The sequence below is a fragment of the uncultured Roseovarius sp. genome (assembly GCF_947489715.1).
In the GTDB taxonomy this organism is placed as follows: Bacteria; Pseudomonadota; Alphaproteobacteria; order Rhodobacterales; family Rhodobacteraceae; genus Roseovarius.
Window position 1 is genome coordinate 168,836 of sequence record NZ_CANLER010000005.1, and the last position, 56,712, is coordinate 225,547.

General features: G+C 59.8%; 55 protein-coding genes and 1 tRNA gene (2 of these 56 only partly in view). 15 read left to right on the plus strand and 41 right to left on the minus strand.

From position 1 onward, the window contains the following. The 7 genes from Q1B27_RS14380 to Q1B27_RS14410 form a co-directional block, all read right to left on the minus strand. Positions 1-114: the start of a TIM barrel protein gene (locus tag Q1B27_RS14380; RefSeq protein WP_299848484.1), read on the minus strand. 636 nt of this gene lie to the left of the window's left edge; 114 of the gene's 750 nt are visible here — the first part of the coding sequence; its start codon is at positions 112-114; the stop codon falls past the left edge of the window. 24 nt (positions 115-138) lie between these two features. Continuing rightward, complete coding sequence (locus Q1B27_RS14385; protein WP_299848485.1) at positions 139-1,263, minus strand: zinc-binding dehydrogenase; 1,125 nt, start codon at positions 1,261-1,263, stop codon at positions 139-141. 25 nt (positions 1,264-1,288) lie between these two features. Further along, entirely contained in the window at positions 1,289-2,575 is a 1,287-nt protein-coding gene (gene gabT, locus Q1B27_RS14390; protein WP_299848486.1) for a 4-aminobutyrate--2-oxoglutarate transaminase, read from the minus strand. A gap of 91 nt (positions 2,576-2,666) precedes the next feature. Beyond that, positions 2,667-3,914, minus strand: coding sequence for an ABC transporter substrate-binding protein (locus Q1B27_RS14395; protein WP_299848487.1), 1,248 nt, complete (start codon positions 3,912-3,914; stop codon positions 2,667-2,669). Between the two features lie 109 nt (positions 3,915-4,023). Continuing rightward, positions 4,024-4,920 (minus strand): carbohydrate ABC transporter permease, encoded by an 897-nt coding sequence (locus Q1B27_RS14400; protein WP_299848488.1) that lies wholly within the window; start codon positions 4,918-4,920, stop codon positions 4,024-4,026. Next, positions 4,917-5,870: a carbohydrate ABC transporter permease gene (locus Q1B27_RS14405; protein ID WP_299848489.1), complete on the minus strand. Its 954-nt coding sequence runs from the start codon at positions 5,868-5,870 to the stop codon at positions 4,917-4,919. Before Q1B27_RS14405 ends, Q1B27_RS14400 begins: the two co-directional genes overlap by 4 nt. After that, positions 5,870-7,027 (minus strand): ABC transporter ATP-binding protein, encoded by a 1,158-nt coding sequence (locus tag Q1B27_RS14410; RefSeq protein WP_299848490.1) that lies wholly within the window; start codon positions 7,025-7,027, stop codon positions 5,870-5,872. The genes Q1B27_RS14405 and Q1B27_RS14410 overlap by 1 nt, the downstream gene beginning before the upstream one ends. Positions 7,028-7,183: 156 nt before the next feature. Between Q1B27_RS14410 and Q1B27_RS14415 the strand changes: the two genes are divergently transcribed. Further along, positions 7,184-8,128 (plus strand): LysR family transcriptional regulator, encoded by a 945-nt coding sequence (locus Q1B27_RS14415; RefSeq protein WP_299848491.1) that lies wholly within the window; start codon positions 7,184-7,186, stop codon positions 8,126-8,128. Here Q1B27_RS14415 and Q1B27_RS14420 read toward each other — a convergent pair. Continuing rightward, the gene (locus Q1B27_RS14420; protein ID WP_299848492.1) at positions 8,101-9,432 is read right to left on the minus strand and encodes a uroporphyrinogen decarboxylase family protein; all 1,332 of its coding nucleotides are present in this window, start codon (positions 9,430-9,432) and stop codon (positions 8,101-8,103) included. The two genes, Q1B27_RS14415 and Q1B27_RS14420, sit on opposite strands and share 28 nt — an antisense overlap. A gap of 133 nt (positions 9,433-9,565) precedes the next feature. On the opposite strand from Q1B27_RS14420, the gene Q1B27_RS14425 reads away from it, so the two are divergent. Further along, the gene (locus Q1B27_RS14425; protein WP_299848494.1) at positions 9,566-11,047 is read left to right on the plus strand and encodes a PLP-dependent aminotransferase family protein; all 1,482 of its coding nucleotides are present in this window, start codon (positions 9,566-9,568) and stop codon (positions 11,045-11,047) included. A gap of 13 nt (positions 11,048-11,060) precedes the next feature. On the opposite strand, the gene Q1B27_RS14430 is transcribed toward Q1B27_RS14425, so the two are convergent. Beyond that, positions 11,061-11,936, minus strand: a complete 876-nt coding sequence (locus Q1B27_RS14430; protein WP_299848495.1) for a LysR family transcriptional regulator — start codon at positions 11,934-11,936, stop codon at positions 11,061-11,063. A 134-nt stretch (positions 11,937-12,070) separates the two neighbouring features. Between Q1B27_RS14430 and Q1B27_RS14435 the strand changes: the two genes are divergently transcribed. The 3 genes from Q1B27_RS14435 (at position 12,071) to Q1B27_RS14445 (ending at position 15,316) form a co-directional block, all read left to right on the plus strand. After that, complete coding sequence (locus Q1B27_RS14435) at positions 12,071-13,213, plus strand: Xaa-Pro peptidase family protein (protein WP_299848496.1); 1,143 nt, start codon at positions 12,071-12,073, stop codon at positions 13,211-13,213. After that, a complete protein-coding gene (locus Q1B27_RS14440; RefSeq protein WP_299848498.1) occupies positions 13,213-14,007 on the plus strand; it encodes an arylmalonate decarboxylase in 795 nt (264 codons plus the stop codon). Before Q1B27_RS14435 ends, Q1B27_RS14440 begins: the two co-directional genes overlap by 1 nt. Positions 14,008-14,143: 136 nt before the next feature. Then, positions 14,144-15,316, plus strand: coding sequence for an SRPBCC family protein (locus tag Q1B27_RS14445; RefSeq protein WP_299848499.1), 1,173 nt, complete (start codon positions 14,144-14,146; stop codon positions 15,314-15,316). Between the two features lie 89 nt (positions 15,317-15,405). On the opposite strand, the gene Q1B27_RS14450 is transcribed toward Q1B27_RS14445, so the two are convergent. Then, positions 15,406-15,807 carry a cytochrome c gene (locus Q1B27_RS14450; RefSeq protein WP_299848500.1) on the minus strand — a complete coding sequence of 134 codons (402 nt, stop codon included), beginning with the start codon at positions 15,805-15,807 and terminating at the stop codon, positions 15,406-15,408. Positions 15,808-15,938: 131 nt separating this feature from the next. Between Q1B27_RS14450 and Q1B27_RS14455 the strand changes: the two genes are divergently transcribed. Further along, positions 15,939-16,382: a DMT family transporter gene (locus Q1B27_RS14455; RefSeq protein WP_299848501.1), complete on the plus strand. Its 444-nt coding sequence runs from the start codon at positions 15,939-15,941 to the stop codon at positions 16,380-16,382. Here Q1B27_RS14455 and Q1B27_RS14460 read toward each other — a convergent pair. The 5 genes from Q1B27_RS14460 to proS form a co-directional block, all read right to left on the minus strand. Continuing rightward, positions 16,379-17,362, minus strand: a complete 984-nt coding sequence (locus Q1B27_RS14460; protein ID WP_299848503.1) for an Ldh family oxidoreductase — start codon at positions 17,360-17,362, stop codon at positions 16,379-16,381. The genes Q1B27_RS14455 and Q1B27_RS14460 overlap by 4 nt on opposite strands. 186 nt (positions 17,363-17,548) lie before the next feature. Further along, the gene (locus tag Q1B27_RS14465; protein ID WP_299848504.1) at positions 17,549-18,235 is read right to left on the minus strand and encodes an ABC transporter ATP-binding protein; all 687 of its coding nucleotides are present in this window, start codon (positions 18,233-18,235) and stop codon (positions 17,549-17,551) included. Then, positions 18,228-19,538 carry a lipoprotein-releasing ABC transporter permease subunit gene (locus Q1B27_RS14470; protein ID WP_299848505.1) on the minus strand — a complete coding sequence of 437 codons (1,311 nt, stop codon included), beginning with the start codon at positions 19,536-19,538 and terminating at the stop codon, positions 18,228-18,230. The genes Q1B27_RS14465 and Q1B27_RS14470 overlap by 8 nt, the downstream gene beginning before the upstream one ends. A gap of 246 nt (positions 19,539-19,784) precedes the next feature. Next, positions 19,785-20,039 (minus strand): DUF2937 family protein, encoded by a 255-nt coding sequence (locus tag Q1B27_RS14475; RefSeq protein ID WP_299848506.1) that lies wholly within the window; start codon positions 20,037-20,039, stop codon positions 19,785-19,787. Positions 20,040-20,115: 76 nt separating this feature from the next. Next, complete coding sequence (gene proS / locus Q1B27_RS14480; protein ID WP_299848507.1) at positions 20,116-21,468, minus strand: proline--tRNA ligase; 1,353 nt, start codon at positions 21,466-21,468, stop codon at positions 20,116-20,118. A 147-nt stretch (positions 21,469-21,615) separates the two neighbouring features. Here proS and Q1B27_RS14485 point away from each other — a divergent pair, with 147 nt between their 5' ends. From Q1B27_RS14485 to Q1B27_RS14500, 4 genes are read left to right on the plus strand one after another with little or no spacing between them, the layout of a single operon-like run. Next, positions 21,616-22,683, plus strand: coding sequence for an AI-2E family transporter (locus Q1B27_RS14485; RefSeq protein ID WP_299848509.1), 1,068 nt, complete (start codon positions 21,616-21,618; stop codon positions 22,681-22,683). Further along, the gene (locus Q1B27_RS14490) at positions 22,683-23,357 is read left to right on the plus strand and encodes a DnaA/Hda family protein (protein ID WP_299848510.1); all 675 of its coding nucleotides are present in this window, start codon (positions 22,683-22,685) and stop codon (positions 23,355-23,357) included. Before Q1B27_RS14485 ends, Q1B27_RS14490 begins: the two co-directional genes overlap by 1 nt. 48 nt (positions 23,358-23,405) lie before the next feature. Next, a complete protein-coding gene (locus Q1B27_RS14495; protein WP_299848511.1) occupies positions 23,406-25,580 on the plus strand; it encodes an RNA degradosome polyphosphate kinase in 2,175 nt (724 codons plus the stop codon). 51 nt (positions 25,581-25,631) lie between these two features. After that, positions 25,632-27,188 (plus strand): Ppx/GppA family phosphatase, encoded by a 1,557-nt coding sequence (locus Q1B27_RS14500; protein WP_299848512.1) that lies wholly within the window; start codon positions 25,632-25,634, stop codon positions 27,186-27,188. A 6-nt stretch (positions 27,189-27,194) separates the two neighbouring features. Here Q1B27_RS14500 and Q1B27_RS14505 read toward each other — a convergent pair whose 3' ends face one another. The 9 genes from Q1B27_RS14505 to Q1B27_RS14545 are packed head-to-tail and all read right to left on the minus strand — an operon-like array spanning position 27,195 to position 34,385. Beyond that, on the minus strand, positions 27,195-27,557 hold the full coding sequence (locus Q1B27_RS14505; RefSeq protein WP_299848513.1) for a hypothetical protein: 363 nt from the start codon (positions 27,555-27,557) through the stop codon (positions 27,195-27,197). Positions 27,558-27,593: 36 nt separating this feature from the next. Further along, complete coding sequence (locus tag Q1B27_RS14510) at positions 27,594-28,625, minus strand: endonuclease/exonuclease/phosphatase family protein (RefSeq protein WP_299848514.1); 1,032 nt, start codon at positions 28,623-28,625, stop codon at positions 27,594-27,596. A gap of 1 nt (position 28,626) precedes the next feature. Continuing rightward, positions 28,627-29,304 carry a molecular chaperone DjiA gene (locus tag Q1B27_RS14515; protein ID WP_299848515.1) on the minus strand — a complete coding sequence of 226 codons (678 nt, stop codon included), beginning with the start codon at positions 29,302-29,304 and terminating at the stop codon, positions 28,627-28,629. Between the two features lie 43 nt (positions 29,305-29,347). Next, the gene (locus Q1B27_RS14520) at positions 29,348-29,836 is read right to left on the minus strand and encodes a GNAT family N-acetyltransferase (protein WP_299848516.1); all 489 of its coding nucleotides are present in this window, start codon (positions 29,834-29,836) and stop codon (positions 29,348-29,350) included. Further along, a complete protein-coding gene (locus tag Q1B27_RS14525; RefSeq protein WP_299848517.1) occupies positions 29,833-30,444 on the minus strand; it encodes a VOC family protein in 612 nt (203 codons plus the stop codon). The genes Q1B27_RS14520 and Q1B27_RS14525 overlap by 4 nt, the downstream gene beginning before the upstream one ends. Before the next feature lie 40 nt (positions 30,445-30,484). Beyond that, positions 30,485-30,991, minus strand: coding sequence for an MAPEG family protein (locus tag Q1B27_RS14530; RefSeq protein WP_299848519.1), 507 nt, complete (start codon positions 30,989-30,991; stop codon positions 30,485-30,487). Further along, complete coding sequence (locus Q1B27_RS14535; protein WP_299848520.1) at positions 30,988-31,347, minus strand: VOC family protein; 360 nt, start codon at positions 31,345-31,347, stop codon at positions 30,988-30,990. The genes Q1B27_RS14530 and Q1B27_RS14535 overlap by 4 nt, the downstream gene beginning before the upstream one ends. A 1-nt stretch (position 31,348) precedes the next feature. Further along, positions 31,349-33,478 carry a methylmalonyl-CoA mutase gene (gene scpA, locus Q1B27_RS14540; protein WP_299848521.1) on the minus strand — a complete coding sequence of 710 codons (2,130 nt, stop codon included), beginning with the start codon at positions 33,476-33,478 and terminating at the stop codon, positions 31,349-31,351. Further along, a complete protein-coding gene (locus Q1B27_RS14545; protein ID WP_299848522.1) occupies positions 33,450-34,385 on the minus strand; it encodes a hypothetical protein in 936 nt (311 codons plus the stop codon). The genes scpA and Q1B27_RS14545 overlap by 29 nt, the downstream gene beginning before the upstream one ends. A gap of 176 nt (positions 34,386-34,561) precedes the next feature. Here Q1B27_RS14545 and Q1B27_RS14550 point away from each other — a divergent pair, with 176 nt between their 5' ends. Beyond that, positions 34,562-35,017: a DUF4174 domain-containing protein gene (locus tag Q1B27_RS14550; protein WP_299848523.1), complete on the plus strand. Its 456-nt coding sequence runs from the start codon at positions 34,562-34,564 to the stop codon at positions 35,015-35,017. Positions 35,018-35,027: 10 nt separating this feature from the next. On the opposite strand, the gene Q1B27_RS14555 is transcribed toward Q1B27_RS14550, so the two are convergent. The 8 genes from Q1B27_RS14555 to Q1B27_RS14590 all read right to left on the minus strand — a co-directional run bounded on the left by Q1B27_RS14555 (position 35,028) and on the right by Q1B27_RS14590 (position 41,442). Beyond that, the gene (locus Q1B27_RS14555) at positions 35,028-35,570 is read right to left on the minus strand and encodes a hypothetical protein (RefSeq protein WP_299848524.1); all 543 of its coding nucleotides are present in this window, start codon (positions 35,568-35,570) and stop codon (positions 35,028-35,030) included. Positions 35,571-35,574: 4 nt separating this feature from the next. Further along, positions 35,575-37,620 (minus strand): acetyl/propionyl/methylcrotonyl-CoA carboxylase subunit alpha, encoded by a 2,046-nt coding sequence (locus Q1B27_RS14560; protein ID WP_299848525.1) that lies wholly within the window; start codon positions 37,618-37,620, stop codon positions 35,575-35,577. A gap of 134 nt (positions 37,621-37,754) precedes the next feature. Continuing rightward, on the minus strand, positions 37,755-37,961 hold the full coding sequence (locus Q1B27_RS14565) for a hypothetical protein (RefSeq protein ID WP_299848526.1): 207 nt from the start codon (positions 37,959-37,961) through the stop codon (positions 37,755-37,757). Between the two features lie 400 nt (positions 37,962-38,361). Continuing rightward, positions 38,362-38,727: a hypothetical protein gene (locus Q1B27_RS14570; RefSeq protein WP_299848527.1), complete on the minus strand. Its 366-nt coding sequence runs from the start codon at positions 38,725-38,727 to the stop codon at positions 38,362-38,364. A gap of 72 nt (positions 38,728-38,799) precedes the next feature. Beyond that, complete coding sequence (locus Q1B27_RS14575) at positions 38,800-38,940, minus strand: hypothetical protein (protein ID WP_299848528.1); 141 nt, start codon at positions 38,938-38,940, stop codon at positions 38,800-38,802. A gap of 214 nt (positions 38,941-39,154) precedes the next feature. Then, positions 39,155-39,541 (minus strand): DUF6497 family protein, encoded by a 387-nt coding sequence (locus Q1B27_RS14580; RefSeq protein WP_299848529.1) that lies wholly within the window; start codon positions 39,539-39,541, stop codon positions 39,155-39,157. A gap of 8 nt (positions 39,542-39,549) precedes the next feature. After that, positions 39,550-39,885 (minus strand): hypothetical protein, encoded by a 336-nt coding sequence (locus Q1B27_RS14585; RefSeq protein ID WP_299848530.1) that lies wholly within the window; start codon positions 39,883-39,885, stop codon positions 39,550-39,552. A gap of 24 nt (positions 39,886-39,909) precedes the next feature. Beyond that, a complete protein-coding gene (locus tag Q1B27_RS14590) occupies positions 39,910-41,442 on the minus strand; it encodes an acyl-CoA carboxylase subunit beta (protein ID WP_299848531.1) in 1,533 nt (510 codons plus the stop codon). A gap of 171 nt (positions 41,443-41,613) precedes the next feature. Between Q1B27_RS14590 and Q1B27_RS14595 the strand changes: the two genes are divergently transcribed. Beyond that, on the plus strand, positions 41,614-42,840 hold the full coding sequence (locus Q1B27_RS14595) for a multidrug effflux MFS transporter (protein ID WP_299848533.1): 1,227 nt from the start codon (positions 41,614-41,616) through the stop codon (positions 42,838-42,840). A 198-nt stretch (positions 42,841-43,038) separates the two neighbouring features. Further along, positions 43,039-44,439: a short-chain fatty acyl-CoA regulator family protein gene (locus Q1B27_RS14600; protein ID WP_299848534.1), complete on the plus strand. Its 1,401-nt coding sequence runs from the start codon at positions 43,039-43,041 to the stop codon at positions 44,437-44,439. A 46-nt stretch (positions 44,440-44,485) separates the two neighbouring features. On the opposite strand, the gene Q1B27_RS14605 is transcribed toward Q1B27_RS14600, so the two are convergent. The 6 genes from Q1B27_RS14605 to betI form a co-directional block, all read right to left on the minus strand. Next, positions 44,486-45,163, minus strand: a complete 678-nt coding sequence (locus Q1B27_RS14605; protein WP_299848535.1) for an outer membrane beta-barrel protein — start codon at positions 45,161-45,163, stop codon at positions 44,486-44,488. Between the two features lie 309 nt (positions 45,164-45,472). After that, on the minus strand, positions 45,473-45,709 hold the full coding sequence (locus Q1B27_RS14610) for a YdcH family protein (protein ID WP_299848536.1): 237 nt from the start codon (positions 45,707-45,709) through the stop codon (positions 45,473-45,475). Positions 45,710-45,818: 109 nt separating this feature from the next. Then, on the minus strand, positions 45,819-46,400 hold the full coding sequence (locus tag Q1B27_RS14615) for a thermonuclease family protein (RefSeq protein ID WP_367181353.1): 582 nt from the start codon (positions 46,398-46,400) through the stop codon (positions 45,819-45,821). 126 nt (positions 46,401-46,526) lie between these two features. Continuing rightward, positions 46,527-48,185, minus strand: a complete 1,659-nt coding sequence (gene betA / locus Q1B27_RS14620; protein WP_299848538.1) for a choline dehydrogenase — start codon at positions 48,183-48,185, stop codon at positions 46,527-46,529. Positions 48,186-48,270: 85 nt separating this feature from the next. Then, entirely contained in the window at positions 48,271-49,779 is a 1,509-nt protein-coding gene (gene betC / locus Q1B27_RS14625) for a choline-sulfatase (protein WP_299848539.1), read from the minus strand. After that, positions 49,776-50,363: a transcriptional regulator BetI gene (gene betI / locus Q1B27_RS14630; protein ID WP_299848540.1), complete on the minus strand. Its 588-nt coding sequence runs from the start codon at positions 50,361-50,363 to the stop codon at positions 49,776-49,778. The genes betC and betI overlap by 4 nt, the downstream gene beginning before the upstream one ends. A gap of 328 nt (positions 50,364-50,691) precedes the next feature. On the opposite strand from betI, the gene Q1B27_RS14635 reads away from it, so the two are divergent. Further along, positions 50,692-52,245: an ABC transporter substrate-binding protein gene (locus tag Q1B27_RS14635; protein ID WP_299848541.1), complete on the plus strand. Its 1,554-nt coding sequence runs from the start codon at positions 50,692-50,694 to the stop codon at positions 52,243-52,245. A 118-nt stretch (positions 52,246-52,363) separates the two neighbouring features. Here Q1B27_RS14635 and Q1B27_RS14640 read toward each other — a convergent pair. The 3 genes from Q1B27_RS14640 to Q1B27_RS14650 all read right to left on the minus strand — a co-directional run bounded on the left by Q1B27_RS14640 (position 52,364) and on the right by Q1B27_RS14650 (position 53,674). After that, positions 52,364-52,449: transfer RNA gene (locus tag Q1B27_RS14640), tRNA-Leu, on the minus strand. A gap of 171 nt (positions 52,450-52,620) precedes the next feature. After that, positions 52,621-53,166, minus strand: coding sequence for a hypothetical protein (locus Q1B27_RS14645; protein ID WP_299848542.1), 546 nt, complete (start codon positions 53,164-53,166; stop codon positions 52,621-52,623). 31 nt (positions 53,167-53,197) lie between these two features. Further along, positions 53,198-53,674 (minus strand): Lrp/AsnC ligand binding domain-containing protein, encoded by a 477-nt coding sequence (locus Q1B27_RS14650; protein ID WP_299848543.1) that lies wholly within the window; start codon positions 53,672-53,674, stop codon positions 53,198-53,200. 109 nt (positions 53,675-53,783) lie between these two features. Between Q1B27_RS14650 and putA the strand changes: the two genes are divergently transcribed. After that, a protein-coding gene (gene putA / locus Q1B27_RS14655; RefSeq protein ID WP_299848544.1) for a bifunctional proline dehydrogenase/L-glutamate gamma-semialdehyde dehydrogenase PutA crosses the window boundary here: on the plus strand, positions 53,784-56,712 show its 5' portion. It continues 503 nt past the right edge of the window; 2,929 of the gene's 3,432 nt are visible here — the first part of the coding sequence; it begins with the start codon at positions 53,784-53,786; its stop codon lies off the right edge, out of view.

The following is a 56,712-nucleotide window of genomic DNA, read 5'->3' on the forward strand; positions in this document are numbered from 1 at the left end:
GTCATGAAACTCCACCCCCGCGAATCCGTGGGCCGCCGCCTGCCGGATACGGTCAAGGAAAGGCAGTTCTTTCCACAGATAACCGGTATTGGCGGAAAACAGATATTGGGTCATGGCGCGATACTCTCGTAGCCGGCGTCAGGGGACAAGCACTTCGCGGACGGTGGCGGCGTCATCCAACCGATCCATCGCACCGTTCAGATCGTCAAAACCGATAACCCGCGACAGCAGCTTGTCCACCGGCAACTGACCGGATTTGTACATCGCAAGATAGCGGGGAATGTCACGTTTGGGCACGCAACTGCCCATGTAAGAGCCCTTCAGAGTACGTTCTTCGGCAGCGATGGTCAGGTGTGACAGGGTAAACTTAGCGTCCGGGCCGGGCATTCCGGCGGCGACGGTCGTGCCACCCCGTCGGGTCACGTCATAGGCAGTTTGCAAGGCGCGCGGCGATCCGGCGGTCTCAATCGCCACATGCGCGCCGCCCGCCGTGACCTCGCGCACCTGTGCCACACAATCCGCCTCGGCGGCGTTGATCACCTGATCCGCGCCCAATTCCCTCGCCAGGTGCAGCTTTTCCGGGCTGAGGTCCAGTGCGACCACCTGCCCTGCCCCGGCCGCGATTGCGGCCAGAAGCGCGCTAAGGCCCACGCCGCCCAGCCCAACGATGGCAACGCTTTCGCCGGGCTTGACCCCCGAAGTGTTGACCACCGATCCCACGCCAGTCACCACACCACAGCCAAAAAGTGCCGCATGTTCAAATGGAATATCCTTGTCGATCCGCACCAGCGCATCTTTGGACATCACCGCGTATTCGGCAAAACCGGCCACGCCGGAATGATGGTGGATGCGGGTGCCAGCGCTGTGCAGCCGCGACGTTCCATCGCGCAGCAATGCCGCTGCATTGGCCACGGTTGCCGGTTCACAAAGCGCCGGGCGACCGACGGTGCACATCTCGCAATGGCCGCAACTGGAAACGTAAGAAGGCACCACATGATCACCAACCGCCAGTCCCTGAACCCCTGCCCCCAGTTCGACAACGACACCCGCCGCCTCGTGCCCGATGACAATCGGCATCGGCTTGCCGCGTTCGCCATTGATCGCCACCAGATCGGAATGGCAAAGCCCGACCGCCTTGATCTCGACCAGAACCTCACCCTGTTTCGGCGGATCAAGCTCGATCTCCTCGATGCTCAGCGGTTTGCTTTGGGCATAAGGCCGGGGAAGATCGGATCGCCTGAGAACGGCCGCCTTGATTTTCATGAGGTTCCTCCGATCCTTACTGCGCTCAGCCCATCACCTCTTCGAGGGACTGTTCCAGAATATCCAACCCCTCATCAACCAGCGCGGATGCGGCGGACAGCGGCACCAGCAATCGGATCACGTTGCGGGCCGGACCGGCAGAGATCAGGATCAGGCCCTTTTTCAACGCATGCGCCACGATTGCGGCCGTCAGATCGCCATCAGGCTCCCGACTGTCACGGTCCTTGACGATTTCAATGGCGTTCATGCAGCCCAGGGCGCGTACATCCCCGACACGGTCAAAGGAATTGCGCTGTGCCATTTTCTGTAAACGCCGGTCGATCTGCTGACCCATTTCGATCCCGCGCTGCAAAAGGCCCTCACCTGCGATGACATCCAGCACGGCCAATGCCGCGGCGCAGGCAATCGGATTGCCGCCAAATGTTCCGCCCAACCCGCCGGGCGGCACGGAATCGATGATATCGGCACGTCCGACGATGCCCGAAATCGGCAAACCACCCCCGATGCTTTTGCCGATACAGGTCAGATCCGGGGTTATGCCAAAATGCTCCATCGCGAACATCTTGCCGGTGCGGCCCATGCCGGTCTGGATTTCATCGGCAACCAGTACAATGCCATGCTCGTCACAAAGCCCGCGCAAATAGGACAGGAATTCAGGCGTGGCGATGTTGTATCCTCCTTCGCCCTGCACCGGCTCAAAGAAGATCGCGGCAATCTGATCGGATGGGCAATCGCTGCGGAAAAGCGTGTCGAAGGCGCGCTGCGTATCCTCCAGGCTGATGCCGTGGAATTCATCGGGAAACGGCAGGCGGTAAATCTCGGTCGGGAACGGGCGAAAACCCTGTTTGAACGGCACCATCCGCGCGCTCAACGCCATGCCCATATAGGACCGCCCGTGATAACCGTTGGTAAAGGTAATCAGCGCCGGGCGCCCGGTGTGATAGCGGGCGATTTTGACGGCGTTCTCAACCGCCTCGCCCCCGGCGGAAAAGAACAGGGATTTCTTGGCAAAATCGCCGGGCAGCAGCGCATTCAGGCGCTCGGCCAGCGTGATATAGCTTTCGTAGGGGGTGACCTGGAAACAGGTATGGGTCAGCCGGTCCACCTGATCCTTGATGGCGGCCACCACACGGTCATGCCGGTGGCCCACGTTCTGACAGCCAATACCACCGCAAAAATCAATATACCTTTTGCCCTCGACATCCCAAACCTCGGCATTCTCGGCCCGGTCGGCCACGAAGGTCGAAGAATAAGCAATCGCGCGGGCTACAGCAGCGTCGCGGCGGGTCTCAATATTCTGATTGGTCGTCATGATTTCGCTCGTGTCATGGGTCGGATAAGGGGGGGTAAAGCAGCCAGAGCGAGGAGGCACCCCGGCTGCTTCCGTGCACTACTGCCGGTGCTCAGTTCGGCAGCAGGTCGTTCACCTCTTCAACAAGTTCCTGCTGAAGTTCCTGCATGTCTTCGGCGTCACCGGTCACGATGGCTTCCAGCCCGTCATATAGAACCTGCGTGATCGCCAGACCGTTGTCGCCCGGATAGGCGATCCAGTCGCGCAACAGCCCCGCCTGACGCACGGCAGTATGCTTGTTGGGGTTCTGGGCATAGAAATCCGCCAGCAGGTCATTCGCGGCCTTGTTGGGTGGCATGTAACCGGTGGTTTCCGCCACCATCGCAGCCCCTACGCCCGAGGTGGCGAACTTGATGAATTTCCACGCGGCCTCAACCTCGGCCGGGTCTTCGGACGTGGAAACCATCATGACCGAATTGCCCCCCGCAGGCAGGCCCATTGGTGCCTGACCCATGCCGGGAAACTCGCCAGTCTTGACCACGAAATCACCCTTCGAGCGTTCAATCGCGCCAACGGCAGAGGTCGACCAGAAATGCATCGCGACCTCACCCGCGGCAAAGGGTTTGCCCGCATCGCCCACCGACAGGTTCAGCATATTACAACCCTTGAAAATTTTCTGCATGGTTTCCAGCGCAGCCAGTCCGGCCTCGCCATCGAAATTGATCTTGCCCTCTTTCAGGATCGGCTCTCCCTGGCTCCACATCAGCGCCTGCAGGAACCAGTTGCCGGTGATGTTCCAGCCCCAGAAAATCGGGTTCTTGTAACCGGCCGCATGCAGCTTCTCGCAATTCGCGATCACTTCGTCCCAGGTTGTGGGCAACTCGGTGATCCCGGCCTTTTCCAACGCGTCCATGTTGTAATAACCCACCGGCAACGAGACCGAGAAAGGCAACCCGTAGACCTCACCGTTGAACGTGCCCAGATCAAGCATCGCCTGATGATAGCCGTCCTTGGCAAAGTCCGGCTCATTGGCGATGAACGGCTCCAGCGATTTCGCGATGCCCTTCTCGACCATCAGCGCCTGACGGTTCAGACCCTGAAAGGTCACATCGGGCAGATCACCCGCCACGGCCTCACGCAGGATCGTGTTGGTCGCATCCTCGTAATTCTCATAGGTGGCGCGGAATTTCACGTCGATATCGGGATGCGCCTTCTTGAATTCGGGCATCATGCGTTCGAACGTCACATCGAAAAGGGCCGAGTATGGATACCCCACCTCGATCTCGATGGCGTGAACGGCTGTCGCTGATATCGCGCATCCCGCCACGGCAAATGCAGCCAGAGTATTTTTGTAATTCATTTTGACCTCCTGTCAGACAAGGAACCAACGGATTTTCAGACTTCGCTTGGGTTCCATTTTCATCCGGTCGACAGGCTCTTCTGCCAGACCGGTATTCCAATCACTTCACTCACTTCATTCCCGTCATCGTGATCCCCTCGATGAAACGGCGCTGTGCCAGCAAAAAGACGATCACCAGCGGCATCACGATCACGGTCGACGCCGCCATCATCGGTCCGTATTCATTGCCATCGAGATCGGATTTGAACATGCGCAGCCCCAGGGGTGGCGTCATCAGGTCACGGTTGCCGGTGATCACCACGCGCGGCCAGTAGTAATCGTTCCAATGCGCCACGACCGAGAAGATGCCAAAGGCCAGCAGCGCCGGGATCGCCGTGGGCAACATCACCCGCCAGACGATGGAAAACTCGCTCATCCCGTCGATACGGGCGGCATCAATCAGATCATCGGGTACGGTCATGAAGAATTGCCGCATCAGGAATATCCCGAACACGGAAATTGACCACGGCACGATCAGCGCCGCATAGGTGTTGGTCAGTCCGACCTTGGCCAGCATGATGTAAAGCGGCAGGGCAATCGCGTGCACCGGGATCAGCAGGCAGAAGATCACCAGCCCGAAAACCACGTTGCGCCCCCAGAACCTGAGCTTGGACAGCGCATAGGCGCAGGGCAACGCGATGATCACCTGAATGACAAAGATCGAAACGGTAACAAAGACGCCATTCAGCATATAGCGCAGCAACGGCGCCTCGCTGAAGGCAGCGGTGTAGTTATAGACGATTGGCCGCATTTCACAGTCTTCCGGCGGGTTGCCCGCCTTCAGGCAACGCCGGTCCGTCATCATCTCCTGCGCGCCGACGAACCCGCCTGTGTTGGATTCGATCTCGGCCGGGGATTTCAGCGAATATGACAGCATCAGATAAAACGGCAGCAGCACCACGACGGCACCCGCCAGCAGCACCGAATGCTTGAGGAACTCACCCAACCATGATGCGCGAAAGGTCATCCGTAATGCACCTTCCTGTTGACGAAATAGACCTGGATCAGCGTCAGGATCAGGACGAATCCCAGGAAAATAATGGTGATGGCCGACCCGATCCCCAGAAGGTTCTGTTTCACGCCTTTCTCGAACATCGCGTAGATCATGACATAGGTGGATTTCGACGGGCCACCGCGGGTCAGCGCCTCGACTGTATCAAAGACCTGGAAGGACCGGATTGACGAGATGGTGATGACAAAGACATTTGTCGGCCCCAGCATCGGCCAAGTGACAAGCTTGAACCGCTCCCACGCGCTATCGGCCCCGTCCATTTGCGCCGCCTGATACAGCTCGCGCGGGACCGATGTCAGCCCGGCCAGATACAGCACCATGTTAAAACCGAAACCCTGCCAGATGCCGATAAAGGCAATCGTGCCAAGCGCATAATCTTTATCCCCCAGCCACAGCGGAAAGCTGTCGGCGCAGCCATCGCCATACCAGCTGCTCAGCGGATCGCGGCCCAGCCATGACCCGGACAAAAGTGCATGCAGCCAACCGATGTCGCAGCCTGCGCTCAGCACGTCATTGACGATGCCCACAATCGGGTGCAGCGCGAATTCCCAGACGATCGCCATCGCCAGTAACGTGGCCATCACCGGCAGGAAAAACACCGCCTTGTAAAGCTCCCCGCCGATGCGCAGGCTTGAAATAAGCAGCGCCGATCCCAACCCCAACGCCACCGAGATCGGCACCACCAGCAACACATAGGTCAGCGAGGCGCTGAACATCTTGGCATAACTGCTGCGGCTGAACAGCGCGTCGTAATTCTTGGTGCCGACCCAGTCAAAACTGCTGTTGCCAAGGCTGTAATCGGTAAACGATAGCGCCGCGGCAACAAAGACCGGCAGGATCAGGAGCACGATCATCAGCAGGACCGCCGGGCCGACAAACCAGATATGCGCCCTGTTGCGTCCCATCAGCCAACCTTTCGCTTGGTGTCCGGGGCCGTCAGGGCCACTCGTTTTCCATCAGTGCCAAAGACCCGCATCCTGCCCGACTCGGCTTTGAACCAGACGGTTTCGCCCACGGCGGCAAAATCGACCTCATGGGGTTTGGCGCGGATCACGGCCTTGTTCTCGACCCCGGCCATCTCAAGATGCAGAAACAGGTCTGACCCCAGGTTTTCCTTGTAGGTCAGCCGCCCTGAGAAACACTCTGCCGTCTCACGCGGCTGCACATGCAGATGCTCGGGTCGCAACCCCACTGAAACCTTGCCAGGCTGTGGCGTGGCCAGCCCCTCATCCAATGTCAGACCCAGACAGGTGATCGTGCCGTTGGCATCGCTTTCGCCGGGCAGGATATTCATCTTGGGGCTGCCGATGAACTCAGCCACGCGAATGTCCTGCGGGTCTTCGTACACCTCGTCCGGCGGGCCAAGCTGTAGCAGATCGCCATCCATCATCACCGCCATGCGGTCGGACATGGTCAGCGCCTCGGCCTGATCATGGGTCACGTAGACAAACGTCGCCCCCAGATCGCGGTGTAACTCGGACAGTTCGGCGCGCATATGGACCCGAAGGCTGGCATCCAGGTTCGACAACGGTTCGTCCATCAGAAACGCCGCCGGGTTTCGGACCATCGCCCGCCCCAGGGCCACGCGCTGACGCTGACCACCTGAAAGCTGACCGGGCTTGCGGCCCAGCAGGGGCACGATCTTCAACGCCTCGGCCACCTTGCGGGCGTCTTCCTCGATCTGGGCCATCTTGGCACGCCGCCCCGGCACCAGAAATCCAAGCAGCGGCAACCGTTCCCAGAAATTCAGGTCGCGCATCCTCAGCGGGGTCATCAGGTTTTGCTGCACCGTCAGATGCGGATAAAGCGCATAGGATTGAAACACCATCGCCAGATCGCGCTGGCTGGGCCGGACATCGTTGACCAGCCTGTCGTCGATCTTCACGTCACCGGTCGATTGCGCCTCCAGACCGGCAATGATCCGCAGCGTCGTCGATTTCCCGCAGCCCGACGGACCGACCAGCGTCAGAAACTCCCCGTCGGCGATATCCAGATCAATGCCGTTCAGAACACTCAGCGTGCCATATTTCTTGGTAACCTGACGAAGCGTTATGCCGGCCAATTCTCATCCCCCTGAAGAACCGTCTGTGACGCAACCGGATGATCCTGTGCCCACAGCCACCCGACACATCGCGACGGTTTGTATCAATATCTTGAAGGCCCGACGCTATATTTGTAAAATAACAAATACTGGAATTTAATCTCAGGTTTTCTGATAATGACACCTTTTCGCCAACTGACCTATGTGGTGGCCGTCGCCGATCACGGCAGCATTCAGGCCGCCGCCGAACAGATCCCGATTTCGCAACCGGCCATCAGTGCGGCGATCCAGAAAGTCGAACAGGAATACGGGCTCAAGCTCTTTCTGCGCGAACGCCCGCACAAGCTGGTCGTGTCCCCGGTGGGGCGGCGATTCATCGCCCAGGCCCGCCGGTTTCTGGAAAGCGCCGAGGAGTTTGACAATGCCGCCCGCAACCTTGGCAAAAGCCTGAGCGGCACCATCCAGCTGGGCTGCTTCCTGCCCACCGCCGCCTTCATCATTCCTCTTATTCTCAAGGAGTTACGGGACAGAAACCTTGATATTTCGCTTCAGGTACACGAGGCCGACCTGGATGAATTGAACACCATGTTGGCCCAGGGCACGATAGATCTGGCGCTGACATATAACATGGCCCCAAACGCCTCAATCGAGTTCGAAACCCTGATCGAAGAGCCGCCCTATGTGCTCCTGTCGAAACACGACCCTCTGGCCCAACAACCCTCGGTCTCGCTCAGCCAACTGGCAGAGCGCGACATGGTCTCGCTCAACCTGCCGATCACCCAGCAGTTTTTCCTGTCGTTCTTTTCGCAATCGCATCTGCGCCCCAAAATCCGCCACCAGACCAAGTCCTATGAACTGGTGCGCAGCCTTGTCGGCGCCGGTGAAGGTTATGCCATTCTGATCATGCGCCCGGTCACCGAACGCGCCTATGATGGCAGCAAGCTGGCCTATGTGCCGCTAAAGGATGACGTGCCGACCCCACAATACGGCCTGGCCTTCACCAACCGGTCCGTCCCGACCAAGCTGGTTGAAACCTTTGCGGCGCTCTGCCGGGAAACGCTGCACTCCAGACGCAGCGCCCAGAAATACTATGTTCAACCCGCGCAAGACACCGCTGGCTGATCCTGCCGTTCGATGGGCGGACAGTCATAGACTTCCTTCAGGATCAATTCGACCAATTCGAACTGCGATTGCCCGTTGACGTCCTCGAAATAGAGGTGGCTCGGCCAGGGTGCGCCGACATGATTGTCCTCGGGCAGGTCAATCACCTCGCAAACACGTTTGATCGCCTCGACAAAAGACCGCGCCTCGGCCCCGATCTGCGCCTTCGCAGCATCCAGATCATCAATACTGTTGCGGTCGATCTGCGGTGATCCGATGCCCGATGTCAGCGGCAGATTACGGGCAATTGCCTGCTCTTCGTAAAACGAAATATCCACCTTGTCGGCCTCAAGCCGCATGATGAAGACCGGATTGACGCTGACTTTCGCCTCGGTCAGTTCCAGCAGACTGCCCCGGTCGACATTCGCACTTTCGGTCACCTTGCGCCGCGACGCCCTGCCCTTGCGTTTGACCTCAGACACGAAATCCCCGCGATAATTATTGTCAAACACCCGGTCCGCATAGGGCTTGTCACGCAGCATATGCCGGATCGACCGGATCGACATGCTCTTGCAGTTCTCCGGCCCGATGAAAAACGGCGAACCCGACGCGTCCGACAGCTCGACCCAGCCGTTGGGGAAGGTCTTGAAATGATGGTCCATCCACGGGCCCAACACTGCATCACCCAGATGATCCAGCAACGCATTCACATTCTCAGGGTCATTCACCACATCCGCCAGCAACGGCTCCTGCCCGTAAATATCCGCCGCCAGACTGTAAGGCGCGGAAATCTGCAATAGCGGCGGCATGCCGGTCAATTCCTCGGTGACCCGCAGGATGCCGTCGATGGACGCGGGCACCCCGGTCGTGAAATCAGGTGTTTCCAGCAGGTGCCAGTTGTCGCGATTGATCAGGATTGCATCCGGATCGGCCCCCGGCGGGAACTTGTCGGGATACATCATCACCTGCCCCAGCGGCTCGCAGGTAAACGCGTATAGCGCCCAGGTCATGTAGAATTTATGCACCCCCAGCAGCCGGCTGACCGCCAGATTTGACCGGACATAGCGATAGGGATCGGTATTGTAATATTCGCGCGATTCAACGCCATAGAGGTCATGCAAGACCGCCAGCGCCAGCATATGCACCGACGCGGTCGAATTTATCCGGTCGGGCGGGGCCAGCACGGCAAAGTTCTCGTCAAACTCCCCGGCGATGGCCGCATCAAAGATCGCCTTCATCTCCTGCTTCGCCTGATCATCACCGGATTGCCAGCGCGTCAGCAAATGCAACCCGCTGGGATAGCTGTAATCTTCAATCCTGGTCATGGTCCCGGCCTTTCAATGCGATCGGCAGCGCGGGTCTGCACCCGGTAGCTGCATTCGGGATTAAGGCTAGGCAAAATTGGATGCATAAAATATACCCATTATCGGAAAATGACTAAGCCCATTTGGAGGCACCATGCCAAAATCACCGGGTGGCGCCCTGCTTTCGGGGTTTGACATCGACCGGATGTCACCCGTCCCGATCTATCGGCAGCTTGACGCATCATTGCGGCGGCTGATCCTCAAGGGCACATTATCGCCGGGGCAAAAACTGCCCTCGACCCGCGAACTTGCGACCGACCTTGGCGTATCGCGCATCACGGTAAAATCCGTTTACGAACAACTGGTTGCAGAAGGGTACGCGCAGGCCAAAACCGGCGCAGGCACCTTCATTTCCAAAGGCCTGGATTTCGAGGCCACACCAAGAATCCGAAGCGCGCGGCGCAAACCCACCCCGCCCGAGGTCGAGATCTCAGACCGTGCCAGAACGATCATGTCCTCCAAGGCCAGCGCCCGGCACGGCAAGACCGATCCGTTTCGCCCCGGCGTCCCGGCGCTTGATCTTTTCCCGGTCAAGGTCTGGGACAAATACATGATGGAGGCGATGACCTGTCACGAGCGGCACAATCTCAGCTATGGGCAGGTCAACGGCAGCGCCGCGCTCAGGCGTTCCATCGCCAATCACCTGACCGACGCCCGCGGGATGCAGGTTGATCCCGACCAGATTGTCATCACCTCGGGGGCGCAACAGGCCTTCGTGCTGATTGCCTTCGTGCTGCTCAAAAAGGGCGATACGGTCTGGTACGAAAATCCGGGCCATATTGCGGGCCGCGATGTCATGCAGATCATGGGCGCGAACGTCGCCCCGGTGCCGATTGATGACGAGGGGATGGACCTGAGCCATGCGCAGGACAACCACCCAACGCCTACGTTGATCTTCACAACGCCGTCGCATCAGCAACCTCTTGGCACCACGATGAGCCTGGTTCGGCGCCTTTCGCTACTGAACTATGCCCATGACAATGATGCCTGGATCATCGAAGACGATTACGACAGCGAATTCCGCTATCGCGGCCGCCCCCTGCCCGCGCTCAGCGCGCTTGATAGCAAGCGGCGGGTTTTCTACGTCGGCACCTTTTCGAAATCCATGTTCGCGTCCATGCGGCTGGGCTATATCGTTGTGCCACCCGGTCTGGTCGAAACCTTTGCCAAAGCCAGGAACCTCTTGGGCCAAAGCTCCTCGGCGGTGGTCGAACAGGCGCTTTCGCGCTTCATGGAGGATGGCCGGTTTGTCGAACATATCCGCAAGATGCGGCGCATATACCGGGAACGACGCGATGTCCTGTTTGACTGCCTGATGAACGACTGTGCCGCCTATCTGACCCCGCAAACAACCGATGCGGGCATGCATATGCTGGGCTGGCTGAAGAACGGCCTGGACGATCAGGTGGCACATCGCGCGCTGCTTGCCGCGGGCATCGAATCCCTGCCCCTTTCGGTCTATTGTCTTGAACCGGTCGGCCGCCCGGCCATCGTGCTGGGCTTTTCCTGCGCCCCCGCGGCGCGTATCCCGAAACTGGTCAAGCGCATGGCAGCGGTTCTGCGCGATCTGTCCTGAATGCGAAAACGGTTCAGAAAATGATCTCAATCTCCTTCAGCAGATCGCGAATGCGCTGCGTCATGTGTCCGGGTTTCCAGACCACGAAATAGCTGCGCCCGGTGTTGATCTGATATTCGGGCAACGGCACCAACCGCCCGGCCCCGATCTCGTAATGCAATACATCCGGGCAACCCAAGGCGATCCCCTTGCCGCGCAACGCCGCATCAAGCGCGCTGCCATAAGACCCAAGCGTCACCCGCTCCGCACTGGCAAACGCGGCATCGGCATTGAGATCAATGAAATCACGCCAATTGATCCATTTGGGCGTCAGCTTCTCAAAATCCAGCAGCGTAAATCCGGCGATATCCGCGTCCTGCGTCATCAGGTCTGGGGCCATAACGGGCAGCCAGACCTCCTTGAACAGGACAGCACCATCCCAACCTTTGGGAATGTCTGTGCTGTAATAGATGATCACATCGTTATCCGGGCCGAACAGGTCGCTGTCCCGGTCAGATGCGGTCAGGGTGATCGGCACCGCATTGCGCCCGATCAGGTATTCGTTGACCCGGGGCGTCAGCCAGAATTGCGAAATCGCGACATTCGCTGCCAGCGACAACCTTTCATGAGTGGTCTGGCGAATTTGCGCCAGGCTGTTGCCGAGAAAATCAAGCGCTTCGGATGCGCTTGCAGCCAGTTTTCGCCCATTGCCCGTAAGCGTGACAGCGCGCCCGTTACGGGCCACAAGATCAATGCCCAATCGCATCTCAAGCGATTTGACACGCTTGCTGACCGCCGCCTGGCTCACATTCAACTCTTCCGCGGCGCGGGTGAAATTGCCATGCCGGGCGACCGCCTCGAAAAACAGAAGATAATCCAGCGGCGGCAGGTTGTTGCGGTAGTTTTTCATAACCTTTGATTATCATGGAACGATATCAAATGTCACTTTGCAACGCCCCCTTCTGCGTCTACCCTCATCGGGACATGCGGTTCAGGGGCGGCGCTGCGAGCGACCCTTTGCAATACCACGGGAGGGACGCGCAGATGTTTCGGGACAGATTGAACCGTTTTCAGTCGAAACTGGCCGGGGACGGTATTGATGTGGCGCTGATCACGGATGACGACAACGTCTATTACCTGACCGGCTATTACGATTACCTGCATATGGAATTTGGCCGCCCCACGATCCTGGTCGTGCCCAGGGATGGCGAGGCGCTGCTGATCACACCCACGATCGACCTCAACTCTGCCCAGGCTGCCGCACAGGTGGACCGGATTGCACCCTGGAATGACGGCATGGGCAATGAATGGCGCGAAGAACTGCCCGCCGCGGTCAGAAATGCCAGCTCGGTCGCGATCGAACCGGGCCACATGCCGCCACCCGTGCGCGCCTATGTGAATGATCTGGTTGACGCGGCAAAGCTGACCAGCGCGACACCGATCCTGAACCAGATGCGGATGATCAAATCGGCGCAGGAATTACAGCTTGCCCGCCATGCCGGCGAGGTTGCGACTGCGATGATGAATGCGGGCCGCGCGGCCATCGGTGACGGTGTGCCGGAATTCGAAGTTGCCATCGCGACATCCCAGGCCGGCACCCGCACGGCGGCCGCCCTTCTGGCCGCCCATTACGACGATGCCGACATGTCGCCCAACACGCATTTCCTTCAGATCATGGCCTCGGGCAAGGACATCATAAAAACGCATCACCGCGCCTCGACCCGGATCATGCGCCAGGGCGAACCGGTCTTCCTGTGCTTCTGCGGGATGACCAATTTCCACCGCTTCAAGCTGGGCTTTGATCGCACCTTCTGGATTGGCGATGCGCCCGACGATCAGGTTGCCGTCTACGAGGTTGCAATCGCCAGCCAGAAGGCCGCCCTTGATGCGCTGCGCCCCGGCGTCACCGCCGAAAGCATCCATGCCGAATATGCCGAGGTCATCCAGGGCGCGGGCTATGAATACCCGTTCCGGTGTGGCCGCGCGACCGGGTTCAGTTTCCTCGAAGCACCCCAGCTTGTGACCGGCGACACAACCCTCATCCAACCGGGCATGGTTCTGGCGGTGGATGGCTCGGTCTCGGTCGATACGTTCCGCGCACAGGTCGGCGACAGCTTCATCATCACCGAGGACGGCTGGGAGCCGCTCACCCATCATCCGAAATCCGCAACAGAGGTCATCCTGTGATGTATCAACCCGGCCAGACCGTTAACTCCGCACCCCGCACCCCCGAAATGGATGCAGGCCGCCACCACCGCGCCAAACTGGGGTTTATCCTGATGTCCACCGATCCGTCCGCCGAGGGCGATTTCAAGGACATGGCCCCCGAAGGTGTTGCCGTCTACGTCACCCGCCTCAAGACGGACGATCACACCACCAACGAAACACTGGCGCGCCATATCGAACACATGGCCGATGCCGCCAGCCGTATTCAGCCCGAGGCCAGGCCCGACGTGGTCAGCTATAGCTGCACCTCCGGGTCCATCGTGATCGGTGAAGATCGCGTCATGGCCGAGATCAGGCAGGGCGCGCCCTGGGCGCAACCGATGTGTCTTGTTCAGGGTGTGCTGGACGCGCTGAACGAACTGGGCGCCAAAAAGCTGGTGGTCGGCACGCCCTATCTTGATGAAATCAACACGGCCGAGGCCGACTTTCTTGTCGCACGCGGCTTTGACGTGCTCGATATACAGGGTCTCAACATCGCCAGCGGGTGGGATATGGGTCTGGTCACGCCCGCCTACTGGAAGAAGTTTGCCATCGAGATCGATCAGCCGGACGCCGATGTCATTTTCCTCAGCTGCGGCGGCATCCGCGCCCTGGAAGCGGTTGAAGAGATCGAACAGGCCACAGGAAAACCGGTGATCACTTCGAACCAGGCCCAAATGTGGAGCTGCCTGCGCCGCGCCGGGATCATGGATCAACTGGAAGGCTTTGGGCAGATTTTCCAGCACCCGGGCAAGTACCTGCGCAAGATCGACTGACCTAATGCCCCGCTTCGCCGCCTGAATAGCCCTCCAGTCTCGTGCGGTCACGCTTTGCGATCTATTGACTGGCCACGCGCAACCTGGGGTACCCTATAAATAACAACGACTTATAAACCGTCCTTGGAGCTGACCAATGAAACCCCGGATGTCTCTGGATGACCTCCTCAGTGCACTCAGGCGCAACGCCGCACTACCGGATGAACTGGCCGAAGCGACACCGCCGCAGGTCTATACCTCGCCCGAGTTTCTGGAACTGGAGCTTGACGAAATCTTCAACCATGAATGGTGTTGCGTCGGGCGGATTGATGATTTCGAAAATCCGGGGGATTATCGTACGATGAAGATCGGGCGGGATCCGGTGATCATCCTGCGCGACCGCGATGGCCACCTGCGGGCCATGTCGAACGTCTGTCGCCACCGCATGTCCACATTGCTGCAGGGGTCGGGAAACCTCAAAGGGCGGATCACCTGCCCCTATCACGCCTGGACCTATAACCTGGACGGGCAGTTGATCGGCGCGGCCCATATGCGTGACAATTTCGACAAGAAAGGCGTCTGCCTGCCGCAGTTTCAGGTCGAGGTCTGGAATGGCTGGGTCTATGTCTCGCTTGATCCCGGGGCAGAACCGCTGGCACCCCGCCTCGCCCCGCTGAGCGAGCGGCTGAAAAACTACAACCTACCCGACTACACAACCCTGTTCCGCGCCGAGGAAATCTGGGACACGAACTGGAAAATCCTCGTTCAGAACTTCACCGAAGGCTATCACCTGTTTGTCGCCCACGCCAAAACCATCGAACCGGCGATGCCCACGCGGCTGGCAAACGCCATGCATGGCGGCGACGGCTACAGCCTCTACGAACAGGGCCGCGTGCCCGGTCAATCCTACGAACGCAGCTCCGAGATGCAGGTGGAAAACCCCGCCCTGACCGAGGACGAAAAGAACAAGGCCGTTCTCTTTGGCATCTTCCCCAGTCATGTCGTATCGGTGGTGGCAGAACGAACCTTCTGGCTGTCGCTGCAACCCTATGGCACCGACAAGGTCAAGGTGCATTGGGGCGCGGATGTCTATCCCGGTTCCGTCCCCCAGGACGACGCGGCGCGCGCGGCCTATGCCGCCGAGCTCAAGGCCGGATTTGACGTCATCAACGACGAGGACAAACCGATCATCGGTTCAATCGCCCAGAACGCCTCGGCGCTGGCTGCGGCCCCCGGTCGCCTGTCTCCGAAAGAGCGTACGGTTTGGTATTTTCAGCAGTATCTCGCGCGCATGCTGTGCGGATCAGATGAACACGGTGACGCGGCCTAGCCATTGTCGCGGGCATGGCATCCTGCACTGTTTGCAACCGGGCTCGTCAGCCCCGGCAAGGGGCGCAACAGGGCATCCCGCCCGTCTCCTCACTCAACCTGAAGGGACGTGATATAGGCCACCAGATCGGCGACCGGCTGACTGGTCATGATCGGTTGCCCCGCCTCGGTCTTCAGGCTGATATCCTGCCCCTCGAACAGCTCTCCATAGATCGGCATCGGACTACCGTGAGAAACCAGAGGATCGCGCCCGTCAATGCGTTTGATCACCCGGACCAGCGGGAATTCCCCTTTGTTTTCAGCCGTCAACCGGGTCAGATCAATGGGCTGCACGGTCAGGACAGGCCGCATCGGACCATACCCTGTCGCGTCAAGCCCGTGGCAGGTGGCGCAATAGCGCAGGTACAACTCCTCCCCCTGCCGGGCGTCTTGTGCCGCGACGGGCTGGGTGGCGCATGCGGCCAGCAAAAGGATCGAAAAGGCGTGTCTCATGGCGCTCTCCCTCGGATCGCTCAGAACAGGGTCACCCCATTCAATCCGTTTCCCCATGAGGTTACTTTGATCTGGATCACACGCCCATGACATGTATATCTGCGGCCAGAAACCCCTGTCGGAGATCTGCCATGTCGCCCTCAACCTCCTATGCCCTGATCATGCTTGTCGCCGGGATCGGCATTCCGGTTCTGGCGGCACTGAACTCCGCGCTTGGCACACGGCTCGGCTCACCGGTGGCGGCGGCATCGGTTCTTTTCGTGGTCGCGCTGATCAGCACGCTTCTGGTCCTGATGCTGGATCAGCCTCGCGCCGTTCTGGGTGCTGCGACCGCGCCCAAGCACCTCTTTCTGGCCGGGTGCCTGGTGGCGTTCTACGTACTTTCGATCACCTGGGTCGCACCCAAGTTCGGTGTCGGAAACGCGGTCTTCTTCGTGCTTTTGGGGCAGTTGATCAGCGCGGCGGCAATCGACCATTTCGGCCTTTTTGGCGCGCAGGTCTCGCCGCTGTCACTGACCCGCGCGGGCGGCATCGCCCTGATGGCAGCAGGCGTATTTGTCACCCAGCAGGTCTAGGCGTTTCCGGCCAACTCCAGCACCTGCGCCCAGACATGATCTTCCAGATCGACCGGGTCCATGTACCGTTTGGTCTGCCCCGGCATGCGCGCGCCTTCATCCATCGCCACACCTGCCGCGACCTGCGCCAGACGGTCCTGAAATACGCCCGTGCTGCCCGGGTCCATGATCAGGTAATACTGCCCCAGATCATGCGGCGGCCCTTCGGGCGCTTTCAGCGGCTTCACATCGCGACTGACCACGCCGCCGGTCATGCCCGCCGTCAGGATTTCCGCCATCAGGCCAAACCCCCAACCCTTGTAGCCGCCCATGCTGACCAGCGAGCCACCCAGCGCCGCCTCGGGGTCGGTCGTGGGCTTGCCATCGGCATCCACCGCCCAGCCTTCGGGGATCTTCTCGCCCGCTGCCTTGGCCATGGTGATCTTGCCCAGCGCCACGGTAGTGGTGGATTGGTCGAACTGCATCGCCGTGCCGCCCTTGCCGTCAGGCACGGAAAACGCGATCGGGTTGGTGCCGATCACGCGCGTCTTGCCGCCCGGCGGCGCCACGATGGGCGACGCATTGGTCATGCCCAGCGCCACCAGCCCCTCGGCCGCGATCTGTTCGGTGAAAAATCCCAGCGAGGTGCAGGTGTGCGCATGCCCCACCGCCAGGCTGGCCACGCCATTCTCCCGCGCCGCGTCCAATGCGGCGGGCAAGGCCCGCGCAAAGGCGGGCTGGGCAAAGCCGTATCTGGCATCCACCATCACCGTACCGGGCCTGGGTTGCGTCACCACAGGGTCCACGTCGCCCTTCACCCGCCCGGTCTTGAGCTGGGCGCAATAGCTCTCAAGATAATAGAGGCCACAGATCTTGTTGCCCACGGATTCCGCCTTGCGCACCGCCCGCGCCACCTCGGCGGCAATCCAGGGCTGCGCCCCGTGCCGTTCCAGCGCGGCCTTTGTCTGTGTTTCAATCTCGTCCAGGGAAATTTGTGGCATGCGACCTCCATTCGTCCGGCGAGACTTTGGAGATTGTGATCGGCGGGGTCAATCAATTCCGGAACATTTGTTGGAAATGCGAGGAGCAGATCAAGGTTCCGCAGGCCAAAGCGGACCTTCCTGTCTACCGCCCGGCCCGCAAGCCAACCGCCTTCGGCACAAACCGACAGCCTGCTTAACCCGCGCTCACCCTGCCGCTACAAGAGCGCCGTTTTCCAAGCGAAGCACGCGGTCCATCCGCGCCGCCAGCTCAAGATTATGCGTAGCGATCAGCGCCGCCAACCCGGTGCCGCGCACCAGCTCCACCAGCGCCTCGAACACCTGATCCGAGGTGCCCGGATCCAGATTGCCCGTGGGTTCATCCGCCAACAAAAGGCGGGGCTGATTGGCCAGCGCCCGACAGAACGCCACCCGCTGCTGTTCGCCCCCCGACATCGCCGACGGCCGATGCCCGGCACGTTCCGCCACGCCCACGCGGGCCAGCAAATCATAGGCGCGCATCTCGGCCTCAGCCCGGGCCACACCATTGGCCAGTTGCGGCAGGACGATGTTTTCCAGCGCAGAAAACTCCGGCAGCAGATGATGGAACTGATAGACAAACCCCACATCGCGCCGCCGCGCCACCGTGCGCCGCCGATCGCTCAGGCCCGTCATATCCGTGCCGCCAATCTGAACCATGCCCGCATTGGCCGTGTCCAGCAGCCCCGCAATATGCAAAAGCGTTGATTTCCCCGCCCCCGAGGGCGCCACCAGCGCCACCATCTCGCCAGAGGCAAGCTCAAGATCGGCCCCGTTCAGCACCTGAACCTCGTTGGTCTTGCCACGGTTATAGGTCTTCTCGACGCCCTTGAGCGCCAGCATCGCGTCACTCATACCGCAGCGCCTCTACCGGGTTCATCCGTGCCGCGCGCCGGGCCGGGAAAATGGTAACCACAAAGGACAGCCCCAGCGACAGCGCCACCGCCGACAACACATCGCCCAGCTGCAACTGCGCCGGCAGATGGTAAATCCCCCGGATCGACGGATCCCACGCCTGCCCGCCCGAAAACCAGTTCACGAGCGAAAAGATCGGGTCGATATAGACCGCAAAGAGACACCCCAGAATGACACCAAACAGCGTACCCAGCATTCCTGTGAACGCCCCGCAGATGAAAAACACCCGCAGAACAGACCCTTCGGTCAGGCCCATGGTGCGCAGAATACCGATGTCGCGGCCCTTGTTCTTGACCAGCATGATCAGCCCGCTGGTGATGTTCATCGCCGCGATCAGCACCAGGATCGACAGGATGATGAACATCACGTTGTCCTCGATATCCAGCGCCCGCAGGAACCCGCCACTGGCATCGCGCCACGTCCAGACCTGCGAGACCTCGCCCGCAGCGTTCAGCAGATTGGGCGACATCTCGTCCACCGCCTCGGGGGTTTTGACCATCACCTCCAGCTCATCCGCCCGACCCTCGCGATTGAAAAAGCTCTGCGCCTCGGCAAACGGCATGTAGATGCGCGTGCGGTCGATATCATAGCGCCCGGCAGAAAACACATAGGCCACGTCATAGACCTTGACCCGGGGGCTGGTGCCAAAGGCGGTGCGCACCCCGTTGGGTGAAATGATCTTGATCTTGTCGCCGACACTGATCCCCAGTTCGCGCGCCACACCCGATCCGATGGCGACGGTGGCCTGCTCGCTGTCCGGGATGACACCGAACTGGTCGATATCGCCCAGCCCGGTCTCGGGGTTGTTGATCCGTGGAATGGTCTTGAGGTTCTCCAGCGTGATCCCGTAAATCTGTACACCCGCGTTACGATCGCGCGAATTGGCCATCACCTGCCCTTTGACCAGCGGCGCCACGCGCGTCACGCCGGGCACGGCCCGCACCCGCTCGGCCATCGCATCGAAATCCTGAAGCGTGCGGTCAATATGGCCGGTCTGTTCGTTGACCGTTCCGGCATTATAGATCGTCACATGGGCATTCGCGCCAAGGATCGTGTCAACGAATTCCGCCCGGAAACCGGACCGGACCGCCAGCGTCGCAATCAGCGCAAAAACCGCCAGCGTGATCCCGATCAGGCTGATCCATGTCATCACGCTCACACCACCCTCGGCGCGTTTGGCACGCAGATAGCGCCACGCGATCATCCACTCGAAAGGGGCAAAAGGGGCTGGGCTCGCTGCCACGATGATACCTCGGTCTTATCTGGCGCGGACACTGCGCGCGCGCAACTCATAGGTCAAGATCGACCCGGCGGCAATTCCCGTCGGATCGCCGATCGCGGCTGATTTCCGTACGTTCCGTACGCAGCTTCGCGCAACAAGTCGAAGTCCCGTACGTTTCTCACGTACAGACCGTACGCTTTGTACGTTTTCAGGCACTCGCGCGCCGTTTCCCGGGCCGCCTTCTGAACATGATCCGCATCGCCCCGATCATGCCGACCCCCGCCAGAAATCCCGCAGCGCCAAAGCCGATGCCATCCCGCCAGCGGCTGCCATGTCCGCCAGTGCGGCCTCCCGTGTCAGATCAAGACGGCCGGCATCAGCGTCGAACGCCCTCACAACCCGCGAAAGCTCATCCACCGCCCCGGCCAGACGTTGCGTATATTGTTGAGAATACTCAGGAAATTGCGAAAACCCCGTGGCCCCGGCAATCCCGCCAGCCAGCATCATAGCCCTGAAAAGCATCTGCTCTGCCTCTTTTTTAACGGGCAGTATACGCGAATTCAGCGCAGGCGGGAATCCCCGCCGTACCTACCGCTGGTCAGAGACCGGAAACCCGGTGCCCGGCATAGATTTTGGCAACCTTTTCAATGGCCTGCTCCGGCGGCAGCTCTTCGCTTTCACCCGTGCGGCGGCTGGTCAGTTCTACCACACCGTTCTTCAGGCCCCGCGGCCCCACCGTGATGCGCCAAGGCAGTCCAATCAGGTCCATGGTGGCAAACTTGCCGCCCGCGCGCTCATTGCGGTCATCATATAATGGTTCCAAACCAATGGCTTGCAAGGAGTTGTAAAGGCTTTCGCAGGCGATGTCAGCCTCCGTGTCACCTTGTTTCAGATTGACGATACCCACATGATAGGGCGTCACCCCTTCGGGCCAGATGATGCCCTTGTCGTCATGACTGGCTTCGATGATCGCGCCTACCAGACGGCTCACCCCAATCCCGTGGCTGCCCATATGCACCGGCACCGGTTTGCCGTCCGGCCCTTGCACCGTGGCCCCCATCGGATCGGAATACTTGGTGCCGAAATAGAAGATTTGCCCCACCTCGATCCCCCGCGCCGAGCGGCGGCGATCTTCGGGAATATCGTTGAATTTCTGTTCGTTATGGGTCTCATCCGTGCGCGCATAGAGCGCGGTGAATTCTTCCATGATGGCACGGCATTGATCGACGTTATCATAGTCGATATCGCGCTCACCCAGCCGGATGTCGGTCACCGCGCTGTCATAAAACACCTCGGATTCGCCGGTATCGGCCAGCACGAGGAATTCATGCGTATCGTCCCCGCCGATGGGTCCGCTATCGGCCCGCATCGGGATTGCCTGAAGGCCCATCCGCTCATAGGTGCGCAGGTAGCTGACCAAGTGACGGTTATAGGCGTGAAGCGCATCTTCTTTCGTTAAATCAAAGTTATAGCCGTCTTTCATAAAGAACTCACGGCCTCGCATCACCCCGAAACGCGGGCGCACTTCATCGCGAAATTTCCACTGGATATGATATAGTGTCAGCGGCAGGTCCTTGTAGCTGCCCACATGGCTGCGGAAAATATCCGTGATCAGTTCTTCGTTCGTGGGACCATAGAGCATATCGCGCCCATGCCGGTCTTTGATCCGCAGCATCTCCTCGCCGTAATCGTCATAGCGCCCGCTTTCACGCCACAGATCAGCCGATTGCAGCGTCGGCATCAGCATCGGCACATGGCCCGCGCGCACCTGTTCCTCGTGCACAATATTTTCCAGCTTTCTCAACACCTTGAATCCCATCGGCAGCCAGGAATAAATCCCGGCGGTGGCTTGTTTGATCATGCCAGCCCGAAGCATCAGCCTGTGACTGACAATCTGGGCCTCGGAAGGATTTTCCTTGAGAACAGGCAGGAAATAACGGGAAAGGCGCATCAGGGAACCTCGAGAAAATGGCGTTTCGACCCGTTTATGGCTTTGCGATAGGGCATACAAGCCATCACGTCGGGCTTTTCAACGCTCAACCCTTGAAAGCCCCGGCCCCTTGGGCGAAGAGTAAGGCAGCAACAACCCGAGGCGCGCATGGCTTTGCCGGTCAAGACACAAATGAAATATTGGGGAATCGCGTCAGCGTTCTTCCTTGTCGCTCTCTGGTTTCTGGGCGATGTGATCCTGCCTTTCGTGCTGGGCGGCGCCGTGGCTTACTTTCTTGATCCCGTGGCTGACAGGTTTGAAGCAATGGGCTGCTCACGCGCGCTGTCCGTCGTCATCATAACGCTGGTGGCGCTTTTGATCTTTGTGGTCATGGCGCTTCTTGTGGTGCCAACGCTGGTCGAACAATCCATCGCATTGTTCAATGTTGCCCCACAACTTGCCCAGGACTTGCAGGCGTTTCTGACATCGCGTTTCCCGCAGATACTGGATGGGGATTCGACCGTTCATAAAACCCTGTTATCATTGGGGGAAACCATCCGTGAACGCGGTGGAGAGCTGTTGAACTCCGTCCTCACCTCGGCCGCATCGATCCTGAACGTGGTGATGCTTTTCGTGATCGTGCCGGTGGTGGCCTTCTACCTGCTCTATGACTGGGACAACATGGTCGCCAAGATAGACGAGCTTTTGCCCCGCGATCATGCGCCCGTGATCCGGCAGCTGGCGCGCGATGTCGACCAGACCCTCGCAAGCTTTATCCGTGGTATGGGCACCGTCTGCCTGATCCTCGGCACTTATTACGCGATGGCACTGATGCTGGTCGGGCTGCAATTTGGCCTCGTCGTCGGGGCATTTGCAGGGCTGATCACCTTCATTCCCTATATCGGCGCGCTTCTGGGCGGCGCATTGGCCATCGGTCTGGCCCTGTTTCAGTTCTGGGGAGAATGGGTTTCAATCGGGCTGGTCGCCGGGATCTTTGCCTTGGGCCAAGTGATCGAGGGCAATGTTCTGACACCAAAACTGGTTGGCAGCTCCATCGGCCTGCACCCGGTCTGGCTGATCTTCGCGCTCTCCGTCTTCGGCACGCTCTTTGGCTTTGTCGGCATGCTGGTGGCTGTCCCTGTTGCCGCAGCTATTGGCGTTCTGGCACGATTTGCCATCAGCCAATACAAGGATAGCCGCCTTTATCGCGGGTTGGATCAGCAGGACGACAGCTGATGGCAAAACAGCTGAGTTTCGAGCTGCCCGTCCGGCAGGCACTGGGGCGTGAAGATTTCTTTGTGTCGCCCGCGAATGCCGCCGCCGTCGGCATGATCGAAGGCTGGCAGGGCTGGACGGCCCGCAAACTGGTGCTGGCAGGACCAACCGGTTCGGGCAAAACCCATCTGGCGCATGTCTGGGCGGCCTTGGCACAGGCACAGATCATTGCCGCGACGGATCTGGAACAGGCTGACATACCCGCGCTGGCCACCTCGAACATTGCGGTCGAGAACGCCCATGAGATCGCGGACAACCGCGCTGCCGAGGAGGCTCTGTTCCACCTGCACAACCTGGCGCTTGCCGAAGGTTGGACGCTTCTGATCACCGCCGACAAGCCTCCGCAACACTGGGGGCTGACCCTGCCGGATCTGGTCAGCCGCATGCAGGGTACGACACTGGTTGCACTCGATACCCCCGATGACAGCCTGTTGGCTGCAGTGTTGATGAAACTTTTTGCCGATCGGCAACTTTCCCCCCAGCCCGAAACGATCCCATACCTGATCCCGCGAATGCCCCGTTCTTTCGACGCCGCACGCGCTGTCGTGGCCACACTGGATGATCTGGCGCTGGAAACAGGTCGCCCGATCAACCGCACTCTGGCCCGCCGGGTGCTGGACAATCTGGACAACTAGCGGCACACTCGTCACCTTCCTGTTACGTCTCCGGCTCACAAGGTGCTCATGTCACACGCAGATTTCCTGAAATCCCCCCTGCCCGAACCGGTTGAGCTTACGGATATGGACATCACCGGTCCCGCGCGCTTCTACAATCGCGAGCTAAGCTGGCTCGGCTTCAACTGGCGTGTGCTGGAAGAGGCACAGAACCCGCGTGTGCCCTTGTTGGAGCGCCTGCGTTTCCTGTCGATCTCGGCCAATAACCTGGATGAATTCTATAACGTTCGCGTGGCCGGTCTGCGCGAACTGGCCCGCGCCGGCAATACGACACCCGCCTTTGATGGCCTGACCCCCGCCGAACAACTGGTGCTGATCAACGAAGACGCACGCAAGCTGCTGCAAGCCCAGCAATCCACCTACGAAGATCTGCGCCGCGAGATGGAGGCGGCAAACATCACCATCCTCGACAGCTCGGGCGTCAAGGATGAAGACCGCGAAATGCTCGCGGATGTCTTTCTGAACAAGGTCTTTCCGGTCCTCTCGCCGCTGGCGATTGACCCGGCGCATCCGTTTCCCTTCATCCCTAATCTCGGATATTCGCTGGCGTTGCAGCTTGAGCGCAAGAAGGACAAACGCCCCCTACAGGCGCTCCTGCCGATCCCGGCACAGATCAACCGCTTCGTAACCCTGCCCGCGCCCGAAGGTTCGCACCGTACCCTGCCGCTTGAGGAGTTGCTGATCCTGCATCTCGACAGCCTTTTTCCCGGGTACAAATACAAGGGCCACTGTTCTTTCCGGGTGTTGCGTGACAGCGATCTTGAGGTCGAGGACGAGGCCGAGGATCTGGTGCGCGAATTCGAGGTTGCCCTGAAACGTCGCCGCCGGGGCGAAGTTGTCCGCATGAAAATCTCTACCGGCGCGCCGCAGGATTTGCGCGATGTGATCATGGAAGAACTTCACGTGAACCCCGACGAGGTGGTCGAGGTGGAAGGCATGATCGGCCTGCGCGACCTGAGCGAGCTGGTGCTGGAGGATCGGCCAGACCTGCTCTGGCCTGCGTTTACGCCCCGCGTGCCCGAGCGGGTGCAGGACCATGACGGCGATATGTTCGCAGCGATCCGGCAAAAGGACATGCTGCTGCACCACCCGTATGAGACATTCGATATGGTGGTGCGCTTTCTCAATCAGGCGGCGCGCGACCCGAATGTGGTGGCGATCAAGCAGACGCTTTATCGCACGTCGAAACTATCGCCAATCGTCGAGGCGCTGTGTGAGGCCGCCGAAGACGGCAAATCCGTCACCGCCCTGGTCGAGCTGAAAGCGCGGTTTGATGAGGCTGCCAACATTCGCCAATCCCGACGACTGGAACGGGCGGGCGCGCATGTGGTTTATGGCTTTCTTGACCTCAAGACCCACGCCAAGATCAGCACGGTCGTCCGCCGCGAAGGCGATAACCTAGTCACCTACACCCATTACGGCACCGGCAATTACCACCCGATCACGGCCAAGATCTATACCGATCTCAGCTTTTTCACCTGTGACCCGACGCTGGGACGCGACGCCACCAAGGTGTTCAACTTCCTGTCGGGATATGCGCAACCGGAGACGCTGGAAAACCTGGCGATTTCACCGCTGTCGCTCAAGCAAAGCCTGCTGGATATGATCAGCACCGAGGCCGATCATGCCCGTGCCGGAAAGCCGGCTGAAATCTGGGCCAAGATGAACTCGCTGATCGACCCGGACGTGATTGATGCGCTATATGCGGCCAGTCAGGCGGGGGTCAAGATCAGCCTTGTGATCCGCGGCATCTGCGGCCTGCGACCCGGTATCCGTGGGCTTTCCGACAATATCCGCGTCAAATCCATCGTCGGCCGGTTCCTGGAACATTCGCGCATCGTCTGTTTCGGCAACGGTCACGGGCTTCCGCATAAAAGGGCACGGGTTTTCATCAGCTCTGCCGACTGGATGGGCCGCAACCTCAACCGCCGGGTCGAGACGCTGATCGAAATCGAGAACCCCACCGTCAAGGCCCAGATCGTCAGCCAGGTCATGGCCGCCAACATGGCCGATGTGGCGCAAAGCTGGGTAATGGCCGCCGATGGCAGCTTCCTGCGCTCGCCCATACCCGAGGGCGAATTTGCGTTCAATTGTCACAGGTTCTTCATGGAGAACCCTTCATTGTCGGGACGTGGCTCTGCCGGGGCATCAGATGTTCCCAAACTGACCCATACCGAAGATTGACCGATTTGCGCGCCTGTCGCATACAGGAAAGCGCAAGACCCGAGGGATGACATGGACGGCAATAACGATACCAGCCAGGGCGATGGCGGCCCGTTTGGCCGACCACTCTTTGACAAACCATCCGCGCGCGCGCTCAGCCGAGTAGGTGTCGTTGATATCGGGTCGAACTCAGTCAGACTGGTGGTGTTTGATGGTGCCGCGCGCAGCCCGGCCTATTTCTTCAACGAAAAGATCATGTGCGCGCTTGGTGCGGGCATGTCCGAAACCGGCAAGCTGAACCCCGAGGGCCGTGAACGCGCCCTGACCGCGCTCAAACGGTTTCAGCTACTGGGCGACAGCATGGGAACGGGGCCGTTGACAATGGTCGCGACCGCTGCCGTGCGCGAAGCCGAGGATGGCCCGGAATTCTGTGCCGAGGTCCAAGAGGCCACCGGCATCAAGGTCTGGGTGATCGACGGACAGGAAGAGGCGCGGCTTTCTGCGCAGGGCGTGTTGCTGGGCTGGCCGGGGTCCTACGGCCTGGTCTGCGACATTGGTGGTTCTTCGATGGAATTGGCCGAGATTGATGGCGGGCGCGTCGGCAAACGGGTAACGTCCTCCCTTGGTCCACTGAAACTGCAGGACATCAAGGGCGGTAAAAAGGCCCGCAAAGCGCATATCGAACAGACCGTTGCCGCCATGCACGCCAAGATGGGGCCACAGAACAACCGGCTCTTTCTGGTAGGCGGCTCGTGGCGGGCGATCGCCAAGATCGATATGGAACGGCGCGGCTATCCCCTGCATGTGCTGCATGAATACCGCATGTCCGCCAAGGCCGTGCGCGACACGGCCCATTACCTTGAGATTACCAATATCGAAGAGTTGCGCATCCGCTCTGGCGTCTCTTCTGCCCGGATGGCTCTGGTCCCCCATGCCGCCGAAGTGCTGCGCGAGATCGTCAAGACCTTCAAGCCCCGCGACATCGCCATTTCCAGCTATGGCATCCGTGAGGGGCTGCTATACGAACAGATGCCGCAGCAATTGCGCGACCGTGATCCGCTGATCGAAGCCTGCCGTTTTGCCGAGGCCAAGGATGCCCGCGTGCGCGGTTTTGGCAAGGTGGTCTATAATTTCATCATGCCGCTTTTCAAAAATGTCGGGCCCGAGAAACGGCGCCTGATCAAGGCCGCCAGCCTCTTGCATGATGTCAGCTGGCGCGCCCATCCCGACTACCGCCCCGAGGTGTGTTTCGACAACGCCACGCGCGCAAACCTGGGCGGGCTGAAACATTCCGAGCGGGTATTTCTGGGTCTGGCCCTGCTGCACCGCTACTCGAACAAGCGGCAGGGTACGCGGTTCGAAAACCTCTATGGCCTTGTGTCGCACGATACCCAACATCAGGCTGAAATTCTGGGCAAGGCAATGCGCTTTGCCGCGATGTTGTGGCTGAACAAGGATGCCGATCTGGGTGAATTGCGCTGGCATCCCCGCAAGAGGGTGCTTGAACTCTGCCTGTCCAAAGAGGCCGCGCCGCTTTATGGCGAGGTGGCTCAGGCGCGGTTTGCATCGCTCGCCGCGTCGCTGAATGCACAGACGCTGGTTAAAACGCTCAACGAAAAGCAGAAATAACCGGCGTTACAGCTCGATCTCGCCCTGTGGCTCTTCGGCTTGCTCCAGGGGTGTTTTGCGACGCAGAATGATATCGCCATTTGGCAACATTTCTGGCGGATGATAGGCGTTCAGATCGTCCACCTTGCCCAGTAAATCCGCCAGCGCCGGCCCCATCTGATCCACGAAATCCCGCAGGGCGGGCTGCATCTCATCCGCCAGCCCCTGCAAATCGTCCAACGCGGGCTCCATCTCTTCCATGATGCCACGGAAAAATAGCTTTGCGCCCTCCTCCATCAGAGAAAAGCCGTCGCTTTCTTCGGTTTCTTGCGCTTGAAGCGGGAGTGTTGCGATCAATGCCGCAGCCAAGGTCAGGGTAAAGGGTTTCATAGATCACATATAGGCGCGGTGAACGCAAAAAGAAGGTCAGATATCCACATCCATTGTCACCGGGAAATGATCTGAGGCGGAAATCAGCGCATCGCGCAACTCGGGGAAACTCCAGCAATTCGGGTCATCAAACGGGTGCCAGATACGCCATTCCGGCCGTTTCGCACGCAATCCCGGCGACACCATGACGTAATCCAGAAGCGCCTGAATATAGCGTTTTTCCGAGGACAGATAGAAGCGCGAGGTCGTGTTGATCGCCCCGATCCGCCGTTGCAATGCCCGCCGTGCATGCGGATCAAAAAGGCTCATCTCAGGCACGGCCCCCTCGCCCATGATGATCTCGACCGACGAATGACCAAAGAGGTTTTCATACTCATCCAGGCCCGGACCATCATTCAGATCGCCCAGCACGATCAAATGCTCGCCTGCCGCCAGATGCGCCTCCACCCGCTGCCGCAGCCAGACCGCTTGCGCCTGCTGCTTGCGGCGGTTCGCGATGGCCTTGCGCATCACCTCGTCCCGGCTGCGCGCACCATGCGGGGCCTTGGATTTCAGATGCGCCCCGATCAGGCGCAAATCCATACCGCTGGCGGTGGTGACGGCCACTTCAAAGGGCGGCTTGGAAAAGGTCACCAGGTCCTCGGTATTGTCGATATCCAGATCAATCCGAAACACACCATCAAAACGCGGCGCATCGCGCGAACCCTTTTTGCCGGTCTCTTCCCCTTTCGGGTCATGCCGGGCCGTCAGAGCCGCCGGATCAAACATCAGCGCGATTTCCTGCTGGGTATCGTTTTCAAACCCCACCAGCGCCTTTGTTGTGCGCAACCCCATGATGCGGGCGAAGTTTTCCAGCGCCGGAACGGTGGCGCGTTTGCCATTATGGTCCGGCGCCTCGATCACCATGACCGCATCGGCATCAATCGCGTTGAACACGATGCCAAGCGCCGCCAGTTGATCGGATCGCGTAACGTCATGCCGCCGGGACCACTCGCCATCATCCAGCAGGTTGCCCTCCTCGTCGAATAAGGCGTTGAACCACTCCACATTATAGGTCGCGATCCGCATATCAGCCCCTTTCGCTGATTTCTTCCCAGGCGCGGTTGATATCCACAAGCCGTTTTTCCGCCAGCTTGACCGCCTCTTCCGGCACCCCGCGTGCCACCATCCTGTCAGGATGTGTTTCGCGCACCATCCGCCGCCAGACGCTTCGGATTTCGTCGATTGGCGTGTCCGGGGTGACCCCCAGAACGTTGTAAGGATCGGGTGTGGCATTGGGCACGAAACGGCTGCGAAGGCCGGTGAATTCTGGCGCGGGTATTTCGAAAATCTCGGCCACACGCTCCAGGAACAGATCTTCGTTCGGATGATAGATGCCATCCGCCATGGCGATGTGAAAAAGCCCTTCCATCAGGTCGTACAGGGCGTCTGCCTCGGCACCGAACATGCCCCTGATACGCACGGCGTATTCCTCGAACCCGGCCACGTCCTGACGCGCCAGATTGAACACTTTCGCCGCATTTTCCTCATCCGATTCAGCGATCTGGAACACCTCGCGAAAGGCGGTCACCTCGTCGCGGGTCACCAAGCCGTCAGCCTTGGCCATTTTCGCGCTCAGGGCGATAACGGCGATGGTAAACGCAACGCTGCGCTCCGGCGGGGTGCGCAACCGGTCGAATACGGCACTCAGTGCCTCGCCACTGGCCAGCGCCGAAAGCGCCTCGGATATGCGTGTCCAGATTGACATGTTCGGCACCCTATAGGCTTTGCAGGGGGTTGTCAGGCAGCGGTTACAGCAGTTTCTGCATCACCACCAGATCAATCCAGCGCCCGAACTTGAACCCGGCCTCGGGCAGCGTAGCTACATAGCGATATCCGATCCTGTCATGAAAGGCCGCACCGCCTGAATTGTCGCCGCTGATACCTGCAATCATCGAATGGTGCCCCGCGTGCCGTGCATGGTCCTCCAGCGCATCCATCAGCGCGCGTCCGACCCCGCAACCCCAGGCATCCGGATCAAGAATAACGGTGTGCTCCATCGTATGCCCGTAGCCCGGCCCGCTGCGAAACTGGAAATAGGTGGCATGGCCCAGGATTTTCACCCCGTCACAAGCCACCAGAAAGGCCTTACCTTCGGCCTGGCGCATGTCAATGTCGCGGGCCAGCTGATCCGGGTCTTTTTCCTGAGTGGTAAAGGTCACAGTGGTATCGCGGATTTGCGGATTCCAGTAGGCGACAATCTGCGCCGCTTCGTCAGCCCTGGCATCCCGAATGATCATGCCAGTACCCTGATCCCGTCCGGGGTGACGATTTCGGCGCGCAGTCCAACCTCGCCCACCTCATAAACCACCCTTTCTTCGGACAGCAACGGGGTCAGATCAGCACTCAACTGCGATATTTCGGGATGGCTGACCACCAAGCGATCAAGGTGACAGCCAGATGCCTGCAAGCGCTGCACCGGATGGGCATCGCCCTGCCATTCGATCAAGGCTGGAAACATGCCGCCAAAGGGAAGTATGCCATCTTCGGGCACCGCCATCTGCCAGCGCAGATCACCACGCACCAGCGCAACCGGCGAACCTGACTGCGGGAAACTCTGCAACGCCTCGGCCAGAGCGTTTGTGCGGCAAATCCAGTTTGTTAGCTTCGGCGGGCCCAAAAACCGATCCAGATCGAACCAGCGTGGGTAGCCGGGTGCCGGTGCCTCCGGATCAATCGCAATCACTTCAAGATAAAGCCCATCGTCCAGATCAAGCAGCAGATTATGCGTCCCGAAATGGGCGTGCTGTCCCCCGGGCTGCAATTTGACCTTCAACGCGTCTTCGACATGGGCGCGTCCGTCTTCCAGGTTTTCAGCGGCAATTGCCAGGTGGTCGAGTTCCAACATGACCTGTCTCTCAATCTCTCAGCGCGACAGCGTATCGCGATCATTGACCATAGGTTACCAAGGCCCAGAGCGTCCAGCCCGCCACCAGCACCGTTGGGTAGAAACTGGCTGCAAACCCGAAGGCGCGCAAGGGAGGTGAGAGATGATAACCACCCCAGAAGAGCAACCGGGCAAGCGCGAAATTCAGACCCAGGACGACAATCACCCCCGGCCCGGCCCCTGCCAGAATCACCGCAGACGCGGGCCAGATACACAATCCCAGCACCAGTTGCTCGGTCGTGTTGGTCAGCACGCGCTGATCAATCTCCGCTCCGCTTCCCGGTGCAAAGGGCGCGCCATCAATGATGGTGTGATCGAAAAAACGCCGTTGCGCCAGACGGCCGATCATCAGCAACAGCACGATGCCAGGGGCCAGAAAGGCGGTCATGATCGTAGGGATCAGGGTGAAAACCGGCAGCGTCACGAAATTTGCCGCGACCCAGAGCATACCGGCCGACCATAACAATCCGATGGCCATTCCGATCAGGATCGAGGCGCGCTTGCTCATGGCGCAGGCGGCTCCCAAAGCTCGATATCATTGCCCTCGGGGTCGGTGATCCGGGCAAAGCGCCCGGTTTCGGGCGTGTCCCATTCATCGGGCCGGGTCTCGGCCGGGATACCTGCCTGCGCCAATTGCTGGATCAGCGCATCCAGTCCCTCGACCCGCAGGTTCAGCATCCACTGGCGGTCCGAAGGCCAATAATCAGTGCCCGCCTCAAACGGCGCAAAGACCGAGATACCTTCGTCCTGGCGCCACGGGCCAAAGCTCGTGACGCCCAGATGTGTCGCATACCAATCGGCCAGCGCGGCAGGGTCCGTGGTGCGAAAGAAGATGCCGCCGATCCCTGTGACCCGCCCGGACATCTCAGGCCCGTGCTTCGCTGATCAGACGCAGGATATTCTGCGCGGCGTCAGGAATATTGGTGCCCGGACCAAAGATCGCCTTGACCCCCGCCTTTTTCAGGAAGTCGTAATCCTGCTGCGGAATGACCCCGCCGCAGATCACGATGATATCGCCCGCATCCTTTTCGTCGAGCACTTTGATCAACTGCGGCGCCAATGTCTTGTGACCCGCTGCCTGGCTGGAAATACCGATCACATGCACATCATTGTCGATTGCATCTTGCGCGGCCTCTTCCGGGGTCTGGAAAAGCGGCCCGACATCGACATCAAAGCCGATATCGGCAAATGCCGTGGCGATAACCTTGGCGCCCCGGTCATGCCCGTCCTGGCCCATCTTCACCACCAGCATACGTGGACGGCGACCTTCGTTTTCGGCAAAATCCTCAACCGATTTCTGGATCGCGGCAAAGCCCTCGTCGCCCTCATAGGCCGCGCCATAGACACCGGCCAGTGTCTTGACCTCGGCGCGGTGACGTCCGAATTCCTTTTCCATTGCCATGCTGATTTCTCCTACTGATGCGCGTGCGCGCGCGGCCTCGACCGCCCCCGCCAACAGATTGCCACCTTCTTTTGCCTGTCGTGACAACGCATCCAACGCTGCCTGGCAGGCCGCCTCGTCCCGGCTGGCACGGATTTTTTCAAGCCGCGCGATCTGCGCCTCACGCACTTTGGCGTTGTCGATATCCAGAATGTCGATCGGGTCTTCACTGTCCTTGCGGTATTTGTTGACCCCGACGACAACCTCATCGCCCTTGTCGATCATGGCCTGCCGCGTGGCAGCGCTTTCTTCGATCCTCAGCTTGGGCATGCCGCTGGCCACGGCCTTGGTCATACCACCCATCTCCTCGACCTCTTCGATCAGCTTCCAGGCTTCGTCGGCCAGATCAGCCGTGAGTTTTTCGACATAGTAGCTGCCCGCAAGCGGATCGACCACATTGGTCACACCGGTTTCTTCCTGCAGGATCAGTTGGGTGTTGCGCGCAATCCGGGCACTGAAATCCGTCGGCAGGGCAATCGCCTCGTCCAGGGCATTGGTATGCAGCGATTGCGTACCACCCAGCACCGCGCTCATCGCTTCATAGGCCGTGCGGATCACGTTGTTATAGGGATCCTGCTCCTGCAAACTGACGCCAGAGGTCTGACAATGGGTGCGCAGCATTTTCGAACGCTCACTCTTGGCGTCGAATTCGGTCATGATCCGGTGCCACAACAGGCGCGCCGCCCGCAGTTTGGCCGCTTCCATGAAGAAATTCATCCCGATGGCAAAGAAGAAACTCAGCCGCCCGGCGAACTTGTCCACATCCATACCGGCCTCGATCGCCGCGCGCACATATTCGCGCCCATCCGCCAGCGTATAGGCCAGTTCCTGCACCAGGTTCGCCCCGGCCTCCTGCATGTGATAGCCTGAGATGCTGATCGAGTTGAACTTAGGCATCTCGTTCGAGGTGAATTCGATGATGTCGCTGACAATCCGCATGCTGGGTTCGGGCGGGTAGATATAGGTGTTGCGCACCATGAATTCCTTCAGAATATCGTTCTGAATGGTGCCCGACAGGACCGATTTATCGTGGCCCTGCTCTTCACCTGCGACGATGAAACTGGCCAGAACCGGAATTACCGCGCCATTCATCGTCATGCTGACGCTCACCTTGTCCAGCGGGATACCGTCAAAGAGGATTTTCATGTCCTCGACCGAGTCGATCGCCACGCCAGCCTTGCCGACATCGCCAATCACACGCGGGTGGTCACTGTCATAGCCGCGATGCGTCGCCAGATCGAACGCGACCGAGACCCCCTGCTGGCCCGCCGCCAGGTTGCGACGATAGAAAGCGTTCGATTCCTCGGCCGTCGAAAAGCCCGCATATTGGCGGATCGTCCAGGGGCGCCCGGCATACATCGTTGCCTTCACCCCACGGGTAAACGGGCCGAACCCAGGCAGACTGCCCATATGCTCAAGCCCTGCAGTATCGTCTTCGGTATAGAGCGGTTTGACGTCGATCCCCTCCAGGGTTTTCCACGTCAGATCGTCCAGCGGTCGCCCCCGGAGTTCTTTTTCAGCCAGATCACGCCAGTCGTCGGTCGTCTTTCCCATCAGTTTGTCCTCTTGTCGCGTCATCGGCGGACGGTTGTTTCCCTGCCTTCGCCGATGCGGTTTCTTCAATTAATGTCGCCAAACCATCCGCGCCTGCACGCAGCCAGTACAGATCGTCTGCATAGGCTTCGCGCAAGGCCATGACCTGGTCCCTGTCGAACGGGTGCCAGCGGCCTTCACCGGCTGGCAAGGCGCCGGGGTCTTCGCCCCGTTCCGCCACAATCTCTCGCAATTCTCTCAGTCCGGGGGCGCGGTTCAGCCATTCCCGGGCATGTTGGCTTGGACCTTCATCCAGGCCGGTTATGGCTGCCAGGCGTCGCTCAGGCATGCCGCCGAAAACCTCGTAGGAATGCACCTGAATCTCGACATCCGGTACAGCGCAGGCCAGATCGGTGATCACATCGCGCCACTGGCGGGTGCCGCTTGCAAGCCGCGCCAGCTCTTCGCTCCGCAGCACCTTGTGTCCCCGCGCCACCGCGAAGGCCGTGACCGAGCTCCAATACATATCCTGCGACCGGATCGACAGCACCAGCCGCGTCAGACGCCCGCCAAACGCCTGTGAATACCGCGCCATCCGTTCACCCATACCACCGTAAAGTTGGGCCTTGCGCAGGTTGTTGCGCGGCGAGCCGACAACATTTTCATCGCTGACCACCAAATGCGTGATACCGCGCTTCTCTGCCCGATCCAGGTTTTGCAGGATACGGGCTTGCGCCGCAGCCAGCTGTTCATCGGGTGTCTGATCCGTGTCGCATGGCATCACCCCGGTCAGAATACCATCGCGCGTCCGCAACGGGCCCCAAAACCCAACACCGACCTGTTCAAGCCGGGATGTGTTGGCACGCATATAGTGCTGAAAACTGGTCGAGGCCGTCCGGTGGGCCCCCAGATGCAGAATTACGTCCATAGCGGGGTTGCCTTTTGTCGAATCGCCACGAATTGAGGCGTTTGAAGGGTCATGACCGGCATGCTGACACTCCAAAGCTATCAATGAGATTAATGTTAAAATTTTCACGACCACCGTCGCAATTGCTATTCGCAATCCCGTCGCGCACGCTTATATTCCAGCCTACAGGAGAGGCGATGAAAAAGTTCTTACCCTTTGTTTTGCTAAGCTTTTGGGCCGTCGGCGCTGCTGCGCAGGAGGTTGAAAAAGATGAGGATGTGTACGAGCATCCGCGCATCGTCTCCGGCGAAGCGGTGGATTTGAACGAATTTTTATGGTTAAACCGACCCCTGATCATCTTTGCCGACACCCCCGCCGACCCGCGCTTCATCCAGCAAATGGAATACATAACCCAGCGTCTGGATGCGCTGGCCGAGCGCGACGTGATCGTTCTGACCGACACCAATCCCAAGGCCGAGAGCAAATTGCGCAAGAAACTGCGCCCGCGTGGCTTCATGATGGTTCTCATCGGCAAGGACGGTATCAAATACCTGCGCAAACCCTTCCCTTGGAACGTGCGCGAGATCACCCGCGTGATCGACAAGCTGCCGATGCGCCAGCAGGAAATCCGCGACGGTCTTGGCGGCAGCTGAAAACCCGCGCTCACAACCATTCCGCAGCCCCCCGTGCAACCACCAGAAGCCCGGTATGAGGGTCAAGCAGCATCAGGGTCGCCGATTCAGTGTCAAAGGCAAGCACCGTGCGCGGATTGTCCAGCGCATAGCGAAACGCACTTTCAGTTTCGTTGTTCATACACAAACGCCCCTCCAGCGCCGCGCGGCGCATCATCATGCCAGTCGACCGGTCGGTGTTCATCACCTCGACCAACGCGGCATCCGGCGCCTGCCGCGGATTATCCAGCGCCACAGCACCGTGGCGTGACAGGGTGCGCAACGCCTGCGGGGCTGCACTGGCCACCGACAAGGGCGATTTCACCTGCATCTGCACCAGCCTGAACGCCGCCGCGACACAATCGGAATTCGCATGAAACGCCACCGTCTCGCCGATCGAGAACCAGCGATCCAGCCGACCCCGCAAATCCGCCTCATCCTCGCGCCAGCAGCCGGACAGCACAGCCACGGCCATCAGGGCCAGCACGAAACGTGCCCGCCCTCCGGTCCGATTATGGCTGACTGCCCGCTGCATCAGATTATTCGAACTCCATGATCACGTCATCGACGGCCAGACTGTCGCCCGGCCCGGCCTTGATCGCCGAAACGACCGCCTTTTTCTCGGCCCGCAGAATGTTTTCCATCTTCATCGCCTCAACCGTGCACAGCGCCTGCCCTTCCTGCACTTCGTCGCCTTCACTGACATTGACCTTCACGATCAGTCCGGGCATCGGGCAGAGCAGCATCTTGGATGTATCAGGTGGCAGTTTCTCAGGCATTAACGCCGCCAGATCCGCCTGCCGCGGCGTGCGGACATGCACCTTGAGGTCGGCGCCGCGATTGCGGATGCGGAACCCGCCCGAGACCTTGCCAACCTTCAGCACCAGCGGTGCGCCGTCAACGCTCAGCAGCGCCAGTTTGTCGCCGGGAGTCCAGTCGCTTTCGACACGCATTTGGGTGCCATCCGCAAAGCGCACGATCGACCCTTCGCGATCAGCATCAATCACCACCGCATAGCTTTCGCCCTGCAGGGTCACCACCCAATCCTCACCAATGCGGCGTTCGTGGTTGTCCATCCGCCCCGACACCCGCGTGCGCCGGATTTCGGCCACCCGGTGCATCGCCGCGGCACTGGCCGCGATCCGGCGCAACGCGTCATCGCCCAGCGTCACACCGGCGAAACCATCGGGATATTCTTCCTCGATGAAGGCCGTGGTCATGTCACCGCTGATGAATTTCGGGTGATCCATCACCGCCGCCAGGAAAGGCAGGTTGTGGCCGATGCCTTCGATCTCGAAACTGTCCAGCGCCACGCGCATTTCCTCAATCGCCTCCGCCCTCGTAGGCGCCCAGGTGCAGAGCTTGGCGATCATCGGGTCGTAATACATCGAGATCTCGCCGCCTTCGAACACGCCCGTATCGTTGCGCACGGCGGTCTCACCCGGCTTCGCCTCGTCCTGCCACTTACCGTTCTCCAGCAGCGGCCCGGCGGCCACCTCGGCGGGCGGGCGGTAACGCGACAAACGCCCGATCGACGGCAGGAAGCCCCGATAGGGGTCCTCGGCATAAAGCCGGTTCTCAATGGCCCAGCCGTTGATGCCGACATCGGCCTGCGTCAGCGACAGTTTTTCGCCATAGGCCACGCGGATCATCTGCTCGACCAGATCAACCCCGGTGATCAGTTCCGTCACCGGATGTTCCACCTGCAACCTTGTGTTCATTTCGAGGAAGTAAAAGTTCTTCTCGCCATCAACGATGAATTCCACCGTGCCCGCGCTGGCGTAATCCACCGCCTGCGCCAGGGCCACCGATTGCTCGCCCATCGCCTTGCGCGTCGCCTCATCCAGGAACGGGCTGGGGGCTTCCTCAACCACTTTCTGGTTGCGGCGCTGAATGCTGCATTCCCGCTCGTTCAGGTAAATCCCGTTGCCGTGGCTGTCGCAGAGCACCTGGATCTCGATATGGCGCGGCTGCGTGACGAATTTCTCGATGAAAATCCGGTCATCGCCGAACGAGCTCGCGGCCTCGTTCTTGGAGCTTTGAAAGCCCTCGCGCGCCTCGTCATCATTCCAGGCGATGCGCATGCCCTTGCCGCCGCCCCCGGCGCTGGCCTTGATCATCACCGGATAGCCGATCTGGTTACTGATCTTCACCGCCTCGTCGGCATCCTCGATCAAGCCCATATAGCCCGGCACGGTGCTGACATCTGCCTCCTGCGCGATCTTCTTGCTGGTAATCTTGTCACCCATCGCCTCGATCGCCCCCTTGGGTGGCCCGATAAAGGCCACGCCTTCGGCTTCAAGTGCTTCGGCAAACTTGCTGTTTTCGCTCAGAAAACCATAGCCGGGATGCACCGCTTCGGCACCGGTCTGACGGATCGCCTCCATCACCTTGTCGATCACGATGTAGGATTCGTTCGCCGGCGGCGGGCCGATACGCACGGCCTCATCTGCCATCTTCACATGCAGGGCATTGCGATCCGCATCCGAATAGATCGCCACCGTCTTGATGCCCATCTTGCGGGCTGTCTTGATCACCCGGCAGGCAATCTCACCCCGGTTCGCTATCAGGATCTTCTTAAACATCTCTCGTCCCCTCTATCAGTTCCTGGCCGCGCCTCGTAACACGCGGAATTTGCAACAAAAAACCACCGGCGCATGCGGATGCACCAGTGGTTCGTATCAGATCAGTCGCGCCCGCGACGGGGCGCTGGTTCAGGTTAGCAGCGGCGTGGATAGGCCTGGCAATAGGCGACATTGCCCGCCGCGCCGACAAGCGCGCCACCGGCGACGCTGCCATTAAGCACAAGCGCGGTGCCCGCACCGGCCCCTGCGCCGATAAGCGCCTGCTCGCCCAGCGTGTCACCGCACGCACTGAGGCTGGCAAGCGCCACGATCGACAGTATGAGAATGAAGGTGAAATGCATCGGTTTGATCCCCACTGAGTCCTTTGACCAGGTGTAGCGGGATAGAACGCCATTCCCTTCCGTCGGTCAAAACCAATCACCCCCGGTACAGTGCTTTGGGCAATGCCCCGCCGATCCGGGTAAGCCATTTCATTCAAACGAAAAAAGGGCGGCCTGCACCAAAATGTACAAGACCGCCCGTAAGGGGAAGGGTAACGGATTAGACTATGCGTCTCGGCCCATTGGGGGGGGGCCGCCACTACAGTTTTGATGCTGCCCGCAAAAATTGCACCTTCCAAGGGGATAACGCCCCTAACGACCGCATCGGCTGTATTCCGCGTATTCGCGCAACTCATGGGCAAAAATGCGCCGTTTTTGCAATCCATGGTCGAGTAATGAGAAGATTTTAATCGTTTAAGTTTCATGGCTGCGCACCCCCGTCACCGTCAATTACGTCGGGAAAGGCGGCTTTGATTGCCGCGACATCCAAAATCAGCAATGCCTCGTAACTTTGCGAATCAAAAGGATCTTCCACCGGCAGCACCTCGCGGCCGAAAAGCCAACTCAGGCGTCCGGCGTCCAGATTGCCACGCTCAAACGGTTGATCCCCAAAGTGATCCCAAAGGGCTCCCAGAAACGCAGCATCTGCCCGGCGATCTGCCGGTTTGCGATCCCGAAAACGCTCGCGCCGGGTGATCGCTGTCACGCCCTTCGGGTTGGCGCGCCGGATGGTGAATTGAAAATCCGTGCCGGGAAGACGCCCGGGAAACCCGCGATGCTTCAACATGCTGTATCCCCCGCGTCACCGGGGTGGATGCGGGACAGGACAGGCCCGCAAGCCCGCCCCACCCGGTAGTAATCAGTATTTGCCGGTTGGCGCCGGCTCGGTCGAGATCGGCTCAGGCTCGACCACGACGAATTCCTCTTCTGCCGGCTGCGCACAGGCTGCGACCAGTCCGACAAGGCCAAGAGCCAGAAGGCTTTTGAATGTTTTCTGCATGTTAGTTTCCCGTGTTTTTGGAGGCACAGATACGGCGTCATACGCCCCATCCGCCCGCTGCTCGAGTTTTGAACTGCCATCTGGCAATCGTCGCGCATCCTATCGAATTGCCGCATGGTTTGACATGCGTAACCATCCTGACCACGCTGGCCTGCGCCAAAATCCGCGCGCGCTCCTGCACCTGAACGTTGATATGCAACATATTGTGGTCGCATCAGAAAACCTCCCAGATGCAGGTTCCGTCTTCGATGCGATACGCTTCGAAAACCTGGGTTATGTCAGGGTCATAGACACCAAACTCGCTTGCGCGATCTGCCATTGAGATGATGATCTGACCGGGCATCGGGCCAACATTCGACAGTTTCGGCAACGCAAATTCGTTGCACAGATGCTCCAGATCCGCGCGCACCAGGTCAAAATCAGCCTCATCGGTCGATAATTCCGGGGCGACGAAGCGAAACCGATAGACCAGCCCGCCGCCGGGCCTGTCCCACAGCATTTCCTGCAAATGCGTTTCAAGCCCCGAGGGCAAAACGACAGAATCCGCCTTGCTTGCGCCCGCGCCAGAGGCAAGGACCACGGCAGCGGCCAGATATGCCAACCGTGCCCTCACCGCGACCATCGCGTCCAGCGCGCACGGTTCCGCGGGTCATTCAGCACCCCGGCAATCCGCGCCTCGGCCTCGGCCCGTGGGAAAACCCCGGCCACCTGCCCGCCTGCGGTCACCTCCAGGCCCGAGATTACACGTTCCACCCGCACCACCGGCGCAAACCCCCTGAGATTTCTGAGCGCCCGCCAGATATCCTGCCGCACTTGCTGCGCCACCTTCAGGCGCGACCCTTCGGGCAATTGCGTCGTCGCGCTCAGATCAAACCGCACCGGCACCCGCCGCGCCAGGGTCAGCGCGGTCTCGTCACGAAGGATATGCCAGCGGTCGCGGGACATCGGGTTTCCTTGGGGTAAACAGGATCAGAGCGGAATATTATCGTGTTTTTTCCATGGGTTGGTCAGCTTCTTGTTGCGCAGGGACGCAAAGGCCCGGCTGACCCGCAGCCGCGTGTTATGCGGCATGATCACCTCGTCGATGAAGCCGCGCTCGGCCGCCACGAACGGGTTGGCAAAGCGATCTTCGTAATCCGCCGTATGGGCCGCGATCTTGTCGCTGTCGGCCAGATCGGCGCGGTGGATGATCTCGGTCGCCCCCTTGGCGCCCATCACCGCGATCTCGGCGGTGGGCCAGGCATAGTTGAAATCGCCGCGCAGATGCTTGGACGCCATCACGTCATAAGCCCCGCCATAGGCCTTGCGGGTGATCACCGTGACCTTCGGCACCGTCGCCTCGCCATAGGCAAAGAGCAGCTTGGCCCCGTGCTTGATCACCCCGCCATATTCCTGGGAGGTCCCCGGCAGGAAGCCCGGCACATCCACCAGCGTCAGGATCGGAATTTCGAACGCATCGCAGAACCGCACGAACCGCGCTGCCTTGCGCGAACTGTCAATGTCCAGACACCCGGCCAGCACCATCGGCTGATTGGCAACAACGCCCACGGTCTGCCCTTCAAGACGGATGAACCCGGTGATGATATTCTTGGCGAAATCCTCCTGGATCTCGTAGAAATCCCCCTCATCCGCGACCTTTTCGATCAGTTCCTTCATGTCGTAGGGCGTGTTCGCATTGTCGGGGATCAGCGTATCCAGACTGTCCTCCACCCGACCGGGCGCATCAAAGAAGGGCCGGACCGGCGCCTTGTCGCGGTTGTTCAGGGGCAGGAAATCGACCAGACGCCGCACTTCGGCCAGCGCCTCCACATCGTTTTCAAACGCGCCGTCGGCGACCGAACTCTTGCGGGTGTGGGTCGAGGCGCCACCCAGCTCTTCGGCGGTGACCACCTCGTTCGTCACCGTCTTGACCACATCGGGGCCGGTCACGAACATGTAGGACGTGTCTTTGACCATGAAGATGAAATCGGTCATCGCGGGCGAATAGACAGCGCCACCGGCACAGGGCCCCATGATCACGCTGATCTGCGGAATAACGCCCGAGGCCATGATGTTGCGCTGGAACACCTCGGCATAGCCGGCAAGCGACGCCACCCCTTCCTGGATGCGCGCACCACCTGAGTCGTTGATGCCAATAACCGGCGCGCCGTTCTGCATCGCCATGTCCATGATCTTGCAGATTTTCTGCGCATGGGTTTCCGACAGCGACCCGCCGAACACGGTGAAATCCTGGCTGAACACATAGACCATTCGGCCATTGATCGTGCCCCAGCCGGTCACCACGCCGTCACCGGGCATCTTGACCTTTTCCATACCGAAATCGGTGCAGCGATGCGCCACGAACATGTCGAACTCTTCAAAACTGCCCTCATCCAGCAATAGCTCGATCCGCTCACGGGCGGTCAGCTTGCCCTTGCCATGCTGCGAGGTGATCCGTTTCTCACCCCCACCCAGACGGGCTTCCGTACGGCGATCTTCCAGTTCTTGAAGAATGTCTTTCATGGCGCTCCCCTTTTCGGCTATTGCGGGATCATAGAGAAAACGATGGGGCACTGGAAAGCAGAATCCAGCAAATTTGCAAAGTATTGAAAACGTCATTTTGTTAATCAGTAAATTTGCTAAGTTTTCGGCTGTGGCGTGGACTTCCGAAAATCCCGGGCGTACCGATGTTTCATGGGTCAACATTCCAATGCCCGGTTTCTGGATCGCGGGACAGCACCACATATCCTGACACTCATTCTACTCGCCGGTCTGGCCGCCCTGGCGATGAATATCTTTCTGCCCAGCCTGCCGGGCATGACGGCCTATTTCGAGACTGACTACCGGCTAATGCAACTATCAGTTGCGCTTTACCTCGCAGTGAACGCCGTTCTGCAACTTGTGGTTGGGCCAATCTCGGACCGCTGGGGCCGCCGACCCGTGATCCTGTGGGGCACAGCACTGTTTCTTCTGGCGACGCTGGGCTGCGTGCTGGCGGGTAACATCTATGTCTTTCTGACCTTCCGTATGATGCAGGCCACGATCGTGGTCGCCATGGTCCTCAGCCGCGCGATCGTGCGCGATATGGTGCCCGAGGCACAGGCCGCCAGCATGATCGGATACGTCACGATGGGCATGGCAGTGGTTCCGATGATCGGCCCGGCCATCGGCGGCATGCTCGACGCGGCCTTTGGTTGGCAATCGAACTTCTGGCTGTTGCTGGTGCTGGGCGCGCTTGTCTTCTGGCTCACCTGGGCCGATTTGGGAGAGACCGCCCCCCTGTCGGGCCGCACGATGGGCCAGCAATTCAAGGAATACCCACAGCTTTTCGCCTCGCCGCGATTCTGGGGCTATGCGCTGGCATCGGGCCTGTCTTCGGGATCGTTCTTTGCCTATCTGGGGGGCGCGCCCTTTGTCGGCGACCGGGTCTTTGGCCTGCCGCCCGAACTGCTGGGTATCTACTTCGGCGCGCCCGCGATCGGCTACTTCATCGGCAACTTCCTGTCGGGTCGCTTTTCCGTGCGCATCGGTATCAATCGCATGGTCTATTGGGGCACGCTGATCAACGCCATTGGCATCGCCTTCAACCTGGCGCTGTTCTATGCCGGGCTGGGCACCGCACTAAGCTTCTTCGGGCTGATGACTTTCATGGGGCTGGGCAATGGCATGACCATCCCCAACGCCACTGCCGGTGCACTTTCGGTGCGCCCGCATCTTGCCGGTACGGCCAGCGGTCTGGCTGGTGCGCTGATGATCGGCCTCGGCGCCGCCCTCTCGGCGCTCGCCGGTGCGATGCTGACACCCCAAACCGGGGCCTTCCCGTTGTTGTGGATCATGCTCAGCACGGGCGTGCTGGCCATTCTGGCCATCATCATGGTGATGCGCCGGGAACGCCGACTGGCGGGCGGCGAAGCGACCTGACCCAGCAATCGCCGCGATTCCGGCCGGCCTGTCAGGTTTGCCGTCGTTGAATTGCACCGACGTAATACCGACAAAATACCGACGTTATACCGACATTGATTTTCGCCAGATTTTCAGGGTCTCAGTGGCCCTTGCCTCACGCGCTTTGCAAATCTAATCTGATGACCAAGCAAACCTGCAAACCCTCGGGGGTCGGACATGGCCACACAAAAACTCTATGCCGGTGCCAAGCTGCGTGAAACCCGTCAGCGGCTTGGCCTGACCCAAAAGGATTTTGCCGCCAAGCTGGGGGTGTCACTACCCTATCTGAACCAGATGGAGAACAATAACCGCCCCGTCAGCACCACCGTCGTGCTGGCCCTGGCGCAGGAATTCGGCTTTGACGTGACCGAACTTTCAACCGGCGACGCCGAACGCATGGTCAGCGACATGCGCGAGGCACTGGCCGATCCAATTTTTGGCGATACCCCGCCCCCGCTTGCAGATTTACGACTGACCGCCTCGAATGCACCTGCCCTGGCGCGGGCCTTTCTTGAGCTTCACAGCGCCTATCGGCAGACCCATGAACGCCTTGCTTCATTGGACGAGGCGCTTGGGCGTGAAGATTCCAGAACGCAATCCAGCCCCTGGGACGAAGTGCGCGATTTCTTTCACTATTGCGATAATTACATTGATGCCGTTGATCGCGCGGCTGAACGGTTTGCCCAACCCAGCGGCGCGCAACGCACCATCCGCGACATTGCCATCGACCGGTTGAGCGCGCTCGGGATCACCGTCACCGATGCCGATACCGACAAGCTGCGCGCGTTCGACCGCGCCAACGGAACACTCTATATCTCCTCTCGCGTCGCGCCCGAAACACGCATCTTCCAGCTGTTGCTGCAACTGGCACTGCTCACCCAGGACAAGCTGCTGGAGGCGACGCTGAACTTTGCGAATTTTCAGTCCGACGCCGCCCGTTCCATCGCCAAGATCGGTCTGGCCAACTACTTTGCCGGTGCCGCGCTGATGCCTTACACCCGCTTTCTCGATGCCGCCCGCACCACCCGCCACGACCTCGAAGTTCTCTCCAACCGCTTCGGCGCATCCATCGAACAAGTGGCCCACCGCCTGTCGACCCTGCAACGCCCCGGTGCTAAAGGCGTGCCCTTCTTTTTCGTGCGTGTCGATCAGGCGGGCACGATCACCAAGCGTCATTCGGCCACACGGCTGCAATTCGCCCGTTTCGGCGGTGCCTGCCCGCTTTGGAATGTGCACCGTGCCTTTGAAACGCCGGGCCGTTTCCTGCGCCAACTGGCCGAGACGCCAGACGGTGTGCGCTATATCAGCCTGGCACGTGATGTGTCGAAATCCGGCGGCTCATACGGTGCGCCAGTGCGCCGCTTTGCCATCGCACTGGGCTGCGACGTCAAACATGCAGAGGCATTGATTTATGCAGATGATATGGACCTGACCAACGCCCGCGCATTCGAACCCATCGGCATTTCCTGCCGCATCTGCGAACGTACCGATTGTCACCAGCGTTCGGTGCCACCGTTGGAAAGGCGTCTGTCAATCACGCCGGACGAACGCGGTGTCCTGCCCTACAAGGTCGGATAGCCGGACACAGGGCCCGCGACATGAGCGCGGACCCTGCCTTGGCAGGTCAGAACTTAAAACGGACGCCCACATTCAGGGCGACATTACTCAGATCATCACTGACCCGCGCAACACTTCCGGGGGCCGTCCGTGTACCGGCAACATCATAGCTGCGTATATACCGGACATCGCTGAACAAGGAGGTCTTGTCGTTCAGGGCATACGCCCCGCCCAGAATAAGCTGGCTGGCAAACACTTCGTCATTGCCATTGATCGAAACGCCGGTGCCATAGCTCACGCTTTGATCGACGAAGGCAACGCCAAGACCGATACCGGCATATGGCGTGAATTTCGTACCCGTCGCGAAATCAGCGATCACATTGCCGAACAGATAGGTCGATGAAATATCGCCACCGGCGTTGGCCTCGGGGGCCGGGCCATTGCCAGAAAAGTTGACCGAGCCAACATCGTTTTCGCTGTAGGACAGCTCGATCTCGCCACGTAGGCTGACCCCACCAAAGCTCAGGCCCGGCAGCGTGGTTCCGATGGCAGCCCCTAGGTTATAGCCATCGTCCAGATTGGTGATAACGGATTGCGGGCTGCCCCCGACAGCGCCCGAAAACCTGGCGTCATCCGAAAAGGTCACGCCACCAAAGAACTGGCCGTACCAGTCTTGTGCCATTGCCGGTGCTGCGGCGCCTGACACTGCCGCTAGGGTTGCGGAAAGAAGGATTGTGCGTTTCATTGCATCGCTCTCGCTAGATCGTTTCAAACAGGATTCCCAAATCGCAGCCAGCCTTAAGACTGTCACTGCACGATCTCTGTCTGGAACGTGAGCGCTGTTGAGCGAATAAAACCCCGGTCGAGAGCGCCCACTTGCCGCATACAATTGATCAGACGGAAAGCATCTGAAATCACACGCGGAATCCTGCGACAACCCGCACCGGTCCACTGAATACCCCGTGAAACCTTTGGCATCACCTCAGGTCCGGCGCAGTCAGAAAAATACTGCACCGGCCTGACGAAATGCCATCTTTTTTTCTGAGCGAAGATCCTAAGCGGACAATATCCTGTAGAGCTCGTCCTTCAACTGACCGCGCCTCTTGCGCATTTCGACCTCTGCCGTCTCCGCAATCGGCTCTACATTGGTCTCTGCTCTGTGCACGGCCCGGTTCACCTCATGATACTCATCCGCAAGCTTGGCAAAATGCGCGTCATCCGCTTTCAGGCTGGTGATTTTTTCGCCAAATTCCGGGAATTCTTCGTGCAACTCATGTGGGGTGTGGGACATATCGCGTCTCTCCTTGTTGTCTTTCCGACAAACCTAGCGTCGCGATAGCAAGGCAACATTGACCCCGATCAAATAAGCGGCCCAACAATGTGCCGAATAGCAATGAAAATCAACGTCTGGCCTTGCGCCATCCTGCCGCGAGGGCGCCGGACTCGTTGCAAAACCATCGCTCGCCCTGCTGTGTACGTATCGTCGTCACATCGTAAAAGCGCTGCCCAGGTAGATGATAAATCCGATCACCTGACCGATTGATGTTACCCTTGATATGACAGGCAGCGTCAGGCGCGATGCCACCTGCCGCCCGGGCCTGACGATGCGCCGCCGGGCGCTGAAACGTCCCCGCGTGCATGCCGGTCCGGGCGCGTTTGGCCTGCACCTCATCCTGCACATAGGCGTTGGAGTACTTCCGGAACGCGACCGCCATGCCGTCCTGCACCAATCTGCGCGCCAGATCGACGCCAAGAACGCGACAGACCGCCACAACCCGGCCATAGCGATCCATTTCAATCGGTTCACATTTGGCGTCACTGCCCTGATATCGTGCGCGCATCTCCCGGCTGACCCAGGTGCCGCAATCCCAACTTTCACCGCTGGATGTTTTGCATCTCTGTCCGACTTCGGGCGCGTCCACCCCGTGCAATCGCACACGCACCCCGCCCACATCCAATGTATCACCATCGATGACCCGCACGGTTCCATCTACCCCCGCCAAGGCCGGAGCAGATACCGCCAGAAGAACAAGAACCGAACAAATCCTTAACATTCGGTTTATATCGGTGTCAGCCCACCCCGATGCAAGCCGTTAGTTGTCAATCAGTTAACGCTGAGCCTCGCGCCAGCGGGGACTGGTCCATGGTTCGGCATTGTCGGCGGGCAATGGATCCCGCGCCAGCACATGATCGGCCATCTTTTCGCCCACCAGAATCGAAGGTCCATTTAGATTGCCATTGGTAATCTGCGGGAAAATGCTGCTGTCGGCCACGCGCAGGCCGTCGACACCGATCACGCGACCCTCGGGGTCAACGACGGCGTCGGGATCATCCGCGCGACCCATCTTGCATGTGCCGCAGGGGTGATAGGCGCTTTCGGCATGTTCGCGAATGAAATCGTCCAGCTCATCATCGCTTTGTACCGCAGCACCCGGTTGGATTTCGTGGCTTGCATAGGGTTTGAATGCGTCTTGCCCAAAAATCTCGCGCGTTAGCCGGATGCATTTGCGAAAATCGACCCAGTCGCTTTCGTCGCTCATATAGTTGAATCGGATCACCGGATCATCCATCGGATCGGCACTGCGCAACGTGACCGCCCCGCGTGACTTGCTGCGCATCGGCCCGACATGGGCCTGGAAACCGTGCCCTTCCGCCGCAGCCTTACCGTCGTAGCGCACGGCGATTGGCAGGAAATGAAACTGGATATCGGGGTAATCGACGCCCTTGTCCGACCGGACAAACCCACAGCTTTCAAACTGGTTGCTGGCACCCGGCCCGCCAAACCCCATCAGCCAGCGGGCCCCGACATAGGCCTTGCCTGCCAGGTTCCAATATTTATAGAGGCTCACCGGCTGGCTTGACGCCATCTGAATATATAGCTCCAGATGATCCTGAAGGTTGGCGCCGACACCACGCCGGTCTGCCACGACGTCAATCCCATGCTCTGTCAGATGCGCGCCGGGCCCTATGCCAGACAGCATCAGGATCTTGGGCGAATTGATGGCCGATGCCGAGACAATCACCTCGACGCGCGCGCGGACCACCTGACGCTGGCCTTTGACAGTCGCATCAACCCCGACAGCCCGGCCATCTTCGATGACTAACTTGTGCACCAGCCCCCGCACCAAGTCGCAATTTTCGCGTTTCAGCGCCGGTTTCAGATAGGCATTGGCAGCCGACCACCGCTGACCGTTCTTGACGGTCATCTCGAAGGGGCCGAAGCCCTCCTGCTTTTCGCCGTTGTAATCGTTGGTCAGCTCATACCCCGCCTGCCCCCCGGCCTGCACAAAGGCGCGCGTCAACGGGTTTTCCATCGTGCCGCGGGTGATGTGCAACGGCCCGTTTTGCCCGCGCCATCCTGCATCGCCGCCATGGCCCGCATCGTCCCAGCATTCCATTCGTTTGAAATAGGGCAGCACGTCCGCATACCCCCAGCCTTCCGCGCCGTGATCGCGCCAGTGGTCATAGTCACGCGCATGGCCACGTACATAAACCATTCCGTTGATGCTGGACGATCCGCCGATCACCTTGCCCCGCGGACAGGCCAGCCTGCGGTTGCCAAGATGCGGTTCGGGCTCGCTCTGAAACCCCCAGTCATACATCTTCATGTTCATCGGATAGCTGAGCGCACCGGGCATCTGGATGAACGGCCCCACATCGGTGCCGCCATGTTCGACAACCAGGACCGACTTGCCCGCTTCAGCCAGGCGATAGGCCATTGCGCACCCCGCACTGCCCGCCCCTACAACTACATAATCCGCTTCCATCAGCCCCTCATTCACGCAGTTTGCATCCCAGCCGCCTTGATGCGGCGGGGTGGGTGGGTGGGCGACGCATCAAGGCGGCGACGCATCACTCTCCCCTCGGGAAACGCGCATTTTCCTCAACCACGTTCAAATCCATATGATTGCGCATGTACCGCTCGGACGCCTTTTGCAGCGGCTGATAATCCCACGGGTAATACCCTCCCTTGCGCAAAGCCTCATAGACAACCCACCGCCGCGCCTGGCTTTCGCGAACCTGCGCATCAAACGCCGCCAAATCCCACCGCGCCTCGGCCTTGGCCTGCAACTGCGCCAGTGTTCCGGCGTGCTCTGGCATCCCTGCCAGATTGGCCAATTCATGTGGATCGGCCTCCAGATCAAAAAGCTGATCCGGGTCCAATGCACAGCGGTTGTACTTCCACTTGCCATACCGCAACGACACCAGCGGCGCATATGACGCCTCTGCCGCGTATTCCATTGCCACCGGCGCATCCCGTTCAGCGCCCTGCCCCAAGGGCACCAGGCTCTGCCCCTCAATCCAGGGCGCGACCTCTTCCAAGCTGACACCGGCCAGATCACACAGCGTCGGGCAGACATCGATTGTGCTGACCGGTGTCGCCACCCGACCCGCTTCCATGCCCGGTGCGGCGATCATCAGGGGCACACGCGACGACCCTTCGTAAAAACTCATCTTGAACCACAAGCCCCGCTCCCCCAGCATGTCACCGTGATCACTGACAAACAGGATCACCGCCTCCTGCCGGGTGGTTTCCAGCGCTTCCATCACCTCCCCGATCTTGTCATCGAGATACGAGATATTGGCGAAATAGGCTCGGCGTGACCGGCGAATATCTTCCTCGGAGATATCGAAGGACCGCCAGTCATTGGCATCAAAAATCCGCTGCGCATGGGCGTCGTGATCGTCATACGCCATTGCCGGCACTTCCGGCAGCAGATGCTCGCACTCCTCATAGAGATCCCAGTATTTCTTGCGCGCCACATAAGGATCGTGCGGGTGGGTAAAACTGACCGTCAGGCACCAGGGCCGGTCGTCATGTCCACGCGCCAGATCATAGACCTTGCGCGTCGCGTTATAGGCAACCTCATCGTCATATTCCATCTGGTTTGAGATTTCGGCGACCCCCGCCCCGGTCACCGACCCCATGTTGTGATACCACCAGTCGATCCGTTCACCGGGTTTGCGGTAATCCGGCGTCCAGCCGAAATCGGCCGGGTAGATATCGGTGGTCAGACGCTCTTCGAACCCGTGCATCTGATCGGGGCCGACAAAATGCATCTTGCCGCTCAGGCAGGTCTGGTAGCCCGCCCGGCGCAGATGGTGGGCATAGGTCGGAATATCAGCGGCAAATTCTGCCGCATTGTCATAAACCCGGCTGCGCGATGGCAACAGGCCAGACATGAAACTTGCCCGCCCTGGCGCGCAGAGCGGCGAGGCGGTATAGGCATTGGCAAATCGCGTTGACCGCGCTGCCAGCTTTTTCAGATTAGGCGCATGCAACCAATCGGCAGGACCATCGGGAAACAATGTTCCGTTCAACTGGTCCACCATGAATATCAGAATGTTGGGTGTGCTCATTCATCCGATCCTTGTGGCAGGCTTGTGTCGAGGTAATGCAAAAGCACGTCGATCGCGGTGGCGGGCGACATCGGATCGGCGCGCAGGGCCTGCCGGATGTAAAGGCCGTCGATCATGGCCGCGAGGCCCCGGGTCAATGTCCGGGCATCCGCCCCGGCAATCTGGCGGAACGCATGATGAAGGTTCGACCGGGTGCGCCGCTGGTAAATATGCAATAGCCGTTTCGCCTCGTCTGATTTTTGCGCCTGAACGTAGAAATTCAGCCAGGCTGAAACAAATTCGGGCCGAAACTGCGCCGGTGCGAAACTGGCGCGGATGATCGCCTCAATCCGGTCGCGCGGTGTCTTCGCCATCAGCATGGCCCCCCGCACCTCGGCCCCGAACAGCGTCAGGATGTGGCGCATCGCGGCGGCGAAAATCTGTTCCTTGGAACCGAAATAATGATGCGCCAGCGCGCTCGACATCCCTGCCCTTTTGGCAATCTGACTGACGGTCACATCCAGCGTTCCCTGGGCACCGATTTCATGGATCGTGGCCTCAACCAACGCCGAACGGCGTATCGGTTCCATCCCCACCTTCGGCATTGAACGCTCCCTATTTTCGAATTGCAAATTTGTCGTAAGCGTGTTTAATTGACTCGTCAATCAATAAAAAGCAGGTGCTACTTGCTCGCTCACACTTTGCTGAAATGTCACAATGATCTTGCACATTGGCGAGGCCTCAGCCTAAGCTTTGGCCGTTCAGCTAACGTCGCGTCCCGACAGGTGTGTGCCAGATAATGACGAAATCTACCGTTTCTGTGACGCATGTTTCTGCGGACGCGCTGCTACGATCGACAAAATGGAACAAGGTCCAGCCCTGCCCCGCAGCGGCGGACTCCATGAACACTAAAACAATCAGGGAGATACCTTTATGACGAAGCTAATCAATGGCGGTCTGAATCGACGCCGCTTCCTTCAGACAACCGCTGCCACTGCAATGGCCGCCACTCTGCCGCTGAGCGGTGCGATGGCTGCCCCCAAGCGTGGCGGCCACCTGCGCGTTGGCAAGGGTCACGGCCAGACAACCGACACGCTGAACCCTGGCACCTGGGAAAACGGCTTTACCATCGGCATGGCCTTTGCCATCCACGGTCGTCTGACCGAGGTGCTGGCAGATGGCTCGCTGGCGCCGGAACTGGCCGAAAGCTGGGAAGCCACGCCAGACGCCAAAACATGGCGTTTCAAAGTGCGCCAGGGTGTGAAATTCCACTCCGGCAAAGACCTCACGCCAGAAGATGTTGCCGCGTCGATCAACTTCCACCGTGGCGAAGACTCGACCTCTGCCGCCGGCCCGTTGGTTGCACCGGTTGATAATATCAGCGTCGATGGCGACACCGTCGTGTTCGAGCTGTCGGGCGGCAATGCTGACTTCCCCTTCATCCTCAGCGATTACCACCTGACGATCCACCCGGCCAAAGATGACAGCATCGATTGGGAATCAGGCGACGGCTGCGGCAGCTATATCCTGAAGTCCAAGAACTTCGGCGTCTCGGTCGCCATGGAGCGGAACCCGAACCACTGGCGTGACGATGTAGGCTTCTTTGACAGCATCGAAATGCTGGCACTTGTTGACCAGAACGCCCGGACAACCGCGCTGGTGTCGGGCGACGTTGACGTGATCGACCGTCTGGACCTGAAAACCGTCGGTCTGCTGGGCCGCAACGCCAACATCAACATCAACTCGGTGGCGGGCACACAGCATTTCACCTTCGCGATGTCCACAAATCAGGCCCCGTTTGACAACAATAACGTGCGTCAGGCGCTGAAATACGCGATCAATCGCGAAGAATTGGTCGAAAAGATCCTGTTCGGCTACGGCTCGGTCGGTAACGACATTCCGATCGGTCAGGGCCAGCAGTATTACAACAAGGATCTGGAACAAAAGACATACGATCCCGACAAGGCCAAGTTCTTCCTGAAAGAAGCAGGTCTGGACAGTCTTGAGGTCAGCCTGTCGGCGGCCGACGCCGCCTTTGCGGGTGCTGTTGACGCTGGCGTTCTCTACCAGAACTCGGCCAAGGCTGCTGGCATCGACCTCAAGGTCGTGCGCGAGCCCAATGATGGCTACTGGTCGGATGTCTGGATGAAGAAACCCTTCTCGGCCGTCTACTGGTCGGGCCGTCCGGTGCAGGATCAGATGTTCGCCACCGCCTATTCCTGTGGCGCGGCCTGGAACGACAGCTTCTGGTGCCACGACAAGTTCGAGGCCCTCATGGTCGAAGCCCGTGCCGAACTGGACCCGGCCAAGCGCGAAGCAATGTATCACGAGATGCAGGACATCGTGTCGAACCAGGGTGGCGTCATCATCCCGATGTTCGCGAACTATGTGTTTGCCACCTCCAACAAGGTGAAAACCTCCGACAGTTTCGCCTCGAACTGGGATATGGATGGCGAACGCTGGGCTGAACGCTGGTCCTTCGCCTAAACCGCAATCACCACGACAGAAAGGGCCGGTTCATCCGGCCCTTTTTTATTGCCGCATCAAAAAGATCATCAAATCAGGCAGGTCACGAAACCATCGAACATGTCATTAATGGAGAGGGTGGTGCGGGCGGTGGGACTCGAACCCACACGGCCATTAGGCCTTCAGATTTTAAGTCTGATATGTCTACCATTCCATCACGCCCGCATCTAGCGTTTTTGAACCCTATTGGACCCGATAGAATCCCTACCGTGCCGACGCGTTGAAAACAACGCGCTTTTGACAGCAAATTGTGGGAAATTGCGGCTCGGGCTTTGCCCCCGCCCCAGCATGTGACAGGACAGCCGGCAATGTTCACACCAGAGCGCGCGACGCGGGCTAAAGCTCCTGTTCGCTTTCTTCAAGCGACGGTAAAAGGGCACGTTCAGAAAGCCAGGGATTCAACGCCAGTGCCGCGCGCAGGCTCAGCGCCGCCTCGGCCTTGCGTTCCAGCCCGACCAGTGTCAGCGCCCGACCGGCCAGCGCCGCGATATGGCGGGGCGACAGTTCGATCGCGCGATCCAAATCAGGCAGCGCCGTCGCAAAATCCTGACGCAGAAAGTTGACGAAAGCCCGCTGGTTGTAACCTTCGGCAAAGGTCGGACAATATTCGACCAATGCATCAAGCGCCTTCATCGCGCCGTCATAGTCGAACGCTGCGCGGCGGCTCATCCCTTCGTCCAGCAATTCCTGCGCATAGTCATCCGGCGCATCCGCCCAATATTGCCACATATCATTGGAAATCTGCCGCGCCGACATCTCTGTCTGGGCTTCCTGAACCGCTTCGATCAACGTATCCAGCGCATCGCTGTGATCAGGAGCGTCGGGGCAGGTCTGGGCAACGGCCGGGCTGGCCAGAATCAGGGCAAGTATCGCGTGTTTCATGACCCTGATAATGGCGTGACCACCGCACAGGTCAAATCACATCCGGGACAACGCTTTCCTTGACCGCCTGCATCGCCACATAGGTCGAGGTATGCGCGACATGCGGCAGGGTCGAGATATGTTCCCCCAGAACCCGGCGATAATCGCTCATGTTCTGTGTGCGGATCTTCATCAGGTAATCGAAATTCGCCGCAATCATATGCACCTGTTCGATCTCGGGGATCTTGACCACCGCTGCGTTGAAGGCCGACAATGCCTTTTCGCGGGTATCGTTCAGGCGCACCTCGACAAAGCTGACATGATCCATGCCCAACCGGATCGGATCGAACAGCGCCGAATAACCCGTGATCACACCGTCCTTTTCCAGCCGCCGCAACCGGGCCTGGGTAGGCGATTTCGACAACCCGATCTCCCGCGCAAGATCGGTGATGCTGATTCGACCATCCCCCGACAGCACCTTTAGGATCGCTTTGTCATATCCGTCCAGCTCTGACTTACCATTTTGCATATCAAACTCCCGTATTTACAGGCAAATCGCCTTCATAATGGATATTTTCAGGAAAAATAACTCATTCAGCAATGATAGGATAGCTGAATTAACCTGATGGGGGTGCATGATGCCATACGATACCGATATTCGCCGCACGATCGACCACGCCACCTATGCTAGCGAGGCCGAGACGCTTGCGCGCCTGACCGAAGAGGCCGGCCTGAGCGCCGAAGACCGCGCAAGCATCTGTGCCCGCGGTGCGCAGCTGGTACGTGACATTCGCGGTCAATCCAGCCCCGGGCTGATGGAAGTGTTTCTGGCTGAATATGGCCTCTCGACAGATGAAGGCGTGGCCCTGATGTGTCTGGCCGAGGCGCTCTTGCGTGTGCCCGATGCCGAAACCATCGACGCGCTGATCGAAGACAAGATCGCCCCCTCGGACTGGGGCAAGCATATGGGGCACTCCACCTCGCCGCTGGTCAACGCCTCAACCTGGGCGCTGATGCTGACGGGCAAAGTGCTGCAAGAAGATACCAAAGGCCCCGTCGGTCACCTGCGCGGCGCGATCAAGCGCCTGGGTGAGCCGGTGATCCGCACCGCCGTCGCCCGCGCGATGAAGGAAATGGGCCGTCAGTTCGTACTGGGTGAAAACATCCAGGCGGCGATGGACCGCGCCAGGGGCATGGAGAAAAAGGGCTATTCCTATTCTTACGACATGCTGGGCGAAGCCGCGCGCACCGATAACGACGCCACCCGCTATCACCTGGCCTATTCGCGCGCGATCACCGCGATTGCAACCGCCTGCACCCATGACGATATCCGCGACAACCCGGGGATCTCGGTCAAACTGTCGGCACTGCATCCCCGGTACGAGGTTGCACAGCGCGAACAGGTCATGGAAATCCTTGTGCCGCGCCTGCGCTCGCTTGCGCTGCTCGCGAAATCCGCTCGCATGGGTCTGAACATCGACGCCGAAGAGGCCGACCGCCTGTCGCTGTCGCTGGACGTGATCGAAACCGTGCTGTCCGAACCCGCGCTGGCCGGTTGGGACGGGTTTGGCGTGGTCGTGCAGGCCTTTGGCCAACGCGCGGGCCATGTGTTGGATTTTCTGAACGATCTGGCCACCCGGCTGGATCGGCGCATCATGGTGCGCCTGGTCAAAGGTGCCTATTGGGACACCGAGATCAAGCTGGCCCAGGTCGAAGGCATCGACGGTTTCCCGGTTTTCACCAAGAAGGCCGCGACCGACATCAGCTATATCGCCAATGCCCGCAAACTGCTGGGCATGACCGATCGCATCTACCCCCAGTTTGCCACCCACAATGCCCACACGGTCGCCGCCATTCTGGAAATGGCCACTGACAAGAAGACATTTGAATTCCAGCGCCTGCATGGCATGGGTGAGGCCCTGCACGACATCGTGCTGAAAGCCGAAGGCACGCGCTGTCGCATCTATGCGCCGGTGGGCGCGCATCGCGACCTGCTGGCCTATCTGGTACGCCGCCTGTTGGAAAACGGTGCAAACTCCAGCTTCGTCAACCAGATCGTGGACGAGGATGTGCCGCCCGAAGTTGTCGCCCGCGATCCGTTCGAGGCGGTCAATGACCCCGCGCCCTATCTGCCAAAAGGCCCCGAATTATTCCAGCCTGAACGCCCGAACTCCAAGGGGTTCGACCTGAAACACCAGCCCACGCTGGATCTGATCAACGACGCCCGCGCGCCCTTTGCCACACATCAATGGGCCTCGACCCCGTTGCTGGCAGGCAAGGCCAAGCCACTCGATGCCAGACCGGTGATCAACCCGGCGGACCCGGCCGATACCGTCGGCACCGTCGCCACGACCAGCCCGGCGGACATTGAAACCGCACTTTCCAAGGCCGCCCCCTGGGATGCCAGTGCCAGTGAGCGCGCCAAGGTGCTGAACAAGGTCGCCGACCTCTACGAGGAAAACTTCGGCGAGCTCTTCGCGCTCTTGGCCCGCGAGGCCGGAAAAATCTGGGTCGACGAGGTGGCAGAGCTGCGCGAAGCCGTGGATTTCCTGCGCTATTACGCGGCAAACGCGCCGGAAACCCCGCCGGTGGGCGTCTTCACCTGTATCGCGCCCTGGAACTTCCCTCTGGCGATTTTCACCGGCCAGATGGCGGCGGCCCTCGCTGCGGGCAATGCCGTTCTGTCGAAACCGGCGGAACAGACACCCCTGATCGCGCATTTTGCCGTCTCGCTGATGCACAAGGCCGGCGTGCCGAAAACCGTGCTGCAATTGCTGCCAGGCGGTGGCGACATCGGCGCCGCGCTCACATCCGACCCGCGCGTCGGGGGCGTGGCCTTTACCGGCTCCACCGCGACGGCGATGAAAATCCGCAAGGCGATGGCCGAAAACCTTGCGCCCGGTGCGCCGCTCATCGCGGAAACCGGCGGGCTCAATGCGATGATCGTCGATTCTACCGCCCTGCCCGAGCAGGCTGTCGCAGCCATCGTCGAAAGCGCCTTCCAGTCTGCCGGTCAGCGCTGTTCGGCCCTGCGTTGCCTCTATGTGCAGGATGACATTGCCGAACCGTTCCTGAAAATGCTCAAAGGTGCGATGGACGCGCTCAGCATCGGTGAACCCTGGCTGTTGTCGACAGATTGTGGCCCTGTGATTGATGAAACGGCCCGCAAGGGCATCGCTGACCACATCCAGCAAGCCCGCGCCGAAGGCCGGTTGCTGCACGAACTCAAAACACCGAACTCGGGCACCTATATCGCGCCCTCGCTGATCAAGGTTGACGGCATCGACAAGCTGGAGCGTGAAATCTTCGGCCCGGTCCTGCATGTTGCCACCTTCGGCTCGGAAGAGCTGGACAAGGTGATCGACACGATCAACGCCACCGGATACGGGCTGACCTTTGGCCTGATGACCCGGATAGACGACCGCGTCCAGCATGTGACCGAACGTGTGAACGCGGGCAACATGTATGTGAACCGCAACCAGATCGGTGCCATTGTCGGCTCCCAACCCTTCGGCGGCGAAGGCCTCTCGGGCACTGGCCCCAAGGCGGGCGGTCCGCATTACCTTG

Excerpts from the sequence above, each read along its gene's own strand:
- Q1B27_RS14385 (WP_299848485.1), bottom strand. The coding sequence starts at position 1,263 with ATGAAAATCAAGGCGGCCGTTCTCAGGCGATCCGATCTTCCCCGGCCT.
- gabT (WP_299848486.1), bottom strand. The coding sequence starts at position 2,575 with ATGACGACCAATCAGAATATTGAGACCCGCCGCGACGCTGCTGTAGCC.
- Q1B27_RS14395 (WP_299848487.1), bottom strand. The coding sequence starts at position 3,914 with ATGAATTACAAAAATACTCTGGCTGCATTTGCCGTGGCGGGATGCGCG.
- Q1B27_RS14400 (WP_299848488.1), bottom strand. The coding sequence starts at position 4,920 with ATGACCTTTCGCGCATCATGGTTGGGTGAGTTCCTCAAGCATTCGGTG.
- Q1B27_RS14405 (WP_299848489.1), bottom strand. The coding sequence starts at position 5,870 with ATGGGACGCAACAGGGCGCATATCTGGTTTGTCGGCCCGGCGGTCCTG.
- Q1B27_RS14415 (WP_299848491.1), top strand. The coding sequence starts at position 7,184 with ATGACACCTTTTCGCCAACTGACCTATGTGGTGGCCGTCGCCGATCAC.
- Q1B27_RS14420 (WP_299848492.1), bottom strand. The coding sequence starts at position 9,432 with ATGACCAGGATTGAAGATTACAGCTATCCCAGCGGGTTGCATTTGCTG.
- Q1B27_RS14425 (WP_299848494.1), top strand. The coding sequence starts at position 9,566 with ATGCCAAAATCACCGGGTGGCGCCCTGCTTTCGGGGTTTGACATCGAC.
- Q1B27_RS14430 (WP_299848495.1), bottom strand. The coding sequence starts at position 11,936 with ATGAAAAACTACCGCAACAACCTGCCGCCGCTGGATTATCTTCTGTTT.
- Q1B27_RS14435 (WP_299848496.1), top strand. The coding sequence starts at position 12,071 with ATGTTTCGGGACAGATTGAACCGTTTTCAGTCGAAACTGGCCGGGGAC.
- Q1B27_RS14440 (WP_299848498.1), top strand. The coding sequence starts at position 13,213 with ATGTATCAACCCGGCCAGACCGTTAACTCCGCACCCCGCACCCCCGAA.
- Q1B27_RS14445 (WP_299848499.1), top strand. The coding sequence starts at position 14,144 with ATGAAACCCCGGATGTCTCTGGATGACCTCCTCAGTGCACTCAGGCGC.
- Q1B27_RS14450 (WP_299848500.1), bottom strand. The coding sequence starts at position 15,807 with ATGAGACACGCCTTTTCGATCCTTTTGCTGGCCGCATGCGCCACCCAG.
- Q1B27_RS14455 (WP_299848501.1), top strand. The coding sequence starts at position 15,939 with ATGTCGCCCTCAACCTCCTATGCCCTGATCATGCTTGTCGCCGGGATC.
- Q1B27_RS14460 (WP_299848503.1), bottom strand. The coding sequence starts at position 17,362 with ATGCCACAAATTTCCCTGGACGAGATTGAAACACAGACAAAGGCCGCG.
- Q1B27_RS14465 (WP_299848504.1), bottom strand. The coding sequence starts at position 18,235 with ATGAGTGACGCGATGCTGGCGCTCAAGGGCGTCGAGAAGACCTATAAC.
- Q1B27_RS14475 (WP_299848506.1), bottom strand. The coding sequence starts at position 20,039 with ATGCTTTTCAGGGCTATGATGCTGGCTGGCGGGATTGCCGGGGCCACG.
- proS (WP_299848507.1), bottom strand. The coding sequence starts at position 21,468 with ATGCGCCTTTCCCGTTATTTCCTGCCTGTTCTCAAGGAAAATCCTTCC.
- Q1B27_RS14485 (WP_299848509.1), top strand. The coding sequence starts at position 21,616 with ATGGCTTTGCCGGTCAAGACACAAATGAAATATTGGGGAATCGCGTCA.
- Q1B27_RS14490 (WP_299848510.1), top strand. The coding sequence starts at position 22,683 with ATGGCAAAACAGCTGAGTTTCGAGCTGCCCGTCCGGCAGGCACTGGGG.
- Q1B27_RS14495 (WP_299848511.1), top strand. The coding sequence starts at position 23,406 with ATGTCACACGCAGATTTCCTGAAATCCCCCCTGCCCGAACCGGTTGAG.
- Q1B27_RS14500 (WP_299848512.1), top strand. The coding sequence starts at position 25,632 with ATGGACGGCAATAACGATACCAGCCAGGGCGATGGCGGCCCGTTTGGC.
- Q1B27_RS14505 (WP_299848513.1), bottom strand. The coding sequence starts at position 27,557 with ATGAAACCCTTTACCCTGACCTTGGCTGCGGCATTGATCGCAACACTC.
- Q1B27_RS14510 (WP_299848514.1), bottom strand. The coding sequence starts at position 28,625 with ATGCGGATCGCGACCTATAATGTGGAGTGGTTCAACGCCTTATTCGAC.
- Q1B27_RS14515 (WP_299848515.1), bottom strand. The coding sequence starts at position 29,304 with ATGTCAATCTGGACACGCATATCCGAGGCGCTTTCGGCGCTGGCCAGT.
- Q1B27_RS14520 (WP_299848516.1), bottom strand. The coding sequence starts at position 29,836 with ATGATCATTCGGGATGCCAGGGCTGACGAAGCGGCGCAGATTGTCGCC.
- Q1B27_RS14525 (WP_299848517.1), bottom strand. The coding sequence starts at position 30,444 with ATGTTGGAACTCGACCACCTGGCAATTGCCGCTGAAAACCTGGAAGAC.
- Q1B27_RS14530 (WP_299848519.1), bottom strand. The coding sequence starts at position 30,991 with ATGAGCAAGCGCGCCTCGATCCTGATCGGAATGGCCATCGGATTGTTA.
- Q1B27_RS14535 (WP_299848520.1), bottom strand. The coding sequence starts at position 31,347 with ATGTCCGGGCGGGTCACAGGGATCGGCGGCATCTTCTTTCGCACCACG.
- scpA (WP_299848521.1), bottom strand. The coding sequence starts at position 33,478 with ATGGGAAAGACGACCGACGACTGGCGTGATCTGGCTGAAAAAGAACTC.
- Q1B27_RS14545 (WP_299848522.1), bottom strand. The coding sequence starts at position 34,385 with ATGGACGTAATTCTGCATCTGGGGGCCCACCGGACGGCCTCGACCAGT.
- Q1B27_RS14550 (WP_299848523.1), top strand. The coding sequence starts at position 34,562 with ATGAAAAAGTTCTTACCCTTTGTTTTGCTAAGCTTTTGGGCCGTCGGC.
- Q1B27_RS14555 (WP_299848524.1), bottom strand. The coding sequence starts at position 35,570 with ATGCAGCGGGCAGTCAGCCATAATCGGACCGGAGGGCGGGCACGTTTC.
- Q1B27_RS14560 (WP_299848525.1), bottom strand. The coding sequence starts at position 37,620 with ATGTTTAAGAAGATCCTGATAGCGAACCGGGGTGAGATTGCCTGCCGG.
- Q1B27_RS14565 (WP_299848526.1), bottom strand. The coding sequence starts at position 37,961 with ATGCATTTCACCTTCATTCTCATACTGTCGATCGTGGCGCTTGCCAGC.
- Q1B27_RS14570 (WP_299848527.1), bottom strand. The coding sequence starts at position 38,727 with ATGTTGAAGCATCGCGGGTTTCCCGGGCGTCTTCCCGGCACGGATTTT.
- Q1B27_RS14575 (WP_299848528.1), bottom strand. The coding sequence starts at position 38,940 with ATGCAGAAAACATTCAAAAGCCTTCTGGCTCTTGGCCTTGTCGGACTG.
- Q1B27_RS14585 (WP_299848530.1), bottom strand. The coding sequence starts at position 39,885 with ATGTCCCGCGACCGCTGGCATATCCTTCGTGACGAGACCGCGCTGACC.
- Q1B27_RS14590 (WP_299848531.1), bottom strand. The coding sequence starts at position 41,442 with ATGAAAGACATTCTTCAAGAACTGGAAGATCGCCGTACGGAAGCCCGT.
- Q1B27_RS14595 (WP_299848533.1), top strand. The coding sequence starts at position 41,614 with ATGGGTCAACATTCCAATGCCCGGTTTCTGGATCGCGGGACAGCACCA.
- Q1B27_RS14600 (WP_299848534.1), top strand. The coding sequence starts at position 43,039 with ATGGCCACACAAAAACTCTATGCCGGTGCCAAGCTGCGTGAAACCCGT.
- Q1B27_RS14605 (WP_299848535.1), bottom strand. The coding sequence starts at position 45,163 with ATGAAACGCACAATCCTTCTTTCCGCAACCCTAGCGGCAGTGTCAGGC.
- Q1B27_RS14610 (WP_299848536.1), bottom strand. The coding sequence starts at position 45,709 with ATGTCCCACACCCCACATGAGTTGCACGAAGAATTCCCGGAATTTGGC.
- betA (WP_299848538.1), bottom strand. The coding sequence starts at position 48,185 with ATGGAAGCGGATTATGTAGTTGTAGGGGCGGGCAGTGCGGGGTGCGCA.
- betC (WP_299848539.1), bottom strand. The coding sequence starts at position 49,779 with ATGAGCACACCCAACATTCTGATATTCATGGTGGACCAGTTGAACGGA.
- betI (WP_299848540.1), bottom strand. The coding sequence starts at position 50,363 with ATGCCGAAGGTGGGGATGGAACCGATACGCCGTTCGGCGTTGGTTGAG.
- Q1B27_RS14635 (WP_299848541.1), top strand. The coding sequence starts at position 50,692 with ATGACGAAGCTAATCAATGGCGGTCTGAATCGACGCCGCTTCCTTCAG.
- Q1B27_RS14645 (WP_299848542.1), bottom strand. The coding sequence starts at position 53,166 with ATGAAACACGCGATACTTGCCCTGATTCTGGCCAGCCCGGCCGTTGCC.
- Q1B27_RS14650 (WP_299848543.1), bottom strand. The coding sequence starts at position 53,674 with ATGCAAAATGGTAAGTCAGAGCTGGACGGATATGACAAAGCGATCCTA.